This is a genomic window from Paenibacillus sp. 2RAB27, from assembly GCF_052115445.1.
Lineage (GTDB): Bacteria > Bacillota > Bacilli > Paenibacillales > NBRC-103111 > Paenibacillus_E.
Genome location: NZ_JBFRGR010000034.1, coordinates 1 through 56,238, shown reverse-complemented (window position 1 = coordinate 56,238; position 56,238 = coordinate 1). Strand labels below are relative to the sequence as shown.

The window sequence follows — 56,238 nt, the reverse complement described above, 5'->3', positions numbered from 1 at the left end:
GTCATTTGGACCCCGTTATCGGCCGTAGCAAAGAGATTGAGCGTGTGATTCAAGTATTGAGTCGCAGAACCAAAAACAATCCTGTACTCATCGGTGAACCAGGGGTTGGTAAAACAGCGATTGCTGAAGGCCTTGCACAAAAAATCATCAACAATGAAATTCCGGAAACGTTGAAAGATAAACGCGTTATGACGCTGGATATGGGTTCTGTTGTTGCAGGAACGAAGTATCGCGGTGAATTCGAAGATCGTCTCAAAAAAATCATGGATGAAATTCGTCAAGCCGGCAATATCGTCTTGTTCATTGATGAGCTTCACACCTTGATTGGCGCGGGCGGAGCGGAAGGCGCAATTGATGCTTCTAACATCTTGAAGCCGGCACTTGCTAGGGGAGAGCTTCAATGTATTGGTGCTACAACACTAGATGAGTACCGCAAATACATTGAGAAAGATGCTGCACTTGAGCGTCGTTTCCAACCGATTACGGTAGATCAACCATCACCTGAAGAAGCTGTTCAAATTCTGTATGGCTTGCGTGATCGCTATGAAGCGCATCACCGTGTGAAAATTACAGATGCTGCGATTCAAGAGGCTGTAAAGCTGTCGGATCGTTACATCACGGATCGTTTCTTACCGGATAAAGCGATCGACTTGATCGATGAAGCGAGTTCCAAAGTAAGATTGCGTTCTTACACGACACCACCTTCCTTGAAGCAGCTTGAAAGTAAGTTGGAAAACATCCGTAAAGAGAAGGATGCTGCCGTTCAAAGCCAAGAGTTCGAGAAAGCAGCAGGTCTTCGTGATACGGAGCAAAAGCTTCGCGAAGAGCTAGACTCGACGAAGAACGAGTGGAAAGAGAAACAAGGTCGTCTGGATACAGAAGTAACTCCAGATGATATTGCACAAATTGTAGCGAGCTGGACGGGAATTCCGGTAAGCAAGCTTGCTGAGGAAGAGACTGACCGTTTGCTCAAAATGGAAGATATCCTTCATGAGCGTGTCATTGGACAAGAAGAAGCAGTTAAAGCTGTGAGTCGTGCGATCCGCCGCGCAAGAGCAGGTCTGAAAGATCCGAAGCGTCCGATGGGTTCCTTCATTTTCTTAGGACCAACGGGTGTTGGTAAAACCGAGCTTGCACGTGCACTAGCAGAATCCCTCTTCGGAGATGACAACGCCGTTGTTCGTATCGATATGTCCGAGTACATGGAGAAGCATTCAACTTCCCGTTTGGTAGGAGCGCCTCCAGGGTATGTGGGTTATGAAGAAGGCGGTCAGCTGACTGAGAAAGTTCGCCGCAAACCATACTCCGTTGTCCTGCTCGATGAAATCGAGAAAGCACATCCGGAAGTGTTCAACATCCTGTTGCAAGTGCTAGAGGATGGTCGTTTAACGGATTCCAAAGGTCGTACCGTTGATTTCCGTAATACGCTAATCATTATGACTTCCAACGTAGGCGCGGACATGATTAAGAAAAACTCCTCGCTTGGTTTCACAGCTGCACTTGATGCTGGAAGAGACTATACGAATATGAAAGACAAAGTTATGGGCGAGTTGAAGAAAAGCTTCCGTCCCGAGTTCCTTAACCGAATCGATGAGATCATCGTATTCCACTCTTTGGATGAAGCACACATTGCACAAATCGTTAGCTTAATGGCTGATGATCTGCGCAAGCGTCTGAAAGAGCAAGAGGTTGATTTCTTGTTAACGGATAAAGCGAAGATGTTCTTGGCCAAGGAAGGATTTGATCCAACCTACGGTGCGCGTCCATTACGCAGAGCGATTCAGAAGCATATAGAAGATCGCTTATCGGAAGAATTGCTGAGAGGTAATATTTCCAAAGGTGATTCACTCACGATTGATGAGAATGAAGGCGAACTAGTTGTTCTTAAGGGCGAAGGCGTCTCATTAACGAAATAAGAGAAAGTGAAGAAGCATTTCACTTCATCCGATGAGGGTGGAGTGAGATGCTTTTTATTTAAGTCTGCAGTATTTCTAGATAAACGCTCTCGTTCTAACTGGACGGTGTAGTCGTTTATTTTGTTTCAGCACTTTCATGAGATACATAAAAATGGTAAACTTTATTGGTAAGGATAGCCAAAAAGGATATCCCCATGTTAAGGAGCAACTTCTTCTATGAGTAAACAAAAAACCAAATTTAGCTGTCAAGAATGCGGCTATGATTCACCGAAATGGATGGGGAAATGTCCAGGTTGTCAGTCATGGAATACGATGGTGGAAGAAGTTGAAACAGTCGTTCGTACGCAGGGTATGACATCTTCGATCCCCAAAACGAAAGAAAAAGCGATCCCCATCATACATATAGAAAGCAGCTCTGAACCGAGAGTTGTCACAAGCAACAAAGAATTAAACAGGGTCCTGGGTGGAGGTATAGTCCCTGGGTCACTTATCCTCGTTGGTGGAGATCCCGGTATCGGGAAATCAACCTTGCTTCTGCAAACGTCCTTCGAACTCACACAAGCCCAGCAAAAAGTCCTTTATATATCAGGAGAAGAATCCATTAAGCAGACCAAGCTTCGTGCCGATCGCTTAAATGCGTCATCTCCGCTGCTATACGTATTATGTGAGACGAACCTTGAACTGATCGAGGAAGCTATACAAGAAACGAATCCTGATTTTCTCGTCATTGACTCGATCCAAACGGTATTTCACCCGGCGATTACTTCGGCGCCTGGAACCGTATCGCAGGTTCGAGAATGCACAGGCCATTTTATGAGAATAGCTAAGGGTAAGGGAATTGCAACGGTCCTTGTCGGGCATGTGACGAAGGAAGGGGCAATAGCGGGGCCTAGAATGCTAGAGCATATGGTCGATTGTGTTCTCTACTTTGAAGGGGAGCGGCACCATTCCTATCGTGTGTTAAGAGCGGTAAAGAACCGTTTTGGCTCAACAAATGAAATTGGTATCTTTGAAATGCAAGAGGTTGGTCTCGTAGAAGTTAACAACCCATCGGAGTTGTTTCTATCGGAAAGGCCACTTGGTGTGGCTGGTTCTGCTGTTGTTGCTAGTATGGAGGGGACACGTCCCGTCTTGGTGGAGATTCAAGCACTCGTCTCCTCAACGAATTTCCCTTCTCCGAGAAGGATGGCGACAGGTGTAGATCACAATCGTCTTTCCTTAATCATCGCAGTATTAGAGAAACGCATGGGCATGTTCTTGCAAAATCAAGATGCTTATCTCAACGTGGCAGGTGGGATCAAGCTGGATGAACCAGCGGTGGATCTGGCGATCGCCATTAGTATCGCATCCAGTTTCCGAGATCAACCGACACAGCCATTTGATGTTGTGTTCGGTGAAATCGGTTTAACAGGAGAAGTCCGCGGCGTATCTCGGATTGATCAACGTGTGAAGGAAGCAGAGAAGCTTGGTTTCCGTAGAGTGATTATGCCAGAGAAAAGTTTGAAGGGGTGGACACATCCGAAAGGCATGGAGATTATTGGGGTAAACACGGTGGCTGAGGCATTGAAAGCGGCGCTGGGTTAGCGTGAGTTCTGCAAGCTATAAGCCTTCAGGAGGAAAATGATGAGTAAAGAAGAGATGAAACGCGATGTGATGAGCCAATTGCTCCAACTGGTAGCACCTGGTACACCATTTCGTGATGGTTTGGAGAATGTCTTACGCGCCAAAACAGGTGGACTGATCGTTGTAGGCTTCAGTTCCGAGGTAACAGAAATCGTGGATGGTGGATTCTCCATCAATTGCGACTTCTCGCCTAACTATTTGTATGAGCTTGCCAAAATGGATGGTGCGATTATCCTCAGCGAGGACATCAAGCGCATCCTTTATGCGAACACCCAATTGATTCCAGATTCTTCTATTTCCTCATCTGAGACGGGGATTAGACACCGAACAGCGGAGCGTGTGGCGAAGCAAACGAATAAATTAGTTGTTTCCATTTCACAGCGGAGGAATGTCATTACGCTATATCAAGGTAATTTAAGATATGCACTGAAGGATATCGGAGTCATCTTGACCAAAGCGAATCAAGCGATTCAAACATTGGAGCGATATAAGGTTGTATTGGATCAATCCCTTACGAATCTGAGTGCATCGGAGTTTGAGGAACTAGTTACCTTGCATGATATTACCAATGTCATTGCCAGATTTGAGATGGTGTTACGCATCAAAGCGGAAATTAATCGTTATATTAACGAACTTGGCAATGAAGGACGATTAATTAGCATGCAATTAGAAGAACTTGTTGGGAATGCGGAACTTGAAGCGCGTTTGCTCGTAAAAGATTATGTAAGAGAATTATCAGAAGAAAGAGTCAAGGAGATGCAGGCTGGTTTGAAGCGTCTGTCATCTGATGAGCTGCTAGAGCCCCAGCAAATTATTCGCTTGCTAGGGTATTCTCATACCAATTCGATTGCTGAAGAGCCAGTCTCCCCACGTGGCTTCCGCATTTTAGGCAAAATTCCGCGGTTACCATCCATCATTATTGGTAATCTAGTGGAGAAATTTGGCTACTTGCCACACATGATGATGGCGACGATAGAGGAATTGGATGAAGTTGACGGAATCGGAGAAGTGAGAGCCCGCGCCATTAAGGAAGGTCTCAAAAGAATTCAGGAACAAGTGTTCATTGACAGACATATTTAAAGTGGATACAATCATAAAGTATCATTGTTAAGGTTTTATGTAGTCAAGTTTAGGGTATAGTAAATCCAGAGGTGGACAAAAACATATGTTAACAAAATCAATTCCCAGTCTCTTTACAGTAGGGAACTTATTCCTAGGCGTACTATCGATTATCCTAGCCTTCAGTGGAGAACATGGCATCGCTGCCGTTCTTGTCATTGTCGCTATGCTATTGGATGGACTCGATGGACGTGTTGCGAGAGCGTTGAACGCTCAAAGTGAGTTCGGTAAAGAATTAGACTCCTTATCCGATGTGATCTCTTTCGGTGTCGCTCCTGCTTTCATCATGTATGTAGTTGCATTTAACGATCCTACCGTCATTAGCCCAGCTTTTGCTTGGATTGTCACAGCGATCTTCCCGATCTGTGGAGCGTTGCGGTTAGCTAGATTCAATGTTGTTGCCGGTACGCCTGGCTATTTCATCGGTTTACCGATTCCAGCAGCAGGCGGTGTTCTTTGTACGTTAGCTCTTTTCGTGAACGATATTAACGTATATGTACTTCTCGTAAGTACAGTTCTATTGTCATACTTAATGGTCAGCACAGTGAAATATCCGAACTTCAAAAAGGCGGGTATTCCTAAAGCAGCGATTTGGATTACGCCAATTATCGTTGCAGCAGCTATTTTGATTGCAATCAAATGGCCTGAGTCCATTTCCAAAATGATTTTCGTACCGCTTTTGATGTACGCGCTTTACGGCCTAAAAAAAAACGTTGATGGATACTTCATTCGTCTCCGTAATCTTCGCAGAAAGAACAAAAGACGTGGCGTAGATGACACGAATTCAGTGAAATCTGACGTGTAAGCACATTGTTCGAAAATAAAAAGCATTTATTTTCTCCTGATCTTCAGGAAGAAAATAAATGCTTTTTTTTGTTTTCATCATCATGACATGTTGAATAGGCCCAGTGTTGTACATTTCTTTGATTCATTCTCAACGACTTGCTCCAAATTAATATCAAGAATGTTACTTAGCGCAGACATGTAGAAGAGATTTCTGCCTAATTCGCTACTAACAACCTCAATGCATTGCTCACATAAGTGACCAGATACATGGGTGCCTAGAACATCCTTAGCCTCATCCAAGGTCATCTCTGGATGATACTCTTGCTTAGCTGCATGAACCTGGATACATCCACATTCAGTAATGGATTTCACCACGGAACGGTTGGCAGCTGCGCCTGACTGTTGAAATTTGGATAAGACATCAAGCAGACTGCGGTGACGGAGTAACAATTCAGACACTTGATCTTGAAACTGCTTTAATGTCAAGGAGCTCATTCCATCCACCTCTGGTAGGTTGGTAACTTCCATTTCATTATAATGGATGCCCTCTAATATTTCAATTTTCCGACGAAAGAAGTGATTAACGTTGCATAAATTGGAACATAATTGTAATAAGGCTTACAATAAACGGTTACACCGTCCTCTAAGGACGAGTGCGTTTATCCAAAAATTTAGCCGAAGTATATGTGACACATATACGGTCTACAATTTCAAAAAAAGTTGATGCAGGAGGTGAATCTGTGATGAAGAAATGGGTACAAATCATTTTAGCCATCATGGGTGGCAGTTTAGGTTATAGGTGGAGCGATTCGTTCCTACAAACGACGGATGTGACAAGTCAAGCAGGACAAGTATTTTGGATTAATAGTTTATGTGCAGTAGGAATGTTTTTGATTTCAGCGTGGGTAGCTAACGTCGGCATGAACTTGCTGATGAGAGGTGAACGCAATGTCACGGATATTCCCGTGTCGGATTTACTATCTGGTACGTTAGGACTMGTGATTGGGCTATTGGTTTCAGTCATGTTATTTCCCGTGCTGGAACAGGCCAAATGGGCAGGGCCATTCTTACCTTTCCTTGTATCGGCTGTATTAGGCGTTATGGGCTTCCGTATCGGTTACAGCAAGCGGGAAGAACTTGTACAGGTCATTGCGAAGAGCAGATCTGGCGGTCCTGAGAAGCAGACGCATCGCCCGTACGAGGAACATAAGATTTTGGATACGAGCGTCATCATAGATGGCCGGATCGCAGATATTTGCAAGACCGGATTTATCGAGGGAACCCTGGTAATTCCGGAGTTCGTATTGGAAGAGTTGCAGCATATTGCAGACTCATCAGATTTACTGAAGCGAAACCGTGGGCGTCGCGGACTGGACATTTTGAACAAAATCCAAAAAGAACTTGAAGTGAAGGTCCTCATTTATGAAGGGGATTTCGAAGAAATCGCCGAAGTGGACAGTAAACTGGTGCGCTTAGCCAAAGTGCTTCAAGGGAAAGTAATTACGAACGATTTTAACCTTAATAAAGTATGTGAACTTCAAGGTGTATCGGTGCTCAATATCAACGATCTTGCGAATGCGGTGAAGCCAGTTGTCCTACCGGGAGAAGAAATTATTGTTCAAGTCATTAAAGACGGCAAGGAACATGGACAAGGTGTAGCTTATCTCGATGATGGTACGATGATCGTTGTCGAAGGCGGTCGTGATTTCATCGGAATGACGCTGGAAGTGATGGTAACGAGTGTGCTTCAGACGTCGGCGGGTCGAATGATTTTTGCGAAACCAAAACTATTGGAAAAAGCACAGTAAAACCAGTATGATAAGGAGATGTAACATAGCTCTTTCAAGTTGACTTGGGCCTATGATTACGAAGAAAGCTTTCGTTTGGAAGCGCCAAGTTGGAGGACTTATGGGGAAGCTAGGAGTTATCATCGTAGCAGCGGGCAAAGGTTCGCGCATGGGTACAGCAGAAAGCAAACAATACCTGCAACTGGGACAGAAGCCAATTCTGGTACATACCTTGCAATTATTTCAAAACATACATGAAGTGGATGAAATTATTCTCGTTGTGGGTGCTGATGATGTGAATCGCTGTAACGGCTATGTCACGAACTATGCACTTACGAAGGTAACATGTGTGCTGGCGGGTGGCGCAGAGCGGCAAGATTCCGTTAGACAGGGTCTCCAGGCCTTGCAACAGGGCACGCAATGGGTGCTTGTGCATGACGGTGTTCGCCCTTTCGTAAGGAAAGAACATATGTTCGAGTGTCTGGCAAAGGCGCAAGAAATAGGAGCAGCGGTCTTAGCCGTTCCCGTCAAAGATACAATTAAAATTGTGGATGCAGCAGATAAGCGCATTCAATCGACACCGGATAGACGAAGCTTGTGGGCCATCCAAACGCCGCAGGCTTTTCGTCTTTCTCTCCTACAGGAGGCGCATGAGAAGGCAGAGCAGGATCGGTTCATGGGGACGGATGACGCGAGTTTAGTGGAGCGTTTAGGCGCAGCCGTATACGTAGTAGAAGGGGACTATTATAATATCAAAATAACGACCCCCGAAGATTTACCTTGGGCAGAATGGATTTTACATAACGTGAGGGGAGAGGCTTAGGTATGATTAGAATAGGAAATGGATTCGATGTTCATCAATTGGTAGAAGGACGTAAGTGCATTATTGGAGGGGTAACGATTCCTTATGAAAAAGGGTTGCTGGGACACTCCGACGCGGACGTACTATTGCACGCGATTAGTGACGCGATCCTAGGCGCACTTGGTCTTGGCGATATCGGGAAGCATTTCCCGGATACAGCTGCCGAGTACAAAGATGCGGATAGCTTAGTCTTGTTGAAGCGGGTATGGCAATTGGCGAAGGAGAAGGGCTACAAATTAGGGAATGCAGATTCCACGATTATTGCTCAGAAACCAAAGATGCTGCCGTATATCCCACAAATGGTTGAAATCATTGCTGCCGCACTAGAAGCAGAGACAGATCAAGTGAACGTGAAAGCGACAACGACAGAACAGCTAGGATTTACTGGCCGTGGCGAGGGAATCGCGGCACAATCGGTTGTTTGTTTAATTCGTGATGTGATAAAATAGCAGGTATTCATGCATGGAAGATGAAAAGGGGATACAACGATGAGTCAGCCTTTACGCGTGCGTTATGCACCAAGTCCGACTGGACATTTACATATTGGCGGTGCCCGTACGGCACTGTTTGATTATCTATTAGCTCGTAAGGACGGGGGCGCATTTGTTGTGCGCTTTGAAGATACGGATCAAACGCGTCATAAGGAGTCTGGTATCGAAGACCAGTTGAATGGTCTGAGATGGCTTGGCTTAGAATGGGATGAAAGTGTGGATATCGGAGGTCCTTACGGTCCTTACCGTCAAATGGAGAGACTTGATATCTACAAGACCTACCTAGATAAACTGCTACAGAGCGGTCATGCCTATGGCTGCTATTGCTCAGAAGCCGATCTAGAACAAGAGCGTGCTGAGCAAGAGGCAAGCGGGGAAATGGGTGGCTACTCCGGCAAATGCCGTAACTTGACGCCTGAGCAAATCGCTGCGTATCAAGCGGAAGGCCGTGTGCCTTCAACGCGTTTCCGTGTGCCAGCGGATCGTATCATTGCGATCGAAGACAAGGTTCGCGAGCATGTGGAATTCGATTCCAATGGGATTGGCGATTTCATTATTGCGCGTCCAGATGGGATCCCGACCTACAACTTTGCCGTCATAGTGGATGATCATTTGATGAAAATCAACTTGGTTATTCGTGGGGAAGAACATCTATCCAATACGCCAAGACAAGTTCTGATGTACGAAGCGCTGGATATGCCGATTCCCGAGTTCGCGCATTTATCTTTGATTTTGAATACGGATCGTAAGAAGATGAGCAAACGGGATGAGTCGATCATCCAGTTTATCGAGCAATACAAAGAGCTTGGTTACTTGCCAGAAGCCGTGCTGAACTTTATTGCCTTGCTAGGTTGGTCACCTGGTGGTGAAGAAGAGATGTTCACGAAGGAAGAATTGATCGCGCAGTTTGATTTGGATCGTGTATCCAAGAGCCCGGCTGTGTTTGATATGGATAAATTGAATTGGATGAACAATGCGTATCTGAAAAAAGCTCCGCTATCCCGCATCGTTGATCTGTGCTTACCGCATTTGCGCAAAGCCGGTTACCTTGAACAAGGTGATTTGGATGCTGCTACTGGGGCATGGGTGGAGGCGCTCGTTAGCCTCAATCAAGAAAGAATGCGCTACGCGGCTGAAATCGTGGAATTGTCTGCGATCTTCTTCAAAGAGGAGCTGGTCATCGATGATGAAGCGGCTGCTGTATTGAAAGAAGAGCATGTCCCTGTTGTGCTGACTAGTTTCTTAGCTCAAGTCGAGCAAGCGGAAGCTTTCACGGTTGAAGCAATGCCGGCGCTGCTTAAAGCAGTACAGAAGGAAACAGGCTTCAAAGGGAAGCAGCTGTTCATGTCTGTTCGCTCCGCGTTGACAGGTCAAGTCCATGGACCGGATCTGAATGTGTCCCTTTTCCTACTTGGGAAAGAAAAAGTCGTTTCACGTCTTCAGAGCTTATTGTAAAGCGAGGTTCTTTTCGCTATACTTAACTCAATGAAATACGAAATGCCATGATCAGGAGAGTATGGTTAAGTGAGGATTTGTCAGAGAGGATAATCAAGGCCGTGAGGCTTTGGCTGTGAGTTATCCAATCCTTGTAATCAGAAATGCACCTGGGAGCAGCCGCGCCGAATACTCACCGAGTAGGGTAGGCGTAGCCGAAACACCCACGTTACGGGTTTGAGTTGGGAGACTTCCGAGTCACCAAGCAGAGTGGAACCGCGATAACCACGCCTCTGCAGCCTTAGGGCTGCAGGGGCTTTTTTTATTTTATACCAACATCATTCTAGGCAAGAAGGTGAGCATATGTGGTCAACGATCAAATCTGATATATCCGCCGTATTCGATAATGACCCCGCAGCGCGCAGTTGGTTTGAGGTTGTTTTTACGTATTCGGGACTTCATGCGATATGGTCGCATCGGATTGGACATTGGTTTTATACAAGAAGGATGTTTACCCTGGCTCGTATCGTTTCTCAAATAAGCCGGTTCATGACAGGCATCGAAATCCATCCAGGAGCAACAATTGGCAGAAGGTTGTTTATTGACCACGGGATGGGTGTTGTCATCGGGGAAACCTGCGAGATCGGAGATGATGTGATCTTGTACCAAGGTGTAACTTTAGGCGGAACGGGGAAAGAGAAAGGTAAGAGACATCCAACAATTGGCAATAATGTAGTTATTGGTTCTGGTGCCAAAATTCTCGGGTCCTTCCTTGTAGGTGAGAACTCGCGTATTGGCTCTAATGCAGTAGTGATTCAGGAGGTTCCATCCAATAGCACGGTTGTCACGATACCTGCCAAACTTGTGAAGCGAGACGGTGTCCGTGTGAATAGATTAGATCATGGCAATTTGCCCGATCCGATCGTCGATATTTTCCAAGAATTACAGAATCAAATTAATGAGTTGAAATTCCAACTGGAAGAAGAACGGAAGCAGAATGGAGAATTGAGGAGAACATGACACTCAAAGTATATAATACCTTAACGCGCAAGAAGGAAGAGTTTGTTCCGATTGAGCCAGGCAAAGTAAAGATGTACGTATGTGGTCCAACCGTATATAACTATATTCATATTGGCAACGGACGTCCTGTCATATTTTTCGACGTGGTTCGCCGTTATTTGGAATCGCAGCAATATGAAGTAAATTACATTACGAACTTTACCGATGTGGATGATAAAATGATTCGCAAAGCCGAGGAGATGGCGGTCTCCGTCCCTGAACTTGCTGAAACCTTTATCGCAGCTTTTTTGGAGGATATCTCCACGCTGGGTGTTCATGAGGCGACATTGAATCCACGGGTAACGGAGAACATTCAAGAAATTATCGACTTCATTGCTGCGCTTGTGGAGAAGGGTTTCGCATACGAAGCGCGCGGCGACGTGTATTATAGAACGTCGAAATTCACAGATTACGGCAAGCTCTCTAAGCAAAATCTGGAAGAACTTCAGCACGGAATTCGTGTTGAGGTGGATGAGCGTAAAGAGAATCCTCAGGACTTTGTCCTATGGAAAGCTGCGAAGCCAGGTGAGATTTATTGGGAAAGCCCTTGGGGCCAAGGTCGCCCAGGATGGCATATTGAGTGCTCCGCGATGGTGCGCAAATATTTGGGTGAAACGATTGATATTCATGGAGGCGGGCAAGATTTAACGTTCCCTCACCATGAATGTGAGATTGCTCAAACCGAGGCGGTAACTGGTCATCCAATGGCCAATTATTGGTTGCACAATGCTTTTCTAAATATCGATAATGAAAAAATGTCGAAATCACTCGGAAATGGTATTTTAATTCGAGATCTAGTTAAGCAAATTAAACCTGAAGTGTTCCGTTTCTTCATGTTATCCGCTCATTATCGGAACCCACTTAATTTCAGTGATGAGAGTTTGAAACAAGCGGCGAATGCGTTGGAACGGATTCAGAATGCTTACGATAATATGAAGCATCGTCTTGCTACAGCATCTGCTACTGGCGAAGTTGAAGCGGGAATTACAGATACACTGCAGGCCATTTCGAAACAATTTGTAGATAAAATGAATGATGATTTTAATACGCCAGATGCCATTACCGCGGTATTCGATCTCGTTGCAGAAGCGAACTTATACTTGCAACAGGAGCGGGTACATGCTGGCGCAGTGAAACTATTCATGGAACAGCTAGAAGCATTCGATGCAACGCTGGGCATCCTTTCACAACAAGGGGATGAATTGCTGGATGAGGAGATCGAGCAGTTGATCGTTGAACGCACGGAGTCACGGAAATCGAAGAATTGGGCACGCGCCGATGAAATTCGTGATTTGCTGACGGAGAAAGGGATATTCCTTGAGGACACACCACAAGGCATACGCTGGCGCCGCAAATGAATGAAATAAATCTGGATGCTGCTAACTTGTTTTCATTCCCGCCATCGAAAAGTCCGCATTTATTAAATCCGCTAGTGCTGGCGTATATTGGGGATGCGGTGTATGAAGTCTATATCCGACAATATGTCATCTCAGGGGCGAATCATCGCCCTAATCATTTGCATAAAGCTTCAACAGGTTTTGTGTCTGCCAAAGCCCAGTCCAAATTATTGACAGCCTTGATGCCCACACTATCGGAAGAAGAAGTAGACATCGTGAAGCGAGGGCGTAATGCCAAATCAGGAACGACAGCCAAAAACGCGGATGTGCTGGAATACCGGCACAGCACCGCGTTTGAGTGCTTAATCGGATATTTATATTACAAACAATCCTTCGAGCGATTGAAAGAGATATTAGATTTCACAATTACGTTTAATCATCAACAGAAATAGACAAGCATTCGCACGTATTTTAGGAGGAATTAGGATGGATGAAGACATTATCGGCGGGAAGCACTCCGTATTGGAGGCGCTTCGTGCTGGACGGACAATTAATAAAATATGGATTGCCGAAGGTGCTCAGAAGCAATTCGCTGGACCGATTGTGGCAGAAGCGAAAAATCTAGGCATTATTGTCCAATTTACGGACAAGCGTAAGTTGGATCAAATGGCAGAGGGACTCCAACATCAAGGTGTCGTTGCACAAGTTGCAGCGTATGCCTACGTGGAAGTTGAGGATATCTTAGCCAAGGCGAAAGCGCTCGGGCAAGAACCGTTCATTTTAATACTCGATGAAATTGAAGATCCGCATAACCTAGGATCCATTCTACGTACAGCAGATTGTACGGGGGTTCACGGTGTGATTATACCGAAACGACGTTCCGTAGGGTTAACGGCAACAGTTTCCAAAACATCTGCGGGCGCAGTTGAGTATGTTCCGGTCGCACGTGTGACGAATATTTCGCAAACGATTGAGCAATTAAAGGAACAAGGTGTTTGGGTTGCAGGTACGGATGTTACTGCTGCTCAAGATGTCTATAAAGCCAACTTTACGATTCCGATTGCCCTAGTTATTGGAAATGAGGGTAAAGGTGTGGGTCGACTTATTAAAGAAAGATGCGACTTCTTAGTCAAGCTGCCAATGGCCGGACATGTTAATTCATTGAATGCCTCCGTTGCCGCGGGTGTATTGATGTATGAAGTGGTAAGACAGCGCAATAAGAGCTAAATGGGATGGAACAGATCCTAATTGTAGATGGTTACAACATTATCGGCGCCTGGCCTGAGTTAAGTAAATTAAAGGATACTGATCTGGAAGGTGCACGTGACGGTCTGATCCATATGCTTGCAGAATTTCAATCCTTTTCAGGTATGAAGGTCTATCTCGTTTTTGATGCCTACATGGTACCTGGACTGGGCAAGAAATATGTGCAGAATAAACTGGCTGTGCTTTATACCAAGGAGAAGGAAACCGCAGATGAGCGAATCGAGCGATTGGTTACGAATCTGATGGGAAGGCGTAAGGAAATATTCGTAGCAACGTCGGATATGATTGAGCAGCATGTCATATTTKGCAAKGGAGCGCTCCGCATGCCCGCGAAAGAATTGCTAGTGAAAATTAAACAGAATCGTAAAGAGGTTCGTGAACGCATTGTACCGGAGACGACAACCAAACGAAATCCGTTCGGAGCCAAGCTGAGTGACGAGATGAAAGCGAAGTTAGAACGATGGCGAAGAGGGGAGTAAATCCTCCAAATGCTAGAAATGGTGGGGTTCCCCGTTGACGGTGTGAGATTTCATCATGTATACTTAACCTAACTTTTATAGTGAAATCTGGGTAGTCTTGCAGGCCGGAGGGATTGTTGGTGAGTGTCGACCTCAAAGAACTGAGAATGTATGATTATGACCTCAAGCCAGATGAAGACATTGTCGAAGCAGTCCGTGAAGGCAGTAGCGAAGCTTTGGAATATCTTATCAACAAGTATAAGAATTTTGTTCGTGCCAAAGCACGCTCTTATTTTTTGATAGGTGCAGACCGAGAAGATATTGTGCAGGAAGGCATGATAGGTTTATATAAATCTATCCGCGACTTCCGAGGAGACAAGCTTGCTTCATTCAAAGCCTTTGCTGAACTGTGTATCACGCGGCAGATCATCACGGCAATTAAGACAGCAACTCGTCAAAAGCATATACCTCTTAATTCCTACGTATCACTGGATAAGCCCATCTATGATGAAGATTCTGATCGTACACTGCTCGATGTTATTAGCGGCTCCCGGGTAACAGATCCCGAGGAATTGGTTATTAATCAAGAAGAGTTTACGGGACTTGAAGATAAAATGGGAGAGATTCTAAGTGACTTAGAGCGTAGAGTGCTTATGCTCTATCTCGATGGCAGATCCTATCAAGAAATTGCTGTGGATCTCGATCGCCATGTGAAGTCAATTGACAATGCTCTCCAACGTGTTAAGCGCAAGCTTGAGCGGTATTTGGAAGTCAGAGATTTGTAGAAACGCCCGTGCCGCATGAGCTGTACGGGTGTTTTTCTTTCTTAGTATGTTTAGTAACCCTCGGGAGAGCCTATACTGGTGATACTCTTGCATTTGTGAGACTTCTACCTTGACACTCGGGGGACAGTTGTGATAAAGTGTTTCAGGTAGCCCTAAAAGTCGCTTTCTTTTTGATGCGCTTAGAAGGGCTTTAATTAGAAAGTGTCTGTAGGAGGTGTACATCATGCGGGTCATCATCACATTAGCGTGCACAAATTGCAAACAAAGAAACTATGCATCCACTAAAAATAAGCGCAACAATCCCGACCGTATTGAGTTGAAGAAATATTGCAAATTTTGCAATGAACATACTGCTCATCGCGAGACTAGGTAGTTCTTTGGAGGTGTAGTTTGTGGCGTTCTTGGCTAGAATGAGACAAAGCTTCGGATCCACTTTTTCCTTCTTCACCGACAGTTGGTCAGAACTCAAAAAGGTCAAGTGGCCAAGTCGCAAAGAGATGACTACTTATACGCTTGTCGTTATAGGTACAGTAACTTTTGTTGCTATTTATTTTTTTGTGCTGGATCTAGGAATTTCTGAGTTGCTGCGCCTTGTTTTTAAATAAACAGGACTATAGGTGAATTTATTCATGGAAAAAAGATGGTACGTCGTACATACCTATTCAGGGTATGAGAACAAAGTGAAAGCCAACTTAGAGAAGCGCGTTGAGTCTATGGAAATGACGGACAAGATCTTCCGTGTGCTTGTGCCTATGGAAGAAGAACTGGTAAACAAAGACGGCAAGAAAAAAGTCGTTATGCGTAAAGTTTATCCAGGGTATGTTCTCGTGGAAATGATTCAAACGGACGATTCTTGGTACGTAGTACGTAATACGCCAGGAGTAACTGGATTTGTAGGTTCTACAGGATCCGGCTCTAAACCAACTGCATTGTTACCTGAGGAAGTTGAATCGATTCTGAAGCATATGGGTATGGAAGAACCGAAGGAAGTAATTGACTTCGAACTGAAAGAAACCGTACGCGTCAAGGTGGGTCCATTTGCAAACTTTGTTGGCTCTGTCGAAGAGATTATTGCCGATAAGGGCAAACTGAAGGTACATGTCAACATGTTCGGAAGAGAAACACCGCTTGAACTCGATTTCGACCAAGTGGAAAAGCTCTAAGAGCATGACAACCAAAAGGCTCTACCAGGTCTATTCCTTGGGATAGACCTACGTTAGTGGGAACGCATTAGTTTCCTGAATAGCGAGGCTTTGATTCGTCGAAGACTCCTATATTACTGCAAGGAGGTGTCTATCATGGCAAAAAAGGTTATTAAAATCGTGAAGCTTCAAGTTCAAGCTGCGAAAGCAAATCCAGCACCACCGATCGGTCCAGCATTGGGTCAAGCAGGTGTGAACATCATGGCTTTCTGTAAAGAGTTTAACGCTCGTACTGCTGATCAAGTTGGTCTAATCATTCCAGTTGAAATCACAGTTTTCGAAGACCGTTCCTTTACATTCATCACTAAAACGCCTCCGGCTGCAGTTCTACTTCGCGTCGTTGCTGGTATCGAAAAAGGATCAGGCGAACCGAACAAGAAGAAAGTTGCAACTGTGAAACGCGCTAAAGTTCGCGAAATCGCTGAACAAAAAATGCCTGACCTAAATGCTGCATCCGTTGAGGCTGCAATGCGTATGGTTGAAGGTACTGCTCGCAGCATGGGAATCACTATCGAAGATTAATTCCGCAAGGAATGCGACTGTGCAAGCTCGAAGCCTGCAGAAGTGTTTTCTACGAAAACATGGAGGTCGCTCGGTGGGAGGATTATCCGCTAATACCACTAAGGAGGATAAATATTATGCCTAAACACGGTAAAAAATACCGCGAAGTAGCTCAGCTTGTTAATGCTGAAACTTTGTATGATCCGTCAGAAGCAATCGAGCTTGTTAAGAAAACAGCTCCTGCTAAATTCGATGAAACTGTAGATGTTGCAGTTCGTCTGGGTGTAGACCCAAGAAAACAAGATCAGGCTGTTCGTGGTGTTGTTGTACTTCCACACGGTACTGGTAAAACAAAACGCGTTCTCGTATTTGCAAAAGGCGAGAAAGCAAAAGAGGCTGAAGCAGCTGGTGCAGATTTTGTTGGTGATGCAGACATGATCAACAAAATTCAACAAGGTTGGTTCGAATTCGATGTTTGCGTAGCTACTCCGGACATGATGAGCGAAGTTGGTAAACTGGGTCGTATCCTCGGGGGTAAAGGTTTAATGCCAAACCCTAAAGCAGGAACAGTTACTTTCGACGTTACCAAAGCTGTTCAAGAGATCAAAGCTGGTAAAATCGAATACCGTCTTGATAAAGCAGGCCAAATTCATGCTCCACTTGGTAAAGTATCTTTCGATGCAGACAAGTTGAACGAAAACTTCAAAGCATTGGTTGATGCACTAGTTCGTGCGAAACCAGCAGCGGCTAAAGGTGTTTACCTTAAGAACATTGCTGTATCCTCGACAATGGGTCCAAGCGTACGTGTGAACCTGTCATCCTTCAGATAAGTAAAAGCTACCAGTTGACTTCGGTTGCTGGGCGTGATACTCTATCAAAGGTCCTAAAAATGAATATGCAAACCGTAGACAGTAGGTGCTGAAGAGCTTAATTTCCTACCGAGGTGTTATGATATATATAACGATTTCTTTGTACATCAGGGAAAAAGTGAACACATCATGCCTTCGTAGCGTCTACGAAGGCATTTCTTATTCATAGATAAGAAATGCTAATGCTCCTACTGTTTGCGATCTTGAAAGATAAATGCATAAGAAGTGAGGTGTACTATGGCAAACGCGAAAATTCTTGCAGAGAAAGAACAAGCAGTAGCTGAAGTAACTGAGAAGTTTAAAGCTAGCGCTTCTACAATCATAGCGGACTACCGCGGTTTGAACGTAGCTCAAGTAACACAGCTACGCAAAAGCTTGCGCGAAGCTGGTATTGAATTCGTAGTTCTCAAGAACTCGTTGGCGAGACGCGCATCGGCGAATGCTGAACTAAGCGCATTGGATGAGTACCTAACAGGTCCAACTGCTATTGCTTTCAGCAAAGACGATCTAGTTGCTCCAGCGAAAATTTTGACTGAATTTGCGAAAAAGAATGATAAATTGAGCGTAAAAGGTGGCGTGGTCGAAGGCCGCGTAGTTGGATACGATCAAATCAAAGCACTTGCAGAACTTCCATCCAGAGATGGTCTTCTCTCCATGTTGCTTAGCGTTCTTCAAGCTCCAGTTCGTAACTTTGCTCTTGCTGTTAAAGCAGTTGCAGAGAAAAAAGAAGCTGAAGGTCAAGCTTAATTTTAATGCACTACCTGTTTTACAAACAAAAAAACTAATTTATTAATGATAATGGAGGTTTAACCATGAGCACAAATGCAACGATCCTAGAAGCAATCAAAGGCATGACAATCTTGGAATTGAACGACCTGGTTAAAGCAATTGAAGAAGAGTTTGGCGTAACAGCAGCAGCTCCAGTAGCAGCAGGCGGCGGCGCAGCAGTAGCAGTTGAAGAAGCTCAAACTGAGTTTGACGTTATCTTGACAAGCGCTGGCGCTTCCAAAATCAACGTAATTAAAGTAGTTCGTGAAATCACTGGTCTTGGCTTGAAAGAAGCTAAAGACTTGGTTGACGGAGCTCCAAAAGCAGTTAAAGAAAAAGTTAGCCAAGAAGAAGCAGACGCTGTTAGAGCTAAGCTTACTGAAGCTGGCGCTTCCGTAGAAGTTAAGTAATTTCTTTTTCTTAGGAAACCTCTTGAAGCTTGACTTCAAGAGGTTTTTTTCAACATTTAAGCGATATGGTTTCACAGGATATGAGCGGCGTTGCCGTTTATTGTGCCTAAGTTTTTACCCTTAGGAAAGCCTTAGGAACGCACGTGGTTATTGGATTTTCCTATAGGTAGAAAAGGAGGGAATTCAAACGTGTCAGAGCATTACTACACACAAAAGCCGACCGTAAAGAGCGATGTCCATACAACGCAGGAAATTCTTCGTGGTAAGACATATACGTTTTTGACAGATGCGGGTGTGTTTTCTAAAAAAGGTGTCGATTATGGAAGTAAGCATTTAATAGAAACAATGGTACTATCGGAAGATGCTAGTGTTCTCGATGTGGGCTGTGGCTACGGGCCGATGGGGCTGAGTGCAGCAATCATGTGTCCGAAAGGACAGGTGACAATGGTCGACATTAATGAAAGAGCAGTTGAACTTTCGGTAGAAAACGCGCGGCGAAATGGTATTACCAATGTCACTATTCTACAGAGCGATCTGTTGGAAAAAGTGAAGGACAAGAAGTTTGATGCTGTTCTAACCAATCCGCCAATTCGTGCGGGGAAAGAAACGGTTCACAAGATTTTCGTAGATGCTTACGATTGCTTGAAAGATGGAGGCTCATTGTGGGTTGTCATCCAGAAGAAGCAAGGGGCGCCATCGGCAGTGAAGAAGCTGGAAACCATGTATAGTGAAGTGGTGGAGGTTTCGAAAGACAAAGGCTACCGCATTCTGAAAGCGACGAAGTAAGTCTCTTGTGAATATACGTGGGAATTTGTTTGACTTGACATTTCAAATGTGATATTATTAAAAAATGTCAGTATTAAGATGGGACACATGTCTTTAGTTAGTAAAAATGTCAAGTCTTTTTTTCAGTCTTTATGCATAGAATTTGAACCCACAACGTATAATGTTTGAATTTTGGGAAATTCTAACAGGATGGGAAGAAAATCTTGAAAAAGTTATTGAATACAGAAAAAAACCTTCATCCATACAGTCGCTTAATTCGGACGGGCTCCACTAACGGAGGCGTCCTGAGTGTACGTCGGTCGAAGTTTTTCTTCTTTCTTTTTATTTATTGAGTAGAGTTGAGGGGTGAATGAAAGTTGGCGGGACATCTTGTTCAATTTGGACGACGTAAACGCAGGACTTATGCACGAATTAATGAGGTTCTGGGCATTCCAAACCTGATTGAAATCCAGCAAAAATCCTATGAGTGGTTTTTGGAAGAGGGACTTCGTGAGATGTTTCAGGATATCTCCCCGATTCAGGATTTTACAGGGAACCTAGTACTGGAGTTCATTGACTATAGCTTAGGCGATCCTAAGTATTCCGTTGATGAGTCCAAAGAACGCGACGTAACGTATGCGGCGCCGTTAAGAGTCAAAGTCCGTTTGATTAATAAGGAAACCGGTGAGGTCAAGGAACAAGAAGTGTTCATGGGGGATTTCCCTATTATGACTGATACGGGAACGTTCATTATTAACGGTGCGGAGCGTGTAATCGTCTCCCAGCTCGTTCGTTCTCCCAGTGTTTATTATAGCACGAAAGTGGATAAAAACGGCAAAAAAACTTACACAGCTACAGTGATTCCTAACCGTGGGGCATGGCTGGAACTTGAGACAGATGCGAAAGATATCATCTACGTTCGTATTGATCGCACGCGTAAAATTCCAGTTACCGTATTGCTTCGTTCATTAGGATTTGGTACGGATGCTGAGATTCTAGATTTACTTGGCGATAACGAATATATTCGTAACACGCTAGATAAAGATAACACGGATTCTACGGAAAAAGCGTTAATCGAAATCTATGAGCGTCTTCGTCCAGGTGAGCCGCCTACGCTTGATAATGCAAGAAGCTTGATCGTTGCTCGTTTCTTTGATCCGAAGCGTTATGATTTGGCTAACGTAGGTCGCTACAAAATCAATAAAAAATTACACATCAAAAACCGCTTATTCAATCAACGTTTGGCTGAAACTTTGGTAGATTCCGAAACGGGAGAAATCATTGCTGAAGCTGGTCAGTTATTGGATCGTCGTGTGTTAGATGAAATCCTACCTTTTATTGAAAAAGGTGCAGGATATAAAGAGTTTACAATTCCTAAAGGTGTAACTGGCGCGGATACAATTCCTGTCCAGTGCATTAATGTTTACTCACCAACAGAAGAAGGCAAGGTAGTTAAGGTTATTTCTAACGGTGTTATTGATAAAGCTGTCAAAAACATCACGCCTGCCGATATCATCTCTTCCATTAACTACTTTATTAACTTACTTCATGGTATTGGAAATACAGATGATATTGACCATCTTGGTAACCGTAGACTTCGTTCTGTAGGTGAATTGCTTCAAAACCAATTCCGTATCGGTCTTTCCCGTATGGAGCGTGTTGTTCGTGAGCGTATGTCGATTCAAGACGCTAACGTGATCACGCCGCAAGCGTTGATCAATATTCGTCCTGTTATCGCGTCGATTAAAGAGTTCTTTGGTAGTTCCCAGCTTTCTCAGTTTATGGACCAAACGAACCCACTTGCTGAATTGACGCATAAGAGACGTCTGTCTGCACTCGGACCCGGCGGTTTGACGAGAGAGCGCGCAGGGATGGAAGTTCGTGACGTGCATCACTCTCACTATGGCCGTATGTGTCCAATTGAGACGCCTGAGGGACCGAACATTGGTTTGATCAACTCCTTGTCTACATTTGCTCGCATTAATGAGTATGGCTTCATTGAAGCTCCATACCGTTGGGTAGATCCGAAGACTGGTTTGGTTACGGATCAAATCGCTTACCTGACAGCAGATGAAGAAGATAACTACGTTATCGCGCAAGCGAATGCGAAATTGACGGAAGAAAACAAATTCGTCGAAGATGCGATTATCGTTCGTTACAAAGATGACAACTTAACACTTCCGGTTGAACGTGTCGACTACATGGACGTTTCTCCGAAACAGGTTGTTTCTGTCGCAACAGCGTTAATCCCGTTCCTTGAAAATGATGACTCCAACCGTGCGTTAATGGGTTCCAACATGCAGCGTCAAGCTGTTCCGCTTCTTATCCCTAAAGCTCCGCTTGTAGGTACAGGAATGGAGCACAAGGTTGCTAAGGACTCTGGAGTATGTATTGTCTCCAAATTTGATGGAATTATTGAGAAAGCTGCTGCGAATGAAATTTGGTTGCGTCGCCAAGAAATGGTTGATGGCAAGCTAGTTAGTGGCAACATCGTGAAATATAAGCTTCACAAATTTATGCGTTCTAACCAAGGTACTTGCATTAATCAACGTCCGATTGTTAAAAAAGGTCAATTGATTAAAGCCGGCGATATTCTTGCTGATGGACCATCCACTGAACAAGGCGAATTGGCACTTGGTCGTAACGTAGTCGTAGCTTTCATGACTTGGGAAGGTTACAACTATGAGGATGCGATTTTGCTTAGCCAAAAGCTTGTTAAGGAAGATGTGTATACCTCCATTCATATTGAGGAATACGAGTCTGAAGCTCGTGATACGAAGCTTGGACCTGAAGAAATTACTCGCGACATCCCGAACGTAGGGGAAGACGCACTTAAGAATCTTGATGAGCGCGGAATCATCCGTGTCGGTGCTGAAATTGGCGCTGGCGATATCCTCGTTGGTAAAGTAACACCGAAGGGTGTAACTGAGCTGACGGCGGAAGAAAGATTGCTGCACGCGATCTTCGGTGAGAAGGCTCGTGAGGTTCGTGACACGTCCCTGCGCGTACCGCATGGTACAGATGGTATTGTTGTTGATGTGAAAGTATTTACGCGTGAGAATGGCGATGAGCTGCCTCCAGGAGTAAACCAACTCGTTCGTGTCTATATCGCTCAAAAACGGAAAATTTCCGAAGGCGACAAAATGGCGGGGCGTCATGGTAACAAAGGGGTAGTAGCACGTATTCTCCCTGAAGAAGATATGCCATTCCTTCCAGATGGTACGCCGGTTGAAGTCGTTCTGAATCCACTAGGGGTTCCTTCCCGGATGAACATCGGTCAAGTACTTGAAGTTCACTTAGGTATGGCTTCCAAGTATTTGGGTATTCACGCTGCAACGCCGGTATTTGATGGAGCGCGTGAGTATGACGTATTCGATGCCATGGAAGAAGCAGGTATGCAACGTAGCGGTAAAACGATTCTGTACGATGGTCGTACAGGGGAGTCCTTTGAACGTGAAGTAACCGTTGGCGTTATGTACATGATCAAACTGGCACACATGGTTGACGATAAAATCCATGCCCGTTCCACTGGTCCTTACTCCCTTGTTACTCAGCAGCCGCTGGGTGGTAAAGCGCAGTTCGGTGGACAACGTTTCGGGGAGATGGAGGTATGGGCACTCGAGGCTTATGGAGCTGCTTATACATTGCAAGAAATTCTTACCGTTAAGTCAGATGACGTTGTGGGCCGTGTGAAAACGTACGAATCCATTGTCAAAGGCGAGAACGTTCCAGAACCAGGCGTTCCGGAATCCTTCAAAGTTTTGATCAAAGAGCTTCAAAGTTTGGGTATGGATGTTAAGATCCTATCTGGCGACGAAGAAGAGATCGAAATGCGCGAAGCTGATGATGACGACGAAGTGACGAGCGATAAATTAAACCTAAACATTGAGGGCTCCGAGCTTGGGGTCAACGAATAGTAACACCACATTAGAACGAGAACGATTCACTGTAAAGTGGGTTTAAATTTCTTAAAGGAGGGTTGCTCCTTGATGGACGTTAACAACTTCGAGTTTATGAAAATCGGCTTGGCATCACCCGATAAAATTCGCTCTTGGTCCCGTGGGGAAGTAAAGAAGCCGGAAACGATTAACTACAGAACCTTAAAACCTGAGAAAGAAGGTCTTTTCTGTGAAAAGATCTTCGGACCTACGAAAGATTGGGAATGTCATTGCGGTAAGTACAAACGCGTTCGTTATAAAGGCGTCGTTTGTGACCGCTGTGGCGTTGAAGTAACCCGTCAAAAAGTACGTCGTGAACGCATGGGTCACATTGAACTTGCTGCTCCTGTTTCACATATTTGGTATTTCAAAGGGATTCCTAGCCGTATGGGTCTTGCACTAGATATGTCTCCAAGATCTTTGGAAGAAATCATCTACTTCGCATCCTACGTAGTAACGGATCCAGGTGATACGCCACTTGAGAAGAAGCAACTATTGTCTGAGAAAGAATACCGTAGCTATCGTGAGAAATACGGCTATGCTTTCCAAGCAGGCATGGGTGCGGAAGCTGTCAAAAAGCTTCTTATCGATATTGATATCGAACGCGAAGTAGACACGCTCAAAGAAGAACTCAAAACTGCACAAGGTCAACGTCGTAACCGTGCGATTAAGCGTTTGGAAGTTATGGAAGCATTCCGTAACTCGAAAAACTTGCCTGGTTGGATGGTACTGGATGTACTGCCAGTTATCCCTCCTGAGCTTCGCCCGATGGTACAGCTTGATGGTGGTCGTTTTGCGACATCCGATTTGAATGATCTCTATCGTCGTGTTATCAACCGTAACAACCGTCTAAAGAGATTGCTCGACCTAGGCGCACCGGATATCATTGTTCAAAATGAGAAACGGATGCTTCAAGAAGCGGTTGATGCATTGATCGATAACGGTCGTCGCGGCCGTCCAGTAACAGGTCCGGGTAACCGTCCTTTGAAATCCCTCAGCCATATGCTGAAAGGTAAACAAGGTCGTTTCCGGCAGAACTTGCTCGGTAAACGTGTTGACTACTCTGGTCGTTCCGTTATCGTAGTAGGACCTAACCTGAAGATGTACCAATGTGGTCTTCCGAAGGAAATGGCGCTTGAATTGTTCAAGCCTTTCGTTATGAAAGAGCTTGTGAATAAAGGTTTGGCACATAACATCAAGAGTGCGAAGCGTAAAGTTGAGCGCGTAAGTCCAGATGTTTGGGATGTTCTTGAAGAAGTCATTAAGGAGCACCCGGTTCTTCTGAACCGTGCACCAACGTTGCATAGATTGGGTATTCAAGCTTTTGAACCGATTCTGGTTGAAGGCCGCGCTATTAAACTTCACCCGCTTGTATGTACAGCTTACAACGCTGACTTCGACGGTGACCAAATGGCCGTTCACGTTCCTTTGTCCTCAGAAGCACAAGCTGAAGCTCGCTTGCTCATGTTAGCATCGGGTAACATTTTGAATCCGAAAGACGGTAAGCCGGTTGTTACACCTTCACAGGATATGGTTCTGGGAAGTTTCTACTTAACGACGGATAACAAATTCGCTAAAGGTGCTGGTTCGATCATTAGAACCGTTCATGAAGCAGTTTCTTCCTACCAATCGGGTAAAATGGCACTGCATGCACGTGTAGCTATCCCTGCGAAAGCATTGAACAAAACAAGTTTCACAGAGAAACAACAAAACGCTATGTTAATCACAACGATCGGTAAAATCATTATGAATGAAATCTATCCAGCTGATTTCCCATTCATCAATGAGCCGACCAAAACGAACCTCTTGAATGGTATTCCAGATGCGCATTTCGTATTTGAAAAAGGTGCAGATCTGAAAGCTATCATGTTGGAACGTGATGAGAACAAAGCGGTAGGTAAAGAATATTTAGGATCGATTATTGCTGAGTGTTTCCGTAAGTATCACACAACGCAAACATCGATGATTCTTGATAAAATTAAAGAGCTTGGATTTACGTATTCAACAAAAGCCGGTATTACCGTAGCTGTCTCTGACGTTGTAGTTCCAACCGAAAAAGTAGCAATCCTTAAGGAATGTGAAGAGAAAGTACGCGTAGTTACGAACCAATACCGTCGTGGTTTGATTACGGATGAAGAGCGTTATGACCGCGTTATTGCGATCTGGAGTAAGGCGAAGGATGAAATCACTGAGATTCTGATGAAATCCCTAGATAAATACAACTCTATTTCCATGATGGTTGAATCCAAGGCACGKGGTAACAAATCACAGATTACACAGCTTGGCGGTATGCGTGGTTTGATGGCGAATCCATCCGGTAAAATTATGGAGTTGCCGATTAAATCGAACTTCCGTGAAGGTCTGACAATCTTAGAATACTTTATTTCTACACACGGAGCGCGTAAAGGTCTTGCCGATACAGCACTTCGTACAGCGGATTCCGGTTACTTGACTCGTCGTCTCGTTGACGTAGCACAAGATGTTATCGTTCGTGAAGATGATTGTGGAACAGATAAAGGCTTTATGGTTAGCAAAATTCAAGATGGTAAAGAGGTTATTGAGGATCTTTACGATCGTATTGAAGGGCGCTACGCTTATGAAACGCTTCGTCATCCACAAACAGGTGAAGTCATCGTACAACGTAATGAGCTTATTGAATCTGGCATTGCAGATCGTATTATTGAAGCTGGTATCGAGAAACTTCAAATTCGTTCTGTACTTAGCTGCCGCACCAATCATGGTGTTTGTAAGAAATGTTATGGTCGTAACTTGGCTACTGGTCAATTCGTTGAGGTTGGTGAGGCAGTTGGTATTATTGCCGCGCAATCCATTGGTGAGCCAGGAACACAGTTGACGATGCGTACGTTCCATACCGGTGGTGTTGCCGGAGACGATATTACACAAGGTTTGCCGCGTATTCAAGAGCTCTTTGAAGCACGTAATCCGAAAGGTCAAGCGATCATTTCCGAAATCGACGGTGTCGTTAAGGAGATTCGTGAAGCTAAGGATCGTCGTGAAATCGAAGTTCAAGGTGAAGCGGAATCCAAAGTATATGCAGTTCCTTACGGATCTCGTGTACGTGTTTCGTTGAATCAACAAGTTGAAGCTGGTGACGAGCTTACGGACGGATCTATCGATCCGAAAGAAATGCTTCGCATCAAAGGTATTCGCGGCGTTCAGAACTATATTCTTCAAGAAGTACAACGTGTATATCGTAACCAAGGGGTAGAAATTAACGATAAACATATTGAAGTTATGGTTCGTCAAATGTTACGTAAAATCCGCATCGTAGACGCGGGTGATACAACGCTTCTACCTGGTTCCTTCGTTGATATTCATGAGTATGAAGCAGCTAATAAAGTTGCTTTGTTCGCTGGCACAGAGCCTGCGGTTGCTCGTCCAATCTTGCTCGGTATCACTAAAGCTTCCCTTGAAACGGATTCCTTCTTATCAGCGGCGTCTTTCCAAGAGACTACACGTGTCTTGACGGATGCAGCGATTAAGGGGAAAGTCGACCAATTGTTAGGTTTGAAAGAGAATGTTATCATCGGTAAACTGATCCCTGCGGGAACAGGTATGCCAAGATACCGTAATATTCGAATCACGAACCCGAACGAGGTTGTCGTTTTAGATGAAGATTTGGAAAAAGAAACAGTTGCTGTTGAGTAATTAAATATAGAGAAAGAGGTAGCCACTTGATTAGGGGTGCGCTATCTCTTTTTATTTAAACGAAAAGGCCATCGGCTTAGTAGAATTACTTAAACTAACCCTTGACACTACTCAATCAAAATGATAATATATCGAAGTGTGCCTAAGTCGATATTCTTTCCTTTCTTTGAAGGGGGTGCCTAATGTCTTATGAAATAGTCAAACAGGCGAAGAATAAATGTGTAGGCACGAAGAAGGTTACAAAAACAGTCGAGCAAGGTAAGGCGATAGAAGTTTTTGTTTCTAAAGATGCAGATCCGCGATTGACGATAAATCTGGTAGCTCTCTGTACGCAGATGGGTGTGCCTGTAACCTACGTAGATTCTATGAAGATGCTAGGTAAAGCGTGTGGAATTGAAGTTGGAGCTGCGGTAGCAGCTGTTGTAAATGAATAAGTGCTAAAGGCGTTTTTGTTAGTGGAAGAAGTTTGTGTAAGTTTTCGTGACTTTGACAGCTCTCCATAACAAAGACTTTCTCTTTGCTCATTTATGACTCGCCTGGATCTGTGGGCTTGCAAGAAGCACATCATGTTATGAATGTAGGGAGGAGGTGGCGATATGCCAACAATTAACCAACTAGTACGTAAAGGTCGTCAAGCGAAGGTGGATAAGTCCAAATCACCAGCTTTACAAAAAGGTTTTAACGCTTTGAAAAGAGAAGCAACGGATTTGAGCGCTCCTCAAAAACGTGGTGTCTGCACGCGTGTAGGTACTATGACTCCTAAGAAGCCTAACTCCGCACTTCGTAAATACGCACGTGTTCGTTTAACGAACCGCGTAGAGGTGACAGCTTATATCCCAGGTATCGGTCACAACCTGCAAGAACACAGTGTTGTATTGATCCGTGGTGGTAGAATTAAAGATCTTCCAGGGGTACGTTATCACATCGTACGTGGAGCTCTAGATACTTCCGGTGTTAACAACCGTAAGCAATCCCGTTCCAAATACGGTACGAAACGTCCGAAAGTTAAAAAATAAGAGATAATAATCAGGAATGATTCTTATAAGAAAGGGGGATAACTATGCCTCGTAAAGGTCCAGTTACTCGCAGAGACGTATTGCCAGATCMTATTTATAATAGCAAACTAGTTACTCGTCTTATCAACCGTATTATGGTTGATGGAAAAAGAGGGGTAGCACAAACGATTCTATACAACGCTTTTAACCTCGTGAAAGATCGTACAGGTAAAGAGCCGATGGAAGTGTTTGAAGCTGCTATCAAAAACATTATGCCAGTACTAGAAGTTAAAGCTCGCCGTGTTGGTGGAGCAAACTATCAAGTGCCTATCGAAGTTAGACCTGACCGTCGTTCGACATTAGGTTTGCGTTGGTTGGTTAACTATTCCCGTCTTCGCGGTGAGAAGACGATGGAAGAAAGATTGGCTTATGAAATTATCGATGCTAGCAATAGCACTGGTTCTTCCGTTAAGAAACGTGAAGATACACACAAAATGGCTGAAGCTAACAAAGCTTTCGCTCACTACCGTTGGTAGAATTCTAAAACAATTACTAGAAAGGAGGCATAACGACCTATGGCTAGAGAGTACTCCTTGAATAATACACGTAATATCGGGATCATGGCTCATATCGATGCTGGTAAAACAACTACTACTGAGCGTATCTTGTTCTATACAGGCCGTGTTCATAAAATCGGTGAAGTCCACGAAGGTGGAGCGACGATGGACTGGATGGAACAAGAGCAAGAGCGCGGAATCACAATTACTTCCGCCGCTACGACTGCTCACTGGGAAGGACACCGTATCAACGTCATCGATACCCCGGGACACGTTGACTTTACCGTTGAGGTAGAGCGTTCCCTCCGTGTGTTAGATGGAGCAGTTGGTGTATTTAGTGCGAAAGAGGGCGTTGAGCCTCAATCGGAAACAGTTTGGAGACAAGCTGATAAATACAATGTTCCTCGTATTGCTTACGTAAACAAAATGGATATCATCGGTGCAGACTTCTTGCAAGTTGTTGAATCCATGCGTTTGAAACTGGGTGCAAATGCGGTTGCTATTCAACTTCCAATCGGTGCTGAGAATGAATTCAAAGGCATCATCGATTTAGTTGAAGAAGTTGCGTATATGTACAAAGACGATCTTGGTAAGGATATCGAGAAAATCGAAATCCCTGCTGAGTACAAAGATAAAGTCGCAGAATTAAGATTGGAACTGATCGAGAAAGTTGCTGAGCTTGATGAAGAGCTAACAATGAAATATCTCGAAGGTGAAGAGCTTACTGTTGATGAAATCAAAGGAGCTTTGCGTAAAGGTGTCTGCGAAGTGAAAATCTTCCCAGTTATCTGTGGATCTTCTTATAGAAACAAAGGTGTTCAATTGATGTTGGATGCAGTTATTAACTACTTGCCATCCCCACTTGATGTGCCTGATATTAAAGGTGTTCTTGACGATGGTACTGAAGTGGTTCGTAAGTCTGCTGATGATCAACCTTTCTCAGCGCTTGCATTCAAAATCATGACAGATCCTTTCGTTGGTCGTCTTACCTTCTTCCGCGTTTACTCTGGTACCTTGAACTCCGGATCCTATGTTGTTAACGCAACTAAAGGCAAACGTGAGCGTGTGGGTCGTATTCTGCAAATGCATGCGAACGCACGTCAAGAAATCAGTATTGTATACTCTGGTGATATTGCCGCTGCTGTTGGATTGAAAGATACAACGACAGGTGATACACTTTGTGATGAGAAGAACCCAGTTATTCTTGAGAGAATGGTCTTCCCTGAACCGGTTATCCAGCTTGCTGTTGAGCCGAAAACGAAAGCCGACCAAGATAAAATGGGTATCGCATTGCAAAAACTTGCTGAAGAAGATCCTACTTTCCGTGCTTCCACAGACGAAGAAACTGGACAAACGATCATCGCAGGTATGGGTGAGCTTCACCTTGAGATCCTAGTTGACCGTATGCTTCGTGAGTTCAAAGTAGAAACCAATGTTGGTAAACCACAAGTTGCTTACCGTGAAACATTCCGTGCGGCAGCTAAGGTTGAAGGTAAATTCGTTCGTCAATCCGGTGGTCGTGGTCAATACGGACATTGTTGGGTTGAGTTCGAACCGCAAGAAGCTGGCGTAGGTTTTGTCTTCGAAAACAAAGTTGTGGGTGGAGCTATTCCTAGAGAGTACATTGCACCTATTCAAGCTGGTATCGAAGAGTCCATGAAGAACGGTGTAATCGCAGGATTCCCGCTTGTGGATATCAAAGCTACAGTTGTTGATGGATCTTACCATGATGTTGACTCCAATGAAATGGCGTTCAAAATCGCAGGTTCCATGGCACTTAAAGCAGCGAAAGATAAATGTAAACCGGTTCTTCTTGAGCCAATCATGAAGGTAGAAGTTACTGTACCTGAAGAGTACATGGGCGATGTTATGGGTGACCTTAACTCCCGTCGTGGACGTATCGAAGGTATGGATAGCCGTCATGGAGCACAAGTCATTCGTGCTAAGGTGCCTTTGTCCGAAATGTTTGGATATTCCACAACACTTCGTTCAAGAACACAAGGCCGTGGCGTTTACTCTATGGAACTTTCGCATTATGAAGAAGTACCTAAGTCCATTGCAGAAGAAATTATTGCAAAAGGCAAAGGCGCTTAATATAAAAATATTAGTTACTCTAAGGAGGAATCGTTTAAAATGGCAAAGGCTAAATTTGAACGTAACAAACCGCATGTTAACATCGGAACTATTGGTCACGTCGATCATGGTAAAACAACTTTGACAGCTGCTATCACAACAGTATTGTCCAAAAGATACGGTGGAGCTGCAGTAGCATTCGACCAAATCGATAAAGCACCAGAAGAGCGCGAGCGCGGTATCACAATCTCCACAGCTCACGTTGAGTACGAAACTCCTAACCGTCACTACGCACACGTAGACTGCCCAGGACATGCTGACTATGTTAAAAACATGATCACTGGTGCTGCTCAAATGGACGGCGCTATCCTAGTTGTTTCCGCAGCTGATGGCCCTATGCCACAAACGCGTGAGCACATTCTTCTTTCCCGTCAAGTAGGCGTACCATACATCGTGGTATTCCTTAACAAATGTGACATGGTTGAAGACGAAGAGTTGCTTGAATTGGTTGAGATGGAAGTTCGCGACCTTCTTAACGAATATGAGTTCCCAGGCGATGATACTCCAATCATCCGTGGAGCAGCTCGTGAAGCTCTTCAAAACCCAGATGGTCCTTGGGCTGACAAAATCATCGAGTTGTTCGAGCAAGTTGATACTTACATCCCAACTCCTGAGCGTCAAACAGACAAACCTTTCCTTATGCCAGTTGAGGATGTATTCTCAATCACTGGTCGTGGAACAGTTGCAACTGGTCGTGTTGAGCGTGGTACTGTTAAAGTACAAGAAGAAGTTGAAATCGTTGGTATCGCTGAAGAAACTCGTAAATGCATCGTAACTGGTGTAGAGATGTTCCGTAAATTGCTTGATTCCGCTCAAGCTGGTGACAACATTGGAGCATTGCTTCGTGGTGTTGATCGTAAAGATATCGAGCGTGGACAAGTTCTTGCGAAACCGGGTTCAGTTAAACCACACACGAACTTCACAGCACAAATCTACGTTCTAACTAAAGAAGAGGGTGGCCGTCATAAGCCTTTCTTCACTGGTTACCGTCCTCAGTTCTACTTCCGTACAACTGACGTAACGGGTATCATCTCCCTTCCAGAAGGTACTGAGATGGTTATGCCAGGTGATAACATCACAGTTACTGTAGAACTAATCAACCCAATCGCAATCGAAGAAGGAACACGCTTCGCGATTCGTGAAGGCGGACGTACAGTTGGTGCGGGCGCGGTTGCTACAATTCAAAAATAATCTCTCTTTGAGAGATCGAAACATCCATCGATTAATCGATGGATGTTTTTTTATATTATCTGCCGCGGGAATCATCATATTTACTTTTAGAGCGGTATTGGAAACAGAATGCAGTAGTTAATATGTTTTACTTCTATTATAATAAAGAAACTGTTTGAGTAACGCGCAACGGACGTTGAATTTAGAAGCTAAATACACGTTGAAATAAATATGTGTGTTTGCCTAAAATTTCACTTGCTTTTCGTTTTATAATTTTATATAATATTAAACGTTGGTCTGTGACGTTGCGATGATGCGAAAGGTTGCCGACACACCAGGCCCCTTTGCCATGGGGATGGTTGTTGGAGAATTTTCGCGGAGTATGTCCGATAATAAATTGGGCGATAGAAGGAGGGACTTTTAAATGGCAAAGCAAAAAATTCGTATCCGTTTGAAGGCTTATGATCACAGAATTATTGATCAATCAGCTGAGAAAATCGTGGAAACTGCCAAGCGTTCCGGTGCAGGTGTATCCGGTCCGATTCCGCTTCCGACAGAGAAGCAAATCATCACGATTCTTCGTGCGGTGCACAAGTACAAGGATTCGCGTGAGCAATTCGAAATGCGTACGCATAAGCGTCTAATCGATATTGTGAATCCAACACCACAAACAGTTGATGCTCTAATGCGTCTAGACTTACCGTCTGGCGTTGACATCGAGATCAAACTGTAAAACAACTATAGAGTTAACAATGGAAGGAAATGAGGTGTCAACGATGAAAGGTATCTTAGGGAAAAAACTTGGGATGACACAGTTGTTTACTCCGGAGGGTAATGTTGTTCCGGTAACTGTCATTCAAGCAGGACCATGTGTGGTACTGCAAAAGAAAGATGTGGATAACGATGGTTATGAGTCGATCCAAATCGGTTTTGATGATGTAAAAGCTAGCCGTATCATTAAACCAGAGCTTGGCCATGCGAAAAAAGCAGGGGCAACGCCTAAGCGCTACGTTAAAGAAATTCGTGGCATTCAGTTGGGTGACTATGAAGTTGGTCAAGAACTGAAAGCAGATCTGTTCGCAGAGGGCGAATTCGTTGATGTAACGGGTACTTCCAAAGGTAAAGGTTTCCAAGGTAACATCAAAAGACATAACCAATCCACTGGGCCAATGGCACACGGATCACGTTATCACCGCGGACCAGGTTCGATGGGTTCCATTCAAGCAAACCGCGTTCCTAAAGGTAAGAAATTGCCAGGACATATGGGTAACGAAACGGTAACATTGCAAAATCTTCAAATCATTAAAGTAGATGCTGAACGTAATGTATTGCTAGTTAAAGGTTCCATTCCAGGCCCTAAAAACAGCTACGTTAGCGTGAAGTCTGCTGTTAAAAAGTAAGAAAGGAGGAAGACAGATGCCAAAAGTAGCTTTATATAATGTAACAGGTGCTCAGGTAGGAGAAATTGAACTGTCTGACGTTGTTTTCGGAATTGAGCCTCACGTTCATGCGATTCACGAAGCTGTTCTTTTGCAACAAGCAGCTGTTCGTCAAGGAACTCACAAAACAAAAGGTCGTTCAGAAGTTCGCGGCGGTGGTCGTAAACCTTGGAAACAAAAAGGTACAGGTCGTGCGCGTCAAGGTAGTATTCGTGCTCCACAGTGGAAAGGCGGCGGTACCGTATTCGGACCAACTCCTCGTAGCTATGGTTTCAAATTGCCAAGAAAAGTTCGTCGCTTAGCGATCAAATCCRCTTTGTCCTCGAAACTTATCGATAACAACTTGATCGTTCTGGATCAACTTCAATTGAATGCTCCGAAAACGAAAGAATTCGTTGCTATTTTGAACAACCTGAAAGTAGATACAAAAGTACTAGTTGTAGGCGTTCCTAACGACTCCAATGTAGCATTATCTGCTCGCAATATCCCAGGTGTGAAATTTGTTGCTGCTGATGGAGTTAACGTTCTTGATGTCATGCTTTATGACAAATTGATCTTAACACAAGAGGCTGTACAGAAAGTTGAGGAGGTGCTTGCACAATGAAAAATCCACGCGACATTATCAAGCGCCCGATCATCACTGAGCGTACAAGCGACCTAATGGCTAACAAAAAGTATGTTTTCGAAGTGGATCTTCGCGCTAACAAAACAGAAATTAAACAAGCTATCGAAGCAATCTTCAAAGTGAAAGTTACAAATGTAAACACACTCAGAATGCCAGCTAAGCCTAAACGTTATGGCAAACACTCTGGTTACACTTCCATCTGGAAGAAAGCTATCGTGTCCCTAAGCGCTGAGAGCAAAGAATTGGAATTCTTCGAAACGGTATAACCCATTTCTTGAAGTAAGGAGGAAACAGAGTGCCAATTAAAAAATACAAACCAACCTCACCAGCTCGTCGTGCGATGTCGGTTTCTACATTTGAAGAAATCACAACATCAACACCCGAGAAATCATTGCTTGCTCCTTTGTTCAAGCATGCTGGTCGTAACAACCAAGGTAAAATTACGGTTCGTCACCACGGTGGTGGACATAAGCGTAAATACCGTATTATCGATTTCAAACGTACTAAAGATGGAATACCAGGACGCGTTGCTACAGTTGAGTACGATCCTAACCGTTCCGCGAACATCGCATTGATTCATTATGCTGATGGCGAGAAAAAATACATCATCGCTCCTAAAGGTCTTAAAGTGGATGATCGTATCGTTTCTGGACCACAAGCAGATATCAAAGTAGGTAACGCTCTTCCATTGGAAAACATTCCAGTTGGTACAGTTATCCACAACATTGAGTTGAAACCTGGTAAAGGTGCACAACTAGTGCGCGCAGCTGGTACTGAAGCTCAATTGCTTGGTAAAGAAGAATCATACGTTACAATTCGCCTTTCATCCGGTGAAGTTCGTAAAGTATTAAAAGTTTGCCGCGCAACAATCGGCTCTGTTGGTAACGAAGATCACGAACTCGTGAAAATCGGTAAAGCAGGACGTAATCGTTGGAAAGGCAATCGTCCTCAAGTTCGTGGGGTTGTTATGAACCCGAATGATCACCCACACGGTGGTGGTGAAGGACGCGCACCAATCGGACGTAAATCACCTATGTCTCCATGKGGTAAACCGACGCTTGGTTTCAAAACTCGTAAAAAAGGTAAAGCATCCGATAAATACATTGTACGTCGTCGTACGAAGTAATCACGATAAAATGAATCGAATAAATGTTTCAATTTATCACGGATATAGACATTCTCTTGAGGTTCAAGGAAGGGAGGAACACCCATGGGTCGCAGCTTAAAGAAGGGTCCATTTATCGATGGTCACTTACTGAAAAAAGTAGAAGACTTAAACACTTCTGGCAAGAAATTAGTTGTCAAAACGTGGTCCCGTCGTTCTACAATTTACCCGCAATTCGTTGGTCACACTTTCGGAGTATATGACGGAAGAAAACACGTGCCAGTATATGTAACGGAAGATATGGTTGGGCATAAGCTTGGTGAATTTGCTCCAACACGTACGTATAAAGGTCACGATGACGATAAGAAAACCGGAAAACGTTAATTCATTTTTAACCGAGAGGAGGTACTACCATGCAAGCTAAAGCAATATTGAACCACGCTCGGATTGCTCCTCGTAAAGCAAAGCTAGTTGTTGACTTGATTCGGGGAAAAGCGGTAGGTGAAGCGATCGCTATTTTGCGTCATACACCAAAAGCAGCTTCTCCAATTCTGGAGAAACTATTGAATTCCGCAATTGCCAATGCAGAGCATAACTATTCATTAGATCCAAACAAACTTGTTGTTTCCGAGACATTCGTAAATCAAGGGCCAACAATGAAAAGATTCCAACAACGTGCAATGGGCCGCGCTAGCGCGATCAAAAAACGTACCAGCCACATCACAATCGTGGTATCTGAAAAATAAGGAGGGGTAACGTGTGGGTCAGAAAGTACACCCGATAGGCTTTAGAATTGGTGTCATTCGTGATTGGGAGTCCAAATGGTTCGCAGAAAAAGATTTCGGAACTCTGCTGCTTGAAGACGTCAAAATCCGCGAATACTTAAAGAATAAACTTAAAGATTCTGCAGTTTCCCATATCGATATCGAGCGCGCGGCTAACCGTGTTAACGTAACGATTCATACTGCTAAACCAGGAATGGTTATTGGTAAAGGCGGAGCTGAAGTTGAAGTTATTCGTAACTACATCGCAGCTATGTCGAACAAAAAAGTTCATATCAACATTTCTGAAATCAAACACCCTGATCTTGATGCTATCCTAGTAGCTGAAGCAGTTGCACTTCAATTAGAGCGTCGCGTATCTTTCCGTCGTGCTATGAAGCAAGCAATGCAAAGAACTATGAGATCTGGAGCAAAAGGTATCAAAGTTGCAACTAGCGGACGTCTTGGCGGTGCTGAGATTGCTCGTACGGAAGGATATAGCGAAGGAACTGTTCCACTTCATACACTTCGTGCGGATATCGACTATGGTACGGCTGAAGCAGCCACTACTTATGGACGTATTGGTGTAAAAGTATGGATTTATCGTGGAGAAGTGCTTCCGACAGCTAAGAAAAAGGCTCAGCCGGAAGGAGGAAATTAAATCATGTTAGTACCTAAACGTGTAAAACACCGTAAAGAACACCGCGGTAACATGAAAGGTCGCGCTAAAGGCGGAACGGAAGTTGCTTTTGGCGAATATGGTCTGCAAGCGGTAGAACCGGCTTGGGTTTCCAACCGTCAAATCGAAGCAGCACGTATTGCCATGACACGTTACATCAAACGTGGCGGTAAAGTATGGATTAAAATTTTCCCAGCTAAACCAGTTACACAGAAGCCTCTTGAGGTTCGTATGGGTAGTGGTAAAGGTAGCGTGGAAAAATGGGTTGCCGTAGTAAAACCGGGCAAAATTTTGTTTGAACTAGCTGGTGTAAGTGAAGAGGTTGCTCGCGAAGCAATGCGTCTTGCTGCTCACAAGCTTCCAATCAAAACGAAGTTCGTGAAAAGAGAAGAAGTAGGCGGTGAAGCAAATGAAGGGTAGTGAATTCCGGAACTTAACCACTGCTGAAATCGAGCAAAAAGTTAATGGTTTTAAAGAAGAACTCTTTAACCTCCGTTTTCAACTAGCTACTGGTCAATTGGACAACCCGACTCAGATTCGTGATTTGCGTAAAGAGATCGCTCGTGCCAAGACTATTTTGCGTGAAAGAGAACTGGGTATTGGGTAACCAAATCTAGAAGGGAGTGTTCCTTAGATGACTGAACGTAACGATCGTAAAGTTCTGATCGGTAAGGTTGTCAGTGATAAAATGGATAAAACCATTGTTGTTGCTGTTGAAACTTACAAAAAGCATGAACTCTACCACAAAAGAATTAAATCTACAAAAAAATTCAAAGCACATGATGAAAACAACCAAGCTAAGATTGGTGACACTGTGAAAATCAGTGAAACTAGACCGTTGTCCAAAGATAAAAGCTGGAGACTGGTTGAAATTCTTGAAGTGGCAGTTGTTATCTAATATTCTAGATATGAACCCCGAAAGGAGGGAATACGATGATTCAACCATTTACTCGTTTGGCTGTCGCTGACAACTCAGGTGCGAAACAATTAATGTGTATCCGCGTTTTGGGTGGTACTGGTCGTCGCGTTGGTCACATTGGTGATTTGATCGTATGTTCAGTAAAAGAAGCAACACCAGGTGGCGTTGTCAAAAAAGGTGACGTTGTTAAAGCAGTTATCGTTCGTACGAAGAGCGGTGCTCGCCGTAAAGACGGTTCATATATCTCATTTGATGAGAATGCAGCTGTTATCGTGAAAGAAGATAAGAGCCCACGTGGTACTCGTATCTTCGGACCAGTTGCTCGCGAACTTCGCGATAGAGACTTCATGAAGATCGTATCCTTGGCTCCAGAAGTTATCTAAGACGTGTTACGATGTTGTTTTCCATTGTGGAGAACCCCAGGAGGTGTAGAAGCTAATGCCAAGACTTAAAAAGAGACTAGAATCTCATAACAATAAATTGCACGTGAAAAAAGACGATACTGTTTTCGTTATCACTGGCAAAGACAAAGGTAAGAAAGGCCGCGTTATCGCAGCTTACCCTCGTCAAAATCGTGTTCTTGTTGAAGGTGTAAACATGGTTAAGAAACATGCGAAACCATCCCAACTTAACCCACAAGGCGGTATCTTGAATCAAGAAGCTGCGATCCACGTTTCTAACGTGATGCTAATTGATCCTAAGAGCGGCAAACCTACTCGCGTAGGATACAAAGTATTAGATAACGGAACGAAAGTTCGTATCGCGAAAAAATCCGGCGAAGTTATCGACTAATACACACATGTATGGAAAGGAGGAAACTAAGTCATGGCAGTAAGATTGAAAGATCGTTACTTGAACGAGATTACACCAGCATTAATTCAAAAGTTCAACTACACTACAGTTATGCAAGTACCGAAAATTGAGAAAGTTGTAATCAACATGGGTGTTGGTGAAGCTGTTTCAAACTCGAAAGTTCTTGACACTGCAGTAGAAGATCTTCAAAAGATCTCCGGTCAAAAACCAGTTGTAACTAAATCCAAAAAAGCAATCGCGGGTTTCAAACTTCGTGAAAACATGCCGATCGGTGCGAAAGTAACTCTTCGTGGCGAGCGTATGTACCACTTCTTGGATAAATTATTTAACGTATCACTTCCACGTGTACGTGACTTCCGTGGTATTTCCAACAAAGCATTTGATGGTCGCGGTAACTACACGCTTGGTTTGAAAGAACAACTCATTTTCCCTGAAATTGAGTATGATAAAATCGATAAAGTTCGTGGTATGGATATTGTTATCGTAACGACGGCTAAGTCCGACGAGGAAGCTCGCGAGCTTTTAACACAACTCGGAGCGCCTTTCGTAAAATAGGTTACCAGTTGTACCTATCAGGAGGTGTTATATTAAGTGGCAAAAACTTCGATGAAAGTCAAACAGCAACGTACCCCGAAGTTTAAAGTGCAAGCATACACACGTTGTGAGCGCTGCGGACGTCCGCATTCAGTGCTTCGCAAGTTCAAAATTTGTCGGATTTGTTTCCGCGAATTAGCACACTTGGGTCAGATTCCAGGCGTGAAAAAAGCAAGCTGGTAATCACCCTATTTTCGGGAAGGAGGTTTACACAAAATGGTCATGTCAGATCCAATTGCAGATATGCTAACACGCATTCGTAATGCGAACATCGTACGTCATGAGACAGTTGAAATCCCAGCTTCAAAAGTGAAGAGGGAAATCGCTGAAATCCTTAAAAAAGAAGGATTTATCCGTGATGCTGAGTACGTTCAAGATAGCAAACAAGGTATCATTCGTTTGTTCCTGAAATATGGTTCAAACAATGAGCGTGTTATCTCTGGTTTGAAAAGAATTTCGAAACCAGGTCTACGCGTTTATACAAAATCACAAGAAGTCCCTCGTGTTCTGGGCGGATTAGGGATTGCCATCATCTCCACGTCTCAAGGAGTTATGACGGATAAAGATGCTCGTCAATCCAAAGCTGGCGGAGAGGTTATCTGCTACGTTTGGTAATACAATTGTAATTGAATGGAGGTGCAAACATGTCTCGTATTGGTCGTAAGCCAATCACCATTCCAAGTGGTGTAAATGTAACACTAGACAATACTCAAATCACGGTTAGTGGACCTAAAGGTTCCTTGTCCCGTGTACTTCATACGGATATGAAAGTTAATGTTCTAGAAAACGAGATTTCCGTTGAGCGTCCTTCCGATAACAAACTCCACCGTTCCCTGCATGGTACAACACGTAGTGTTGTTGCCAACATGGTAAGTGGTGTTACGGAAGGTTTCACGAAATCTTTGGATCTAGTAGGCGTTGGTTACCGTGCAAACAAAAGCGGTGACAAATTGGTTCTTAACGTTGGGTACTCCCATCCAGTTGAAATCAACCCTGAAAACGGCATTGAGTTCGATGTTCCAACGAACACGAAAATCATCGTTAAAGGTATTGATAAAGAGCTAGTTGGCGCTATGGCAGCAAAAGTTCGTTCCGTACGTGAACCAGAACCGTATAAAGGTAAAGGTATCAAGTATGAAGGCGAACGCATTCTTCGTAAAGAAGGTAAAGCTGGTAAGAAGAAATAAGATCGAAAGATCGCGGGTAATAGCTAAGAGTTTTCTGATGAAAACTTGCTACGTAAGCATAAGCCTCGCATCATAAGATGATGAAAGGAGTGTAAGTATAGATGATTACTAAAAGCGATAAAAATAAAGCTCGTCTGAAAAGACACCTTCGTGTTCGTAAGAAAATTGAAGGAACAACTCTTCGCCCACGTTTGAACATCTTCCGTTCATCCAAACATATGTATGCTCAATTAATCGATGATACAACTGGTGTAACAATCGTTGCAGCTTCGACTCAAGATAAAGAGCTTAAAAGTGAAATTGGTAACGGTGGTAACGTTGAAGCTGCTCGTAAAGTTGGCGCATTAATCGCAGCACGTGCGAAAGAAAAAGGTTTAGACAAAGTGGTTTTTGACCGCGGTGGATACCTTTATCATGGACGTGTTCAAGCATTGGCTGACGCAGCTCGTGAAGCTGGTCTTGAATTCTAGAAATACATTAATAAGGAGGTAAAAGACTTGCGTGTAGATCCTAATACTTTAGAGCTAACAGAAAAAGTCGTAAATATTAATCGCGTAGCTAAAGTAGTAAAAGGCGGACGTCGTTTCAGCTTCAGCGCACTTGTTGTCGTTGGCGATGGCAATGGCTGGGTTGGTGCAGGAATCGGTAAAGCTTCCGAAGTTCCAGATGCAATCCGTAAAGGTATTGAAGATGCGAAAAAGAACTTGATTCATGTTCCTATCGTAGGCACTTCGATTCCTCACCTTGTTACTGGTAAATTTGGCGCGGGACGCGTTCTATTGAAACCAGCATCCCAAGGTACAGGAGTTATCGCAGGCGGACCAGTTCGTGCAGTACTTGAACTTGCTGGTGTAGGCGATATCTTGACAAAATCCCTAGGTTCATCGAACTCCATGAACATGGTTAACGCAACGCTTGAAGGCTTAAGCCGCTTGAAAAAAGCGGAAGAAGTTGCAAAGCTTCGCGGTAAAACTGTTCAAGAGCTATTAGGTTAGGAGGGGTATACATGGCTAAACAATTACAAGTTACCCTAAAACGCAGCTTGATCGGCCGCCCTGAAACGCAACGCATTACTGTGAAAACACTTGGTCTTCGTAAGATTAACCAAACTGTTCTTCACCAAGATAATGCTGCAATCAGAGGAATGGTTAACCAAGTAAGCCATTTGGTAGAAGTTAAAGAAATCGAAGCATAGAATTACGAATTTAAGATCTAGAGGAGGTGTGCAACGATGAAGTTACATGAGCTAAGTTCTGCTACTGGCGCTCGTAAATCACCTAAGCGTGTTGGACGTGGAACAAGTAGTGGTATGGGTAAAACATCAACTCGCGGACATAAAGGTCAAAACGCACGTTCCGGTGGAGGCGTTCGTCCTGGATTTGAGGGTGGACAAAACCCATTGTACCGTCGTTTACCTAAGCGTGGATTTACGAACCGTTTCCGTACGGAGTACGCGATCGTTAATCTTGAAGACTTGAACAATTTCGCAGCTGGTACTGAAGTTACTCCAGAAGTATTAATGGAGACTGGTATTGTTAAAGCTCCTAAAGACGGCATTAAGATTTTAGGAAACGGTGAAATCACAGTAAAATTAACCGTTAAAGCGAATAAGTTCTCTCAATCAGCGATTGAGAAAATCCAAGCTGCCGGCGGTATTACCGAGGTGATTTAATGTTCAATACCATAGCCAACATCTTCAAAGTAGAAGATTTACGCAGAAGGATTCTCTTCACGCTTATCTTGCTAATCGTCTACCGTTTGGGTGCCTTTATTCCGGTTCCAAACATTAATACAGATGTTCTGAAACTTCAAGATCAAGCGAATCAGAGCGATGTCTTTGGTTTGCTTAACACGTTCTCCGGCGGTGCGCTCTTCCAATTCTCCATCTTCGCGATGGGAATTATGCCTTATATCACGGCTTCGATCATTGTTCAGCTTTTGTCCATGGATGTTATTCCGCGCTTTGCGCAGTGGGCAAAAGAGGGTGATGTCGGAAGAAAGAAAATGACGCAGGTGACTCGTTACGGTACGATTGTTCTAGGGTTGATTCAAGCTTTCGGACTATCAATTGGCTTTAACCGCCTATACAGTGGTTTAGTTATTGATGCTGGGTTTACAACCTTTGCTTTGATCGCTATCGTGTTGACAGCTGGTACAGCTTTCTTGATGTGGCTAGGTGAGCAAATCACGGAATACGGGATTGGTAACGGTATCTCCATTATCATCTTTGCTGGTATCGTTTCTGCGATTCCAACAAGCATTCAACAAATCTACAAATCACTCTTTGCAACCGAAGGAGCCCTGTTCCTGAACATTGTGAAACTGATCATTATTGCTTTAGTTGTTATCCTGATTATTGCTGGCGTTATATTCGTACAACAAGGTGTTCGTAAGATACCTGTACAATATGCTAAGCGAGTAGTTGGTCGTAAAATGTATGGTGGGCAAACAACACACATTCCACTTAAAGTGAATGCTGCTGGTGTTATCCCTGTAATCTTCGCATTATCACTTTTGATGTTTCCTCCAACCATTGCAAGTTACTGGAGAGGGAATGTAGTCGCAGAATGGATTATCAACAACTTGAGTATTAACCAAACTGCACCATTAGCGATTGTACTGTATGTACTGCTGATTATCGGTTTCACCTACTTCTACACCTTCGTACAAATTAATCCAGTTCAAATGGCTGATCAGATGAAGAAGAACGGCGGATACATACCAGGTATCAGACCAGGTAAAACGACTTCGACTTATCTGACACGCGTAATGACTAGAATTACTCTTTCTGGAGCTTTGTTCCTTTCAGCTATCTCTATTCTTCCAATGTTATTTGGAGGACTTGCTGGATTGCCTAGTTCGGTTAAAATAGGTGGTACATCTTTGCTTATCGTAGTAGGCGTTGGTCTTGAGACAATGAAGCAAATCGAGAGCCAATTGATTAAGCGTCATTACAAAGGGTTCATCAATAAATAGCTAATAGGTACTGATGGGGCAAGTTCTGCGACATCGGCACCTATTGTGCTGTTCGTAATGCCGAGTGCGATGGGGAGGTTTTAATTGTGAACGTAATATTTATGGGGCCTCCTGGTGCAGGCAAAGGTACGCAAGCAGAGAAAATCGTTTCTGAGTTTCAAATTCCTCATATTTCAACTGGCGATGCATTTCGCGCAGCAATGAGCCAAGGTACTCCAATGGGTATCGAAGCTAAAGGATATGTAGATAAGGGGCTTCTTGTTCCTGATGAAATTACGAACGGTATTGTGAGAGAGCGTCTTGCCCAGCCGGATTGCGATAAAGGATTTTTGCTAGATGGGTTTCCTAGAACGGTAGCTCAAGCTGATGCATTGTCTGACATCGTTGATTCACTTGGTAAGAAGATTGAGGTCGTAATCAATCTAGCTGTTGATCGCAGTTATCTGTTAGCACGACTAACTGGCCGAAGAATTTGTAAATCCTGTGGTTCTACGTATCATGTCATCTTCAACCCACCTCAGCAAGAAGGCGTATGCGATAAATGTTCCGGTGAGTTGTACCAACGATCTGATGATACGGAAGAGAAAGTCGGAACACGTTTGGATGAATACATCAACAAAACGGCTCCGCTTCTGGATTACTACCAAAAGAGGGAATTATTGCGTGAGGTTAACGGGGAACAAGACATTCATGCGGTAACCGAACAAATTAGCTCACTGCTACGAGGTCTAGCGTAATGATCATTTGTAAGTCCGAGGTTGAACTAGACCTAATGCGAGAAGCTGGTCGTATCGTAGCCGAAACGCACCGCTTATTGGCAAGGGCGATTCGTCCGAACATTACAACGAAAGAACTTGATCAGATCGCAGAGGAATTCATTCGCAGTCAGGGAGCAATTCCATCTTTCAAAGGTTACAATGGTTTTCCTGGGAGCATTTGTGCTTCAGTCAACGAAGAATTAGTTCATGGTATTCCTGGTCCAAGAAAGCTAGTTGAGGGCGACATTATCAGTATTGATATTGGTGCTCAATATAAAGGTTATCATGGAGATTCTGCTTGGACATATCCTGTCGGTGAAATTTCTGAGACAGCTCAGCGTTTGTTGACTGTGACAGAAGAGTCACTCTATCGAGGCATTGCAGAAGCTAAACCGGATGCTAGACTCTACACGTTGTCGCATGCAATCCAAACTTGTATTGAAGACGCAGGCTTCTCCGTGGTTATAGAGTATGTCGGTCATGGTATTGGAACGGATCTTCACGAAGAACCACAAATTCCGAACTATGGTATTCCTGACAAAGGTCCTCGACTCAAACCAGGCATGGTCCTAGCCATTGAACCCATGGTGGTTGTTGGCGAAAGATTTGTCCAAACACTCGAAGACGATTGGACTGTAGTCACTTCAGATCGAACCCTATGTGCTCATTTCGAACATACGGTTGCTATTACGGCAGCTGGTTATGAAATATTGACTTTGCCTAGATCGTAGGTGAACTGAGTGGATAGCAAGATTCCGCAAGTGGGTCAAATCGTAAAGGTGCTTCGCGGTAGAGATCCCGGAGAATATGCGGTCGTGATTCGGATTGAAGATCATCGTTTTGTCTGGCTTGCCGACGGCGATCATCGTAAATTCGATCAACCGAAGAAGAAGAACCTGAATCATCTTCATTTACAAGAAACGATTAGCAGTGAAGTAGCGTCAAGCATTAGGGAGACAGGTCGTGTGACTAATGGGAAATTGCGCTTTGCAATCGCCAAATTCGTTGAACTTATGCAAGTTGAAGCACAAGAGAAAGGAGAATGACTGTGGCCAAAGAAGATGTAATTGAAGTAGAAGGTACAGTGATTGAACCTCTTCCGAATGCAATGTTTAAAGTTGAATTGGAAAATGGTCATAAAATCCTAGCCCATGTTTCAGGAAAGATCAGAATGCATTTTATTCGCATTTTGCCTGGAGATAAGGTTACCGTAGAATTATCGCCTTATGATTTGACGAGAGGCCGTATAACCTACCGTTTCAAATAAATGTTCGGCTTAGAAGTAATACTCTCTCAAGGCGTATGCTTACGAAGCAAGTTTTCTCACGAAAACGCAACATGGTTGCTTACGATAAAAAGGAGGGCTTAAAATGAAAGTAAGACCGTCAGTAAAACCGATTTGTGAAAAATGTAAAGTCATTCGCCGTAAAGGCAATGTAATGGTAATTTGCGAAAATCCTAAGCACAAACAAAAACAAGGTTAAAAGGAGGTGCATTCTGTAGATGGCACGTTTAGCTGGAGTTGACTTACCTCGTGACAAACGAGTTGTAATCGCGTTGACTTACATTTTCGGTATCGGCACTACAACTGCTCAGAAAATCATTGCTTCCACAGGTATCGATGCGAGTACTCGCGTTCGTGACTTGACTGAAGATGAAGTGAGCAAAATCCGTGATGTAATCGACAAAACCCTTAAAGTAGAAGGCGATCTTCGCCGTGAAATTTCCCTAAACATCAAACGTCTAATCGAAATCGGATCCTACCGTGGTCTTCGTCACCGCCGTGGTCTTCCTGTTCGTGGTCAACGTACTAAAACAAATGCTCGTACACGTAAAGGTCCTCGTCGTACAGTAGCTAATAAGAAGAAATAATAAAGGGGGTTAGAGCTAATGGCAAAACCTAAAAAAGTCGTCCGTACGAAACGTCGTGACCGGAAAAATATTGAGAGCGGTGTAGCACACATCCGTTCAACATTTAACAACACGATCGTAACGATCACGGATCCGCATGGTAACGCAATTTCTTGGGCAAGTTCAGGAAACCTTGGATTCAAAGGTTCCCGTAAAAGCACTCCTTTCGCAGCACAAATGGCAGCTGAAAAAGCGGCTAAAGCAGCAATGGAGCACGGCTTGAAAACTGTTGAAGTTATGGTTAAAGGTCCAGGCGCTGGCCGCGAAGCAGCAATCCGCTCTTTGCAAGCAGCAGGTCTTGAAGTAAACCTGATTAAAGACGTGACGCCGGTTCCTCATAATGGCTGCCGTCCTCCAAAACGTCGTCGCGTATAATTCAGGATCACTTTGTAGTATAATTATTCCAAAATCGTGAATAATGGTTTGAAGGATAGGCATACTATGAAATTTTCAACGAAGTATCCAGAGGGAACCGACGTATTGAATGGAGGGTACATTTCATGATCGAAATTGAAAAGCCAAAAATAGAAACTGTAGCATTAAGTGAAGATGGCGCTTATGGTAGATTTATCATTGAACCGTTGGAGCGTGGCTACGGTACAACCTTAGGAAACTCACTACGTCGTATCTTACTGTCCTCCTTACCGGGGGCAGCAGTAACCTCTGTCCAAATCGATGGCGTTTTGCACGAATTTTCAACGATTCCTGGCGTGCTTGAGGATGTTACGGAAATTATCCTCAATCTCAAAGGTTTATCGTTGAAGATTCACTCCGATGAGGAGAAAGTGCTAGAAATTGATGCTGAAGGAGAAGGTAACATTACAGCGGCTGATATCCGCGGTGATAGTGATGTTGAAATCCTTAACCMGGATTTACACATCGCTACCTTGTCACCAGATGCACGTCTTCATATGAGGATTCATGCGGGCAGAGGGCGCGGTTACGTCCAATCAGACAAAAATAAGCATGAAGAGCAACCAATTGGTGTAATCCCAATTGATTCGATCTACACGCCTATTACTCGGGTAAACTACGCTATTGAGAATACTCGCGTCGGCCAAGTGACTAACTATGATAAGTTGACCCTCGAAGTGTGGACCGATGGAAGTATTCGTCCAGAAGAAGCAGTTAGCTTGGGCGCTAAAATCTTAACTGAACATTTGCTCTTGTTCGTTGGTTTGACGGATGAAGCAAAAGACGCTGAGATCATGGTTGAAAAAGAAGAAGATAAGAAAGAAAAAGTTCTTGAGATGACGATCGAAGAACTAGACCTTTCCGTTCGCTCTTACAACTGTCTCAAACGTGCAGGGATTAATACCGTACAAGAGCTGATTACCAAAACAGAAGAAGACATGATGAAAGTTCGGAACTTAGGTCGCAAATCCCTTGAAGAAGTTCAAGAGAAGCTCGAAGAGCTGGGTCTAGGTCTACGTACCGAGGAATAATCTTGTCAGAAGGAGGTTAACTCAATGAACTACAGAAAATTGAACCGCGATTCCAGTAATCGTAAAGCATTATTTCGTGATCTGGTAACGGATCTGTTCATACATGAGCGCATTCAAACAACAGAAGCAAAAGCTAAAGAAATTCGTTCAATCGCTGAGAAGTTAATTACTCTTGCGAAACGCGGAGATCTTCACGCACGCCGTCAGGTTGCTGCTTTTGTTCGTAGAGAAGCTGCTAACGAAAATCAAGATGCGATTCAAAAACTATTCGCTGAATTGGCACCACGTTATTCCGAGCGTCCAGGTGGATACACGCGTATCCTTAAACTGGGACCACGCCGCGGTGACGCAGCACCAATGGTTTACCTAGAGCTAGTAGATCGCGCATAGAAGACGGATGGGAAAGGGTGGACGGAATCACTAGATTCTGGTGAAGCCCTTTTTTTGCAGTCTAGGACGCATTCTAGTGTAATGAGCTGCTTAAGCAACTCAGGCTAGGTAGAAAGGATGACTCATGGAGGAACAAGCCTTGAGAAATCTACGTTTTACCATAAGCTATGATGGTACATCTTATTCTGGCTTCCAGATACAGCCTAGATCTGATACGGTGCAATATCGTTTAGAGCAGGCAGTGTTCTTACTGACAGGTGAGACAGTAAAAGTCATATCATCAGGGCGTACCGATGCCGGGGTTCATGCGAAAGCGCAAGTTATTAATTTTATAACGAGTTCTAAGATTCCAGTAGAACGTTGGTGTTTAGCTCTAAATGCTAGACTACCCAGGGACATCGTCGCACATACCGCAGAAGAAGTTCTCCCTACTTTTCACTCTCGCAAAGCCGCGAAACGTAAAACCTATTGTTATACGATTCGTTCGGCGCGCTTCCCTGATGTCTTTCACCGCAACTTCGAGTATCATCACCCCACGCATTTAAATGTGGAAGCCATGAGAGAGGCGCTCCCTTGTTTGCTAGGTGAGCATGATTTTACTTCGTTTTGCACAGTGAGAACGGATAAGGAAATCAAAGTGAGAACCTTATATGAGGTACGTATGGAGACGGAATCAGATGATGTGTTGGCGACAGGTAAAGTAGAACGTATCCGGTTAATCATAACGGGGAATGGTTTTCTTTATAACATGGTGAGGATCATCGTAGGGACGTTAATACAGATCGGTGAGGGTAAGAGACCATCTAGCGATATGCAACGTGTTCTCGAGGCCAGAGATCGCTCTCAAGCGGGTCCTACAGCTGAAGCCATGGGATTAACCTTGTGGAAAGTCGACTATTAAAAAGTTGTCATCACTACTTGATTATTAAGAAGTTATCGTGTAAAATATAACTTGGCGTTTCGTGATCGGCTACCCCACAGCCCCTGATCACAAATGACCATAACTATCCATCGCTTATGAATAAATGACAACTATAACTTATGTATTTCAGATATATTTTTAGGAGGATTAAGCATGCGCACCACATATATGGCTAAGCCAAATGAAGTAGAGCGTAAATGGTACATTGTTGACGCTGCAGGCCAAACACTTGGCCGTCTTGCAAGTGAAGTTGCTAGCATTATCCGCGGTAAGCACAAACCGGAGTTCACTCCACACGTAGATACTGGTGATTTCGTTGTTGTTATCAATGCTTCCCAAATTAAGCTTACTGGTAAAAAAATGCAAAACAAAATGTACTACCGTCACTCTTTGTACCAAGGTGGTTTGAAAGTGACTTCCGCTCAAGACTTGCTTAACAGCAAGCCTGATCGTATGATCGAATTCGCAGTTCATGGTATGCTTCCTAAGAACCGTCTAGGCGACAGCTTGAAAACTAAGCTTAAAGTCTACGGTGGAGCAGAGCATCCGCACCAAGCACAACTACCAGAAGTCTGGAATCTTCGCGGTTAATATAAGGAGGAACGTTTCGTGGCACAAGTTCAATATTATGGAACGGGTCGTCGTAAACATTCGGTAGCGCGTGTTCGCTTAATACCGGGTGAAGGACGCATCATCATCAATAAACGTGATCTAGATGAGTATTTCGGTCTAGAAACATTGAAGCTAATCGTTAAACAACCACTTGCTCTAACTGAAACTATCGGTCAATACGATGTTCTAGTTCTTGCAAATGGCGGCGGAATCAGCGGACAAGCTGGCGCAATTCGTCACGGTATTTCCCGTGCATTGTTGAAAGCTGATCCGGAATACCGTGGATCCTTGAAAAAAGCTGGATTCCTAACACGTGATTCCCGTATGAAAGAGCGTAAAAAATACGGATTGAAAGCAGCACGTCGTGCTCCTCAATTCTCCAAACGTTAAGATATTGTGCCTTTGGCACGCAAAAAGAACCTTTTCGGCTTATGGCTGGAAAGGTTCTTTTTTATGTTCATCATGATCCAACTTTAGCCCAATTGAATAAGTTAATACCAAAATGATAAAAAGTAATTGACACTCTGCAGAAGTCAGATATAATTAAATTATAAATCATACAATATCAGTCGGGATTGTCGACTATTGGAGGAATCGGAAGATGAATCTATTTGAAAAAGAAGCATTTGTAACGAAAGCTGCGGAAGAATTCGAAAATCAATCGCCTGAAGCCATATTGAAATTAGCTGTAGATACATTTCAAAGATTGACGCTTGCTTGTAGTTTTGGCGCAGAAGATGTGGTGTTGGTCGACATGCTGCAAAAGATTAACCCGAACGTGGATATCTTCTACTTAGATACAAATGTGCACTTTGATGAGACTTATGAAACCAAAGATCGTCTTGAAAAACACTACGGTACGAAATTCGTTCAAGTCTTGCCTAAATTAACACTGGATGAGCAAGCGGAGAAATTCGGGGATGAGCTTTGGAAAAGCGACGCGAACCAATGCTGCAACATACGTAAAGTTGATCCACTTACAGATATCCTTAGAAACTATGATGCTTGGATCACAGGTATTCGCCGCGATCAAGCACCTACTCGAGCAAATGCTAAAAAAGTGGAATATGACGTGAAGTTTGGTCTTATCAAATTCAACCCACTCGCTGGTTGGACTTCAGAAGACGTATGGCAGTATATTCGCGACAATGATGTGATATATAACCCACTTCATGATCGTAACTATCCTAGTATCGGTTGCACACACTGCACGCGGCAAGTCGCTGAAGGTGAAGATCCGCGCGCTGGACGTTGGGCAAGTATTGAGAAAACGGAATGCGGTCTCCATAAGTAAGTTGATCTCGGCTCTGAATATGTATACAAGGCATCGTGAAGCGATTCTACATGCAATGCACGTAGGAACTAATAGTTGTTCGAATTTCATCGTTTGACGCGATTACGCGGACGTAGATGGAAGGTTGACAGTTGAAGAGACCATGAATATCGAGTAGAAGTCTGGTATATTTGTCCACCCTGTCCCATATAGATGTTACAGAGTCTATAGGGGAACAGAGGTGGATTTTTTATGCGTAAAAGGAAGAAGAGGTTGGTGGTATGGCTGACCTTTCACAGTAGTCTGAAGCTATTGCTTTCGGCCATGCTGGTTGCCTTGGTTGTCTTTATTTATGCGTACGAGCTCCCTACAACGAAGACCTGGTCGGATTGGACGCTCCCTTTATCGGGGAAGACAATAGCGCTAGACGCCGGTCATGGGGGACCAGATGGTGGGGCTGAGAGCAAGGATGGTATCATTGAGAAAGATATCAATCTAGCTATAACCTTGTGGCTACGCGACTACTTGCAACAAGCCGGTGCGATCGTGGTTTTAACAAGAGAAACGGATACTGATCTAGCGGAATCGGGCACCAAAGGCTATAGCAAACGGAAGACGCAGGATCTCCACAACCGGGCGGACCTGATTCAGAACAATAATGCCGATATGTTTTTGAGTATCCATTTGAACAGTATTCCATCTGATAAATGGAGAGGCGCACAAACGTTCTATTATTTGAATAATCCTGACAATCCCAACCTAGCGGCACTCATTCAGTCCGAACTTAGACGTAATCTAGAAAATACAGATCGTGTGGCGAAGATGGCTGATAAGACTGTGTATCTGTTGAAAACTTTAAAGATTCCAAGCGCACTCGTTGAGGTAGGTTTTCTTTCAAATCCAGAAGAGGCTAAGTTATTAGCGGATGAGAACTATCAGAAGATGTTGGCAGCTTCGGTATATCAAGGGATTTTGAGATATTATGCAGGTGAAAAAGTGGGTTCTGCCTCATAATGTGTTATAATAAAAGCCGCGAATACAATGTCCCAATAAAGGTGTGATGTGGCTATGGTACATAAAGATCAAATTCTAGAAGCGTTGAATAAGCTAATAGACCCCCAGTTTAATAAAAGTGTAGTGGAATTAAATTTGATTCGTGATGTAATGGTGAAGGAAGATGCGGTATCATTAAGCTTGCTCGTAGTAACCGAGGATGAAGGATATAAGGAGCAAGCCAAAGCATTCATTCAACAATCTTTAGCAAATATAGGAGTATCCCAAGTTCATATCCGGTTTAGGTTGATGACGGACCATGAGCGGAGTCGTTTGGAAGGAACTTCACAACAGTCGAATACTACTCCTAAGACCCCTGTACAACCTCCAATTCAGCAGCCGATTCTTGGACAATCCTCTACAGTTGAGTTTATCGCCGTTGCGAGTGGCAAAGGTGGCGTTGGTAAATCAACAGTAACAGTTAATCTGGCAGTCGCGCTGGCTCGTAAAGGGAAAAAGGTTGGGATCATTGATGCGGATATTTATGGATTTAGTATTCCGGATATGATGGGGATTGAAGAACAGCCGCAGTTAGTAGAAAACGTGATCATTCCCGTTGAGAAATTTGGGGTAAAAGTGATATCGATGGGGTTCTTTGTCCAAGACAATGCACCTGTTGTATGGCGTGGGCCGATGTTAGGCAAAATGCTACGCAACTTCTTCAACGAAGTAAATTGGGGAGATGTGGAGTACATCCTCCTAGACCTTCCTCCGGGTACTGGCGATGTCGCACTAGATGTGCATCAGCTCATACCGCAAAGTAAAGAGATCATTGTTACGACGCCACATGCTACAGCAGCATTTGTAGCTGCTAGGGCTGGTGCAATGGCTATTCAAACGAACCATGAAATTTTGGGTATCGTTGAGAACATGTCTTACTATGAAAGTAAGGATGGCAGCATTGATCATATTTTTGGTAAAGGTGGAGGTGCTAAACTTGCTGAAGATCTTCACAGTGAGCTATTAGCGCAAATTCCGTTAGGAGCGCCTGATAATCATATATCTGAAAAGGATTACTCGCCTTCCGTATATAAAGCGGAATCCAAAGCGGGGCAAATCTATTTGGAAATAGCGGATCGGTTGATTTCGAAGCTAGATAAATAGTGAAAAAAAGGAAGAGGAAGCAGAGGGAATCTGCCAACTCTTCCTTTTTTGTTTAAGAATTAGAACCTCCATCTTTCTTCTCATCACCTTGTTTTTGGGAGTCTCCCGAAGAATCATCCTTTTGTTTTTCATCCCCGCTATCTTGCTTTTTATCTCCTTCTTTGGATTTATCATCACTTTTTTCCGTACTCTTTGCGGATGGCATTTGATCAGGCTTGCTTTGCTGGACGATAGCAGACTTAAGTAATTCAACCATTTGCGCTCTGAAAAGAGGGCTTTGGATGGATTCCTCCATGACAGTCATCATTTGTTGGCGGTATGGTGCTGTTTTCATAACATCAAGAACCATCTTCTCATAATCTGGGTTTTTCATAACATCTATCAGTGATTTTTGGTAGGTAGGGTCCTTGAGCAATTCCTTGAACATCTGTTTGGTTTCTTTTTGGATCGCTGTGGCAAAGTCACCTGCGAACTTAGGATCCTTCATCATATCGGTCAAAAACATATTATTTTCCTTAGCGGTCAGTACATCCTTGACAGCCATTTGAAGCTGAAGGGACTCATTAGCGGATAGTAGTTTAATTTGTGATTGGCCAGCAACACTGTTAGCACCTACATCTCCATTCATGATACTTCGATTTGCAGCACTTATTGCTTTTTTACCATCATCTGATTTCAGAATATCGAGGATCATTGTCTTTTGTTCTTTGTACGTATTGGCTTGTGACTGGCCTTGAGAAGAGTTATCTGTACCACAAGAGGCGAGAAGAAAAGCCAATGATATAGCCGGTAGGACCTGAAGCTTTCTAAGTCTTGTCTTTAACATAACTACATGCTCCCTTCCCTTAACTTTAATGGTCTTAGTATGTGTGGTTAGGGTCAGAATATAAGGGAACATTATTGGCTTTTTATCGCAAAGATTGGTACAATTAACAATTAGAGTTGATGTGTGGAGGTAATTAAAAGTGACTTTGCGTAAATGGTTTCACTTATTTTGGACAACATTAGTATTAGGGATTGTAGTGTCTACTGGGGTTGGACTTATCCTTCAATTTTCAGACAAAGAATTTTCTGTAATGGGCTTATCGGCGGTCGGATTTAATTTGATTAATATGATTCTCGGTGGAGCTACGATAAGTGTATTGAGTCAAATGGGCTTCTTCGCATATTTAATCGTTAGGTTCATCGCTGTTGGTATTATACGATCCAAAACAGTATGGGACTTGTTACAGCTTGCTGTTGTTATTGTTGTTTTATTCGACCTTGTCTACTTGAGGAAAACGAATTTCAATAGTTCTGAATCGCTGCTTGGATATTTCATCTTGCCTGTTTGCGTATTAGTGATTTCTTTAGCAGTAAGCTATTGGAAGGTGAAAATGACGAATCGGAATGCATTCATTCCTACTTTATTTTTCATGACGGCAGTTACTGTACTTGAGGCAGTACCAGCATTGAAATTGGACAATTCAGCATCAAGTCTATTTATGTTGGCACCATTGTTCGTCTGTAATGCATGGCAAATTCTTACCCTACATAAAATATTAGATAACAAAAAGAGCTAATTTGATTAGCTCTTTTTTTCAAATCTTTTCATAAATACTAATGGATTTGTTTCATGGCTTGATCCTCGACAGGGGTTGTTTCCACCTGGGTTTGCTTAATGAGCTCACTTACACTTACGAACTGATATCCCTTTTCTCTTAGTTGTTGAATGATAGCGGGCAAAGCCTCATGTGTTTGTTGGGAGGAGTCGCTCGCGTGGAGAAGAACGATATCACCAGGATGTGCCTTGCTCACTACACGGTTTACAAGGGTGTCGACGCCTTTATTCAGCCAATCTTGAGAGTCTGTATCCCATTGGATGACGGAATAGCCAAGATCATCAGCAATGCGTAACACACGCTTGTCAAAGTCGCCGTTTGGTAGACGAATGAGATTAGGCTCCTTGCCAATTAATTCTGTTAAAATGCCATGTGCAGTAGAAATCTCATTTCGGATTTCCTCATCGCTAAGGTCGCTGTAGTTGTCAAATTTGTTTCCGTGACTGCCAATCTCAAATCCATAACTTTTGATATGTGAGACAATGTCGGGATGGCTCTTACTCCAGGGCGAAGATAAGAAGAAAGTCGCATCCTTAACACCATTGTCCTTTAGGATTTTCAAGATTGGTTCAGCTCGAGTATCCCCCCATGAAATATCAAAGGTAAGGGCGATGACCTTCTTTTCGGTCTGCACGCTGTAGATAGCCGAAGGCTCGGAGTTCATAAAGACAGATACATTACTTTGTTCGGAATATACAATGGCCGCGGAGAAGATGATGGCAAGAGCAATAAATAAATATTGTTTAAATTTGCGTGCGTTGATTACAAAAAAGTAGTTCATAAACAGCTTGTACCTCCTTTATGTCAAGCCATAGATAGCTTGTATAACCTTTAGTAAATAATGTATGCTCGTACACATGGCACTTATGCTTCCGAAATTGGAGGAATTACAAAATGAATTTTCCGGCATTGTTTAGACATTTTAAAGAAATGAAGCATTACTTTATTGTGGTTGTTCTCGTTTTTGGATTTAGTTTGTATATGGGGTGGGCTAATTCCGAGCAATTTACGCATTTCTTGGAAAAGCAATTAGATGGACTCCAGCCTATGATTAAATCAATAAGTACTAGAGAAAACCCGCAGGTGTGGCTGTTCATTTTTATCTTTTTAAATAACGCGATTAAGTCGGTGCTTATCGTTTTCTGTGGGATTTTCCTAGGTGTATTACCGCTCTTTATGTTAATTGCTAATGGAATGATTCTAGGTTATGTACTATCTTTGCAGACACATGAAAGTACATTATCGATCGTTCTTAAAGGGATATTGCCGCATGGTATCATTGAGATCCCTGTTATTTTGCTCGCGTGCGCATATGGATTGAAGATAGGGATGTTGGTTTGGAAAATGGGTGCACAGCTACTTGTGCCAGCTGAGAAAAGAAGTGCTCGAATTGAATTGATTAGAGTATTTCAGTTGACCAAACCACTAAGTATGGGAATCGTTGTCCTCCTTTTGATTGCTGCTATAATTGAAAGCACACTTACCTACTGGTTGGTTCATTTGTAAAATATTTTCAGTATCTCGTCATAAAATTGGCAAAATCTGAGCATAACAATAAGGCGGAAAAGAAGAGGGGCATAATTGGCTCAACTCTCCACGTCTAGCAAAATGTTAGTGCCATGAATCTCTACAGTCGAGAGGGGTTTGGATGGATGTATGCTCGGATTTTTGTTCAATGAGAGAGAATGCAGAGAATTAGATTATGTACTTCGTAAAGAATTAGATGAAATGCTATTCGATCTCAATGATAAGAGAATTGATCAAGAGATAAAGGGAGCTATAGAATCCAGATACAAGGTCATCTTCAGGATGTATGCTCGCTTAGCGACACCAAAGGAAATATCAAAGTACGCAAGAAACCGTAATTACCAAGCTCAGAAAAAATAGGGGGTAAGTGCTTGACTTACCCTCTCCACCTGTGTTATTTTATAACTCGTCACTTCGAAACAAAGCGAGTGAGTCCAATTGTAAAAGATGTTCAAATAAACTTTCAAAATAAAGACTTGCAATCTTGGGTGGGACTGTGATATATTTAAAAAGTCGCCGCTAAACGGATGGCGATGTAAAGTGAAAGAAATTGATCTTTGAAAACTGAACAACGAGTGAGTAAGCACAGTCGAGTAATCGACTATAAAAGAGATTGCAAAATCTCGCTAGCTTCAAATGAGCAA

General features: G+C 43.6%; 72 protein-coding genes and 1 other annotated feature (1 of these 73 only partly in view). Of the genes, 69 read left to right on the top strand and 3 right to left on the bottom strand.

The genetic code is table 11. From position 1 onward, the window contains the following. From clpC to pssA, 4 genes are all read left to right on the top strand, one after another. Positions 1-1,916, top strand: the 3' portion of a protein-coding gene (gene clpC / locus AB4114_RS29525; protein WP_056618369.1) for an ATP-dependent protease ATP-binding subunit ClpC. It extends 529 nt beyond the left edge of the window; 1,916 of the gene's 2,445 nt are visible here — the last part of the coding sequence; its start codon lies beyond the left edge, outside the window; the stop codon is at positions 1,914-1,916. A gap of 216 nt (positions 1,917-2,132) precedes the next feature. Further along, a complete protein-coding gene (gene radA, locus AB4114_RS29520; protein ID WP_441991609.1) occupies positions 2,133-3,500 on the top strand; it encodes a DNA repair protein RadA in 1,368 nt (455 codons plus the stop codon). A 39-nt stretch (positions 3,501-3,539) separates the two neighbouring features. Next, complete coding sequence (gene disA / locus AB4114_RS29515) at positions 3,540-4,619, top strand: DNA integrity scanning diadenylate cyclase DisA (RefSeq protein WP_082595602.1); 1,080 nt, start codon at positions 3,540-3,542, stop codon at positions 4,617-4,619. 85 nt (positions 4,620-4,704) lie between these two features. After that, the gene (gene pssA / locus AB4114_RS29510) at positions 4,705-5,463 is read left to right on the top strand and encodes a CDP-diacylglycerol--serine O-phosphatidyltransferase (RefSeq protein WP_056618353.1); all 759 of its coding nucleotides are present in this window, start codon (positions 4,705-4,707) and stop codon (positions 5,461-5,463) included. 80 nt (positions 5,464-5,543) lie between these two features. Here pssA and AB4114_RS29505 read toward each other — a convergent pair whose 3' ends face one another. Then, positions 5,544-5,939, bottom strand: coding sequence for a hypothetical protein (locus tag AB4114_RS29505; protein WP_056618352.1), 396 nt, complete (start codon positions 5,937-5,939; stop codon positions 5,544-5,546). 245 nt (positions 5,940-6,184) lie between these two features. On the opposite strand from AB4114_RS29505, the gene AB4114_RS29500 reads away from it, so the two are divergent. The 62 genes from AB4114_RS29500 to AB4114_RS29195 all read left to right on the top strand — a co-directional run bounded on the left by AB4114_RS29500 (position 6,185) and on the right by AB4114_RS29195 (position 52,466). Continuing rightward, positions 6,185-7,252, top strand: coding sequence for a PIN/TRAM domain-containing protein (locus AB4114_RS29500; RefSeq protein WP_441991608.1), 1,068 nt, complete (start codon positions 6,185-6,187; stop codon positions 7,250-7,252). Positions 7,253-7,352: 100 nt separating this feature from the next. Then, on the top strand, positions 7,353-8,054 hold the full coding sequence (gene ispD, locus AB4114_RS29495; protein ID WP_441991607.1) for a 2-C-methyl-D-erythritol 4-phosphate cytidylyltransferase: 702 nt from the start codon (positions 7,353-7,355) through the stop codon (positions 8,052-8,054). Positions 8,055-8,056: 2 nt separating this feature from the next. Then, the gene (ispF, locus tag AB4114_RS29490; protein ID WP_441991606.1) at positions 8,057-8,542 is read left to right on the top strand and encodes a 2-C-methyl-D-erythritol 2,4-cyclodiphosphate synthase; all 486 of its coding nucleotides are present in this window, start codon (positions 8,057-8,059) and stop codon (positions 8,540-8,542) included. A gap of 39 nt (positions 8,543-8,581) precedes the next feature. Then, entirely contained in the window at positions 8,582-10,039 is a 1,458-nt protein-coding gene (gltX, locus tag AB4114_RS29485) for a glutamate--tRNA ligase (RefSeq protein WP_441991605.1), read from the top strand. Positions 10,040-10,381: 342 nt separating this feature from the next. Next, positions 10,382-11,038 (top strand): serine O-acetyltransferase, encoded by a 657-nt coding sequence (cysE, locus tag AB4114_RS29480; RefSeq protein ID WP_056618342.1) that lies wholly within the window; start codon positions 10,382-10,384, stop codon positions 11,036-11,038. Continuing rightward, positions 11,035-12,435 (top strand): cysteine--tRNA ligase, encoded by a 1,401-nt coding sequence (gene cysS, locus AB4114_RS29475; protein WP_441991604.1) that lies wholly within the window; start codon positions 11,035-11,037, stop codon positions 12,433-12,435. The genes cysE and cysS overlap by 4 nt, the downstream gene beginning before the upstream one ends. Next, positions 12,432-12,866, top strand: a complete 435-nt coding sequence (locus AB4114_RS29470) for a Mini-ribonuclease 3 (RefSeq protein ID WP_441991603.1) — start codon at positions 12,432-12,434, stop codon at positions 12,864-12,866. The genes cysS and AB4114_RS29470 overlap by 4 nt, the downstream gene beginning before the upstream one ends. A gap of 34 nt (positions 12,867-12,900) precedes the next feature. After that, positions 12,901-13,641 carry a 23S rRNA (guanosine(2251)-2'-O)-methyltransferase RlmB gene (gene rlmB, locus AB4114_RS29465; protein ID WP_056618335.1) on the top strand — a complete coding sequence of 247 codons (741 nt, stop codon included), beginning with the start codon at positions 12,901-12,903 and terminating at the stop codon, positions 13,639-13,641. Between the two features lie 5 nt (positions 13,642-13,646). After that, entirely contained in the window at positions 13,647-14,159 is a 513-nt protein-coding gene (locus AB4114_RS29460) for an NYN domain-containing protein (RefSeq protein WP_441991602.1), read from the top strand. 119 nt (positions 14,160-14,278) lie between these two features. Next, entirely contained in the window at positions 14,279-14,923 is a 645-nt protein-coding gene (gene sigH / locus AB4114_RS29455; RefSeq protein ID WP_028557511.1) for an RNA polymerase sporulation sigma factor SigH, read from the top strand. Between the two features lie 223 nt (positions 14,924-15,146). Next, the gene (gene rpmG / locus AB4114_RS29450; RefSeq protein WP_079418041.1) at positions 15,147-15,296 is read left to right on the top strand and encodes a 50S ribosomal protein L33; all 150 of its coding nucleotides are present in this window, start codon (positions 15,147-15,149) and stop codon (positions 15,294-15,296) included. Positions 15,297-15,315: 19 nt separating this feature from the next. Further along, positions 15,316-15,528, top strand: coding sequence for a preprotein translocase subunit SecE (gene secE, locus AB4114_RS29445; protein ID WP_047683213.1), 213 nt, complete (start codon positions 15,316-15,318; stop codon positions 15,526-15,528). A gap of 24 nt (positions 15,529-15,552) precedes the next feature. After that, a complete protein-coding gene (gene nusG / locus AB4114_RS29440) occupies positions 15,553-16,086 on the top strand; it encodes a transcription termination/antitermination protein NusG (protein ID WP_028557509.1) in 534 nt (177 codons plus the stop codon). 135 nt (positions 16,087-16,221) lie between these two features. Then, a complete protein-coding gene (gene rplK / locus AB4114_RS29435) occupies positions 16,222-16,647 on the top strand; it encodes a 50S ribosomal protein L11 (RefSeq protein ID WP_029196472.1) in 426 nt (141 codons plus the stop codon). 116 nt (positions 16,648-16,763) lie between these two features. Beyond that, the gene (gene rplA / locus AB4114_RS29430) at positions 16,764-17,456 is read left to right on the top strand and encodes a 50S ribosomal protein L1 (RefSeq protein WP_028557507.1); all 693 of its coding nucleotides are present in this window, start codon (positions 16,764-16,766) and stop codon (positions 17,454-17,456) included. A gap of 54 nt (positions 17,457-17,510) precedes the next feature. Then, positions 17,511-17,664, top strand: a sequence feature (ribosomal protein L10 leader region). Between the two features lie 68 nt (positions 17,665-17,732). Further along, positions 17,733-18,242 carry a 50S ribosomal protein L10 gene (gene rplJ, locus AB4114_RS29425; protein WP_068661872.1) on the top strand — a complete coding sequence of 170 codons (510 nt, stop codon included), beginning with the start codon at positions 17,733-17,735 and terminating at the stop codon, positions 18,240-18,242. 65 nt (positions 18,243-18,307) lie between these two features. Then, a complete protein-coding gene (gene rplL / locus AB4114_RS29420) occupies positions 18,308-18,673 on the top strand; it encodes a 50S ribosomal protein L7/L12 (RefSeq protein ID WP_441991601.1) in 366 nt (121 codons plus the stop codon). A 189-nt stretch (positions 18,674-18,862) separates the two neighbouring features. Continuing rightward, positions 18,863-19,459 (top strand): class I SAM-dependent methyltransferase, encoded by a 597-nt coding sequence (locus AB4114_RS29415; RefSeq protein WP_441991600.1) that lies wholly within the window; start codon positions 18,863-18,865, stop codon positions 19,457-19,459. A 356-nt stretch (positions 19,460-19,815) separates the two neighbouring features. Next, positions 19,816-23,355 carry a DNA-directed RNA polymerase subunit beta gene (rpoB, locus tag AB4114_RS29410; RefSeq protein WP_056618311.1) on the top strand — a complete coding sequence of 1,180 codons (3,540 nt, stop codon included), beginning with the start codon at positions 19,816-19,818 and terminating at the stop codon, positions 23,353-23,355. A 69-nt stretch (positions 23,356-23,424) separates the two neighbouring features. Beyond that, entirely contained in the window at positions 23,425-27,045 is a 3,621-nt protein-coding gene (gene rpoC, locus AB4114_RS29405) for a DNA-directed RNA polymerase subunit beta' (RefSeq protein WP_056618310.1), read from the top strand. Between the two features lie 182 nt (positions 27,046-27,227). Further along, on the top strand, positions 27,228-27,479 hold the full coding sequence (locus AB4114_RS29400; RefSeq protein WP_441991599.1) for a ribosomal L7Ae/L30e/S12e/Gadd45 family protein: 252 nt from the start codon (positions 27,228-27,230) through the stop codon (positions 27,477-27,479). A gap of 162 nt (positions 27,480-27,641) precedes the next feature. After that, the gene (gene rpsL, locus AB4114_RS29395; protein ID WP_028557500.1) at positions 27,642-28,061 is read left to right on the top strand and encodes a 30S ribosomal protein S12; all 420 of its coding nucleotides are present in this window, start codon (positions 27,642-27,644) and stop codon (positions 28,059-28,061) included. Positions 28,062-28,105: 44 nt separating this feature from the next. Next, positions 28,106-28,576 carry a 30S ribosomal protein S7 gene (gene rpsG, locus AB4114_RS29390; protein WP_441991598.1) on the top strand — a complete coding sequence of 157 codons (471 nt, stop codon included), beginning with the start codon at positions 28,106-28,108 and terminating at the stop codon, positions 28,574-28,576. A gap of 39 nt (positions 28,577-28,615) precedes the next feature. Further along, the gene (gene fusA / locus AB4114_RS29385) at positions 28,616-30,691 is read left to right on the top strand and encodes an elongation factor G (protein WP_441991597.1); all 2,076 of its coding nucleotides are present in this window, start codon (positions 28,616-28,618) and stop codon (positions 30,689-30,691) included. A gap of 39 nt (positions 30,692-30,730) precedes the next feature. Next, on the top strand, positions 30,731-31,921 hold the full coding sequence (gene tuf / locus AB4114_RS29380) for an elongation factor Tu (protein WP_028557497.1): 1,191 nt from the start codon (positions 30,731-30,733) through the stop codon (positions 31,919-31,921). 403 nt (positions 31,922-32,324) lie between these two features. Continuing rightward, positions 32,325-32,633: a 30S ribosomal protein S10 gene (gene rpsJ / locus AB4114_RS29375; RefSeq protein WP_028557496.1), complete on the top strand. Its 309-nt coding sequence runs from the start codon at positions 32,325-32,327 to the stop codon at positions 32,631-32,633. Positions 32,634-32,676: 43 nt separating this feature from the next. Then, on the top strand, positions 32,677-33,300 hold the full coding sequence (gene rplC / locus AB4114_RS29370; protein ID WP_056618299.1) for a 50S ribosomal protein L3: 624 nt from the start codon (positions 32,677-32,679) through the stop codon (positions 33,298-33,300). Positions 33,301-33,316: 16 nt separating this feature from the next. Beyond that, a complete protein-coding gene (gene rplD, locus AB4114_RS29365) occupies positions 33,317-33,943 on the top strand; it encodes a 50S ribosomal protein L4 (RefSeq protein ID WP_441991596.1) in 627 nt (208 codons plus the stop codon). Then, entirely contained in the window at positions 33,940-34,230 is a 291-nt protein-coding gene (gene rplW, locus AB4114_RS29360) for a 50S ribosomal protein L23 (RefSeq protein WP_056618288.1), read from the top strand. Before rplD ends, rplW begins: the two co-directional genes overlap by 4 nt. Before the next feature lie 29 nt (positions 34,231-34,259). Further along, entirely contained in the window at positions 34,260-35,090 is an 831-nt protein-coding gene (gene rplB / locus AB4114_RS29355) for a 50S ribosomal protein L2 (RefSeq protein ID WP_441991595.1), read from the top strand. An 84-nt stretch (positions 35,091-35,174) separates the two neighbouring features. Further along, a complete protein-coding gene (rpsS, locus tag AB4114_RS29350) occupies positions 35,175-35,453 on the top strand; it encodes a 30S ribosomal protein S19 (RefSeq protein ID WP_028557491.1) in 279 nt (92 codons plus the stop codon). Positions 35,454-35,482: 29 nt separating this feature from the next. Beyond that, the gene (gene rplV, locus AB4114_RS29345; protein ID WP_028557490.1) at positions 35,483-35,815 is read left to right on the top strand and encodes a 50S ribosomal protein L22; all 333 of its coding nucleotides are present in this window, start codon (positions 35,483-35,485) and stop codon (positions 35,813-35,815) included. 13 nt (positions 35,816-35,828) lie between these two features. Then, positions 35,829-36,491, top strand: coding sequence for a 30S ribosomal protein S3 (rpsC, locus tag AB4114_RS29340; protein WP_028557489.1), 663 nt, complete (start codon positions 35,829-35,831; stop codon positions 36,489-36,491). Between the two features lie 3 nt (positions 36,492-36,494). Next, a complete protein-coding gene (rplP, locus tag AB4114_RS29335) occupies positions 36,495-36,929 on the top strand; it encodes a 50S ribosomal protein L16 (RefSeq protein ID WP_028557488.1) in 435 nt (144 codons plus the stop codon). Further along, positions 36,919-37,116: a 50S ribosomal protein L29 gene (gene rpmC, locus AB4114_RS29330; protein WP_028557487.1), complete on the top strand. Its 198-nt coding sequence runs from the start codon at positions 36,919-36,921 to the stop codon at positions 37,114-37,116. Before rplP ends, rpmC begins: the two co-directional genes overlap by 11 nt. Positions 37,117-37,143: 27 nt before the next feature. Then, positions 37,144-37,407: a 30S ribosomal protein S17 gene (rpsQ, locus tag AB4114_RS29325; RefSeq protein WP_028557486.1), complete on the top strand. Its 264-nt coding sequence runs from the start codon at positions 37,144-37,146 to the stop codon at positions 37,405-37,407. A 35-nt stretch (positions 37,408-37,442) separates the two neighbouring features. Then, the gene (rplN, locus tag AB4114_RS29320; RefSeq protein WP_028557485.1) at positions 37,443-37,811 is read left to right on the top strand and encodes a 50S ribosomal protein L14; all 369 of its coding nucleotides are present in this window, start codon (positions 37,443-37,445) and stop codon (positions 37,809-37,811) included. 55 nt (positions 37,812-37,866) lie between these two features. Next, positions 37,867-38,220, top strand: coding sequence for a 50S ribosomal protein L24 (gene rplX, locus AB4114_RS29315; protein WP_081787661.1), 354 nt, complete (start codon positions 37,867-37,869; stop codon positions 38,218-38,220). Positions 38,221-38,253: 33 nt separating this feature from the next. After that, the gene (gene rplE, locus AB4114_RS29310; RefSeq protein ID WP_056618284.1) at positions 38,254-38,796 is read left to right on the top strand and encodes a 50S ribosomal protein L5; all 543 of its coding nucleotides are present in this window, start codon (positions 38,254-38,256) and stop codon (positions 38,794-38,796) included. 36 nt (positions 38,797-38,832) lie between these two features. Next, the gene (locus AB4114_RS29305) at positions 38,833-39,018 is read left to right on the top strand and encodes a type Z 30S ribosomal protein S14 (RefSeq protein ID WP_028557482.1); all 186 of its coding nucleotides are present in this window, start codon (positions 38,833-38,835) and stop codon (positions 39,016-39,018) included. A 33-nt stretch (positions 39,019-39,051) separates the two neighbouring features. Next, entirely contained in the window at positions 39,052-39,450 is a 399-nt protein-coding gene (gene rpsH / locus AB4114_RS29300) for a 30S ribosomal protein S8 (protein WP_028557481.1), read from the top strand. A gap of 29 nt (positions 39,451-39,479) precedes the next feature. After that, the gene (gene rplF, locus AB4114_RS29295) at positions 39,480-40,022 is read left to right on the top strand and encodes a 50S ribosomal protein L6 (RefSeq protein WP_028557480.1); all 543 of its coding nucleotides are present in this window, start codon (positions 39,480-39,482) and stop codon (positions 40,020-40,022) included. A gap of 101 nt (positions 40,023-40,123) precedes the next feature. Then, positions 40,124-40,492 (top strand): 50S ribosomal protein L18, encoded by a 369-nt coding sequence (rplR, locus tag AB4114_RS29290; protein WP_056618280.1) that lies wholly within the window; start codon positions 40,124-40,126, stop codon positions 40,490-40,492. A 27-nt stretch (positions 40,493-40,519) separates the two neighbouring features. Continuing rightward, the gene (gene rpsE, locus AB4114_RS29285; RefSeq protein ID WP_056618277.1) at positions 40,520-41,017 is read left to right on the top strand and encodes a 30S ribosomal protein S5; all 498 of its coding nucleotides are present in this window, start codon (positions 40,520-40,522) and stop codon (positions 41,015-41,017) included. 11 nt (positions 41,018-41,028) lie between these two features. After that, a complete protein-coding gene (gene rpmD, locus AB4114_RS29280) occupies positions 41,029-41,217 on the top strand; it encodes a 50S ribosomal protein L30 (RefSeq protein WP_056618272.1) in 189 nt (62 codons plus the stop codon). A 36-nt stretch (positions 41,218-41,253) separates the two neighbouring features. Further along, positions 41,254-41,694, top strand: a complete 441-nt coding sequence (gene rplO / locus AB4114_RS29275) for a 50S ribosomal protein L15 (RefSeq protein WP_441991594.1) — start codon at positions 41,254-41,256, stop codon at positions 41,692-41,694. Next, the gene (gene secY / locus AB4114_RS29270; RefSeq protein ID WP_171632727.1) at positions 41,694-42,998 is read left to right on the top strand and encodes a preprotein translocase subunit SecY; all 1,305 of its coding nucleotides are present in this window, start codon (positions 41,694-41,696) and stop codon (positions 42,996-42,998) included. The genes rplO and secY overlap by 1 nt, the downstream gene beginning before the upstream one ends. 86 nt (positions 42,999-43,084) lie before the next feature. Beyond that, complete coding sequence (locus AB4114_RS29265) at positions 43,085-43,735, top strand: adenylate kinase (RefSeq protein ID WP_068661885.1); 651 nt, start codon at positions 43,085-43,087, stop codon at positions 43,733-43,735. Continuing rightward, positions 43,735-44,487 carry a type I methionyl aminopeptidase gene (gene map / locus AB4114_RS29260; RefSeq protein ID WP_436239088.1) on the top strand — a complete coding sequence of 251 codons (753 nt, stop codon included), beginning with the start codon at positions 43,735-43,737 and terminating at the stop codon, positions 44,485-44,487. Before AB4114_RS29265 ends, map begins: the two co-directional genes overlap by 1 nt. 9 nt (positions 44,488-44,496) lie before the next feature. Continuing rightward, the gene (locus AB4114_RS29255) at positions 44,497-44,802 is read left to right on the top strand and encodes a KOW motif-containing protein (protein WP_441991593.1); all 306 of its coding nucleotides are present in this window, start codon (positions 44,497-44,499) and stop codon (positions 44,800-44,802) included. 2 nt (positions 44,803-44,804) lie between these two features. Then, positions 44,805-45,023, top strand: coding sequence for a translation initiation factor IF-1 (gene infA, locus AB4114_RS29250; protein WP_009676800.1), 219 nt, complete (start codon positions 44,805-44,807; stop codon positions 45,021-45,023). Between the two features lie 103 nt (positions 45,024-45,126). Next, positions 45,127-45,240: a 50S ribosomal protein L36 gene (gene rpmJ / locus AB4114_RS29245; RefSeq protein WP_003333770.1), complete on the top strand. Its 114-nt coding sequence runs from the start codon at positions 45,127-45,129 to the stop codon at positions 45,238-45,240. A 19-nt stretch (positions 45,241-45,259) separates the two neighbouring features. Then, positions 45,260-45,628: a 30S ribosomal protein S13 gene (gene rpsM, locus AB4114_RS29240; protein ID WP_028557471.1), complete on the top strand. Its 369-nt coding sequence runs from the start codon at positions 45,260-45,262 to the stop codon at positions 45,626-45,628. A gap of 18 nt (positions 45,629-45,646) precedes the next feature. Further along, positions 45,647-46,042: a 30S ribosomal protein S11 gene (gene rpsK / locus AB4114_RS29235; protein ID WP_028557470.1), complete on the top strand. Its 396-nt coding sequence runs from the start codon at positions 45,647-45,649 to the stop codon at positions 46,040-46,042. A 125-nt stretch (positions 46,043-46,167) separates the two neighbouring features. After that, on the top strand, positions 46,168-47,112 hold the full coding sequence (locus tag AB4114_RS29230) for a DNA-directed RNA polymerase subunit alpha (RefSeq protein WP_441991592.1): 945 nt from the start codon (positions 46,168-46,170) through the stop codon (positions 47,110-47,112). Between the two features lie 24 nt (positions 47,113-47,136). After that, positions 47,137-47,502: a 50S ribosomal protein L17 gene (gene rplQ, locus AB4114_RS29225; RefSeq protein ID WP_441991591.1), complete on the top strand. Its 366-nt coding sequence runs from the start codon at positions 47,137-47,139 to the stop codon at positions 47,500-47,502. A 139-nt stretch (positions 47,503-47,641) separates the two neighbouring features. Next, positions 47,642-48,403: a tRNA pseudouridine(38-40) synthase TruA gene (truA, locus tag AB4114_RS29220; protein WP_441991590.1), complete on the top strand. Its 762-nt coding sequence runs from the start codon at positions 47,642-47,644 to the stop codon at positions 48,401-48,403. A 174-nt stretch (positions 48,404-48,577) separates the two neighbouring features. After that, a complete protein-coding gene (gene rplM, locus AB4114_RS29215) occupies positions 48,578-49,015 on the top strand; it encodes a 50S ribosomal protein L13 (protein WP_029196440.1) in 438 nt (145 codons plus the stop codon). Between the two features lie 18 nt (positions 49,016-49,033). Continuing rightward, the gene (gene rpsI / locus AB4114_RS29210) at positions 49,034-49,426 is read left to right on the top strand and encodes a 30S ribosomal protein S9 (protein ID WP_028557465.1); all 393 of its coding nucleotides are present in this window, start codon (positions 49,034-49,036) and stop codon (positions 49,424-49,426) included. Positions 49,427-49,637: 211 nt separating this feature from the next. After that, on the top strand, positions 49,638-50,330 hold the full coding sequence (locus AB4114_RS29205) for a phosphoadenylyl-sulfate reductase (RefSeq protein ID WP_056618250.1): 693 nt from the start codon (positions 49,638-49,640) through the stop codon (positions 50,328-50,330). A gap of 231 nt (positions 50,331-50,561) precedes the next feature. Continuing rightward, positions 50,562-51,323, top strand: a complete 762-nt coding sequence (gene cwlD, locus AB4114_RS29200) for an N-acetylmuramoyl-L-alanine amidase CwlD (RefSeq protein WP_441991589.1) — start codon at positions 50,562-50,564, stop codon at positions 51,321-51,323. A gap of 54 nt (positions 51,324-51,377) precedes the next feature. Then, a complete protein-coding gene (locus tag AB4114_RS29195; RefSeq protein WP_441991588.1) occupies positions 51,378-52,466 on the top strand; it encodes a P-loop NTPase in 1,089 nt (362 codons plus the stop codon). Between the two features lie 52 nt (positions 52,467-52,518). On the opposite strand, the gene gerD is transcribed toward AB4114_RS29195, so the two are convergent. Beyond that, positions 52,519-53,292: a spore germination lipoprotein GerD gene (gerD, locus tag AB4114_RS29190; RefSeq protein ID WP_441991587.1), complete on the bottom strand. Its 774-nt coding sequence runs from the start codon at positions 53,290-53,292 to the stop codon at positions 52,519-52,521. 139 nt (positions 53,293-53,431) lie between these two features. On the opposite strand from gerD, the gene AB4114_RS29185 reads away from it, so the two are divergent. Further along, positions 53,432-54,028, top strand: a complete 597-nt coding sequence (locus AB4114_RS29185) for a KinB-signaling pathway activation protein (protein WP_171632743.1) — start codon at positions 53,432-53,434, stop codon at positions 54,026-54,028. A gap of 37 nt (positions 54,029-54,065) precedes the next feature. Here the strand turns inward: AB4114_RS29185 and pdaB are convergent, their stop codons facing one another. Next, positions 54,066-54,848, bottom strand: a complete 783-nt coding sequence (gene pdaB, locus AB4114_RS29180) for a polysaccharide deacetylase family sporulation protein PdaB (RefSeq protein WP_171632744.1) — start codon at positions 54,846-54,848, stop codon at positions 54,066-54,068. 113 nt (positions 54,849-54,961) lie between these two features. On the opposite strand from pdaB, the gene AB4114_RS29175 reads away from it, so the two are divergent. Both AB4114_RS29175 and AB4114_RS29170 read left to right on the top strand, forming a co-directional pair. Next, entirely contained in the window at positions 54,962-55,573 is a 612-nt protein-coding gene (locus AB4114_RS29175; protein WP_441991586.1) for a stage II sporulation protein M, read from the top strand. Positions 55,574-55,723: 150 nt separating this feature from the next. Beyond that, a complete protein-coding gene (locus AB4114_RS29170; RefSeq protein WP_056618222.1) occupies positions 55,724-55,954 on the top strand; it encodes a hypothetical protein in 231 nt (76 codons plus the stop codon). The last annotated feature ends 284 nt before the right edge of the window (positions 55,955-56,238 follow it).

Excerpts from the sequence above, each read along its gene's own strand:
- gltX (WP_441991605.1), top strand. The coding sequence starts at position 8,582 with ATGAGTCAGCCTTTACGCGTGCGTTATGCACCAAGTCCGACTGGACAT.
- rpmC (WP_028557487.1), top strand. The coding sequence starts at position 36,919 with ATGAAGGGTAGTGAATTCCGGAACTTAACCACTGCTGAAATCGAGCAA.
- rplV (WP_028557490.1), top strand. The coding sequence starts at position 35,483 with ATGCAAGCTAAAGCAATATTGAACCACGCTCGGATTGCTCCTCGTAAA.
- rlmB (WP_056618335.1), top strand. The coding sequence starts at position 12,901 with ATGGATGAAGACATTATCGGCGGGAAGCACTCCGTATTGGAGGCGCTT.
- ispD (WP_441991607.1), top strand. The coding sequence starts at position 7,353 with ATGGGGAAGCTAGGAGTTATCATCGTAGCAGCGGGCAAAGGTTCGCGC.
- fusA (WP_441991597.1), top strand. The coding sequence starts at position 28,616 with ATGGCTAGAGAGTACTCCTTGAATAATACACGTAATATCGGGATCATG.
- rplJ (WP_068661872.1), top strand. The coding sequence starts at position 17,733 with ATGGCAAACGCGAAAATTCTTGCAGAGAAAGAACAAGCAGTAGCTGAA.
- rplX (WP_081787661.1), top strand. The coding sequence starts at position 37,867 with ATGCCAAGACTTAAAAAGAGACTAGAATCTCATAACAATAAATTGCAC.
- rpsM (WP_028557471.1), top strand. The coding sequence starts at position 45,260 with ATGGCACGTTTAGCTGGAGTTGACTTACCTCGTGACAAACGAGTTGTA.
- rpsL (WP_028557500.1), top strand. The coding sequence starts at position 27,642 with ATGCCAACAATTAACCAACTAGTACGTAAAGGTCGTCAAGCGAAGGTG.
- rplO (WP_441991594.1), top strand. The coding sequence starts at position 41,254 with ATGAAGTTACATGAGCTAAGTTCTGCTACTGGCGCTCGTAAATCACCT.
- AB4114_RS29175 (WP_441991586.1), top strand. The coding sequence starts at position 54,962 with ATGAATTTTCCGGCATTGTTTAGACATTTTAAAGAAATGAAGCATTAC.
- rpsS (WP_028557491.1), top strand. The coding sequence starts at position 35,175 with ATGGGTCGCAGCTTAAAGAAGGGTCCATTTATCGATGGTCACTTACTG.
- AB4114_RS29400 (WP_441991599.1), top strand. The coding sequence starts at position 27,228 with ATGTCTTATGAAATAGTCAAACAGGCGAAGAATAAATGTGTAGGCACG.
- pdaB (WP_171632744.1), bottom strand. The coding sequence starts at position 54,848 with ATGAACTACTTTTTTGTAATCAACGCACGCAAATTTAAACAATATTTA.
- rpsJ (WP_028557496.1), top strand. The coding sequence starts at position 32,325 with ATGGCAAAGCAAAAAATTCGTATCCGTTTGAAGGCTTATGATCACAGA.
- rplF (WP_028557480.1), top strand. The coding sequence starts at position 39,480 with ATGTCTCGTATTGGTCGTAAGCCAATCACCATTCCAAGTGGTGTAAAT.
- rplC (WP_056618299.1), top strand. The coding sequence starts at position 32,677 with ATGAAAGGTATCTTAGGGAAAAAACTTGGGATGACACAGTTGTTTACT.
- AB4114_RS29505 (WP_056618352.1), bottom strand. The coding sequence starts at position 5,939 with ATGAGCTCCTTGACATTAAAGCAGTTTCAAGATCAAGTGTCTGAATTG.
- cysE (WP_056618342.1), top strand. The coding sequence starts at position 10,382 with ATGTGGTCAACGATCAAATCTGATATATCCGCCGTATTCGATAATGAC.
- radA (WP_441991609.1), top strand. The coding sequence starts at position 2,133 with ATGAGTAAACAAAAAACCAAATTTAGCTGTCAAGAATGCGGCTATGAT.
- rplE (WP_056618284.1), top strand. The coding sequence starts at position 38,254 with ATGGCAGTAAGATTGAAAGATCGTTACTTGAACGAGATTACACCAGCA.
- AB4114_RS29205 (WP_056618250.1), top strand. The coding sequence starts at position 49,638 with ATGAATCTATTTGAAAAAGAAGCATTTGTAACGAAAGCTGCGGAAGAA.
- nusG (WP_028557509.1), top strand. The coding sequence starts at position 15,553 with ATGGAAAAAAGATGGTACGTCGTACATACCTATTCAGGGTATGAGAAC.
- cysS (WP_441991604.1), top strand. The coding sequence starts at position 11,035 with ATGACACTCAAAGTATATAATACCTTAACGCGCAAGAAGGAAGAGTTT.
- rpsH (WP_028557481.1), top strand. The coding sequence starts at position 39,052 with ATGGTCATGTCAGATCCAATTGCAGATATGCTAACACGCATTCGTAAT.
- gerD (WP_441991587.1), bottom strand. The coding sequence starts at position 53,292 with ATGTTAAAGACAAGACTTAGAAAGCTTCAGGTCCTACCGGCTATATCA.
- rpmG (WP_079418041.1), top strand. The coding sequence starts at position 15,147 with ATGCGGGTCATCATCACATTAGCGTGCACAAATTGCAAACAAAGAAAC.
- secY (WP_171632727.1), top strand. The coding sequence starts at position 41,694 with ATGTTCAATACCATAGCCAACATCTTCAAAGTAGAAGATTTACGCAGA.
- rplQ (WP_441991591.1), top strand. The coding sequence starts at position 47,137 with ATGAACTACAGAAAATTGAACCGCGATTCCAGTAATCGTAAAGCATTA.
- ispF (WP_441991606.1), top strand. The coding sequence starts at position 8,057 with ATGATTAGAATAGGAAATGGATTCGATGTTCATCAATTGGTAGAAGGA.
- rplM (WP_029196440.1), top strand. The coding sequence starts at position 48,578 with ATGCGCACCACATATATGGCTAAGCCAAATGAAGTAGAGCGTAAATGG.
- rplA (WP_028557507.1), top strand. The coding sequence starts at position 16,764 with ATGCCTAAACACGGTAAAAAATACCGCGAAGTAGCTCAGCTTGTTAAT.
- rpmJ (WP_003333770.1), top strand. The coding sequence starts at position 45,127 with ATGAAAGTAAGACCGTCAGTAAAACCGATTTGTGAAAAATGTAAAGTC.
- cwlD (WP_441991589.1), top strand. The coding sequence starts at position 50,562 with ATGCGTAAAAGGAAGAAGAGGTTGGTGGTATGGCTGACCTTTCACAGT.
- AB4114_RS29195 (WP_441991588.1), top strand. The coding sequence starts at position 51,378 with ATGGTACATAAAGATCAAATTCTAGAAGCGTTGAATAAGCTAATAGAC.
- map (WP_436239088.1), top strand. The coding sequence starts at position 43,735 with ATGATCATTTGTAAGTCCGAGGTTGAACTAGACCTAATGCGAGAAGCT.
- disA (WP_082595602.1), top strand. The coding sequence starts at position 3,540 with ATGAGTAAAGAAGAGATGAAACGCGATGTGATGAGCCAATTGCTCCAA.
- tuf (WP_028557497.1), top strand. The coding sequence starts at position 30,731 with ATGGCAAAGGCTAAATTTGAACGTAACAAACCGCATGTTAACATCGGA.
- rplW (WP_056618288.1), top strand. The coding sequence starts at position 33,940 with ATGAAAAATCCACGCGACATTATCAAGCGCCCGATCATCACTGAGCGT.
- rplL (WP_441991601.1), top strand. The coding sequence starts at position 18,308 with ATGAGCACAAATGCAACGATCCTAGAAGCAATCAAAGGCATGACAATC.
- rpsQ (WP_028557486.1), top strand. The coding sequence starts at position 37,144 with ATGACTGAACGTAACGATCGTAAAGTTCTGATCGGTAAGGTTGTCAGT.
- rplR (WP_056618280.1), top strand. The coding sequence starts at position 40,124 with ATGATTACTAAAAGCGATAAAAATAAAGCTCGTCTGAAAAGACACCTT.
- rplK (WP_029196472.1), top strand. The coding sequence starts at position 16,222 with ATGGCAAAAAAGGTTATTAAAATCGTGAAGCTTCAAGTTCAAGCTGCG.
- pssA (WP_056618353.1), top strand. The coding sequence starts at position 4,705 with ATGTTAACAAAATCAATTCCCAGTCTCTTTACAGTAGGGAACTTATTC.
- rpmD (WP_056618272.1), top strand. The coding sequence starts at position 41,029 with ATGGCTAAACAATTACAAGTTACCCTAAAACGCAGCTTGATCGGCCGC.
- AB4114_RS29470 (WP_441991603.1), top strand. The coding sequence starts at position 12,432 with ATGAATGAAATAAATCTGGATGCTGCTAACTTGTTTTCATTCCCGCCA.
- rplP (WP_028557488.1), top strand. The coding sequence starts at position 36,495 with ATGTTAGTACCTAAACGTGTAAAACACCGTAAAGAACACCGCGGTAAC.
- rpsK (WP_028557470.1), top strand. The coding sequence starts at position 45,647 with ATGGCAAAACCTAAAAAAGTCGTCCGTACGAAACGTCGTGACCGGAAA.
- AB4114_RS29170 (WP_056618222.1), top strand. The coding sequence starts at position 55,724 with ATGCTCGGATTTTTGTTCAATGAGAGAGAATGCAGAGAATTAGATTAT.
- rplN (WP_028557485.1), top strand. The coding sequence starts at position 37,443 with ATGATTCAACCATTTACTCGTTTGGCTGTCGCTGACAACTCAGGTGCG.